38 protein-coding genes (1 of these 38 only partly in view) are annotated in these 43,010 nt (G+C 56.5%); 23 read left to right on the top strand and 15 right to left on the bottom strand.

What is annotated here, in order from left to right; genetic code table 11:
* The 5 genes from RDL77_RS13405 to RDL77_RS13425 all read left to right on the top strand — a co-directional run.
* On the top strand, positions 1–353 hold the final stretch of the coding sequence (locus RDL77_RS13405) for an aminotransferase class V-fold PLP-dependent enzyme (RefSeq protein WP_288193268.1). The gene continues 1,108 nt to the left of window position 1, outside the view; the window shows 353 of its 1,461 coding nt (coding positions 1,109–1,461); the start codon falls outside the window, past its left edge; its stop codon occupies positions 351–353.
* Positions 346–1,224 (top strand): MBL fold metallo-hydrolase, encoded by an 879-nt coding sequence (locus RDL77_RS13410; RefSeq protein ID WP_223613076.1) that lies wholly within the window; start codon positions 346–348, stop codon positions 1,222–1,224. Before RDL77_RS13405 ends, RDL77_RS13410 begins: the two co-directional genes overlap by 8 nt.
* 357 nt (positions 1,225–1,581) lie before the next feature.
* Positions 1,582–2,121, top strand: coding sequence for a hypothetical protein (locus RDL77_RS13415; protein ID WP_288193269.1), 540 nt, complete (start codon positions 1,582–1,584; stop codon positions 2,119–2,121).
* Between the two features lie 126 nt (positions 2,122–2,247).
* On the top strand, positions 2,248–2,424 hold the full coding sequence (locus RDL77_RS13420; protein ID WP_288193270.1) for a hypothetical protein: 177 nt from the start codon (positions 2,248–2,250) through the stop codon (positions 2,422–2,424).
* Between the two features lie 147 nt (positions 2,425–2,571).
* Positions 2,572–2,988, top strand: a complete 417-nt coding sequence (locus RDL77_RS13425) for a hypothetical protein (RefSeq protein WP_223616054.1) — start codon at positions 2,572–2,574, stop codon at positions 2,986–2,988.
* Positions 2,989–3,176: 188 nt separating this feature from the next.
* Here the strand turns inward: RDL77_RS13425 and RDL77_RS13430 are convergent, their stop codons facing one another.
* Complete coding sequence (locus tag RDL77_RS13430) at positions 3,177–4,100, bottom strand: DUF2950 domain-containing protein (protein ID WP_288193271.1); 924 nt, start codon at positions 4,098–4,100, stop codon at positions 3,177–3,179.
* A 42-nt stretch (positions 4,101–4,142) separates the two neighbouring features.
* Positions 4,143–5,450, bottom strand: coding sequence for a DUF3300 domain-containing protein (locus tag RDL77_RS13435; protein WP_288193272.1), 1,308 nt, complete (start codon positions 5,448–5,450; stop codon positions 4,143–4,145).
* A 317-nt stretch (positions 5,451–5,767) separates the two neighbouring features.
* Here RDL77_RS13435 and RDL77_RS13440 point away from each other — a divergent pair, with 317 nt between their 5' ends.
* Both RDL77_RS13440 and RDL77_RS13445 read left to right on the top strand, forming a co-directional pair.
* A complete protein-coding gene (locus RDL77_RS13440; protein WP_288193273.1) occupies positions 5,768–6,400 on the top strand; it encodes a response regulator transcription factor in 633 nt (210 codons plus the stop codon).
* 143 nt (positions 6,401–6,543) lie between these two features.
* Positions 6,544–7,638 (top strand): alpha/beta hydrolase, encoded by a 1,095-nt coding sequence (locus tag RDL77_RS13445; RefSeq protein ID WP_288193308.1) that lies wholly within the window; start codon positions 6,544–6,546, stop codon positions 7,636–7,638.
* Positions 7,639–7,872: 234 nt separating this feature from the next.
* On the opposite strand, the gene RDL77_RS13450 is transcribed toward RDL77_RS13445, so the two are convergent.
* Both RDL77_RS13450 and RDL77_RS13455 read right to left on the bottom strand, forming a co-directional pair.
* Positions 7,873–9,384: a lytic transglycosylase F gene (locus tag RDL77_RS13450; RefSeq protein WP_288193274.1), complete on the bottom strand. Its 1,512-nt coding sequence runs from the start codon at positions 9,382–9,384 to the stop codon at positions 7,873–7,875.
* Positions 9,359–11,332 carry a mechanosensitive ion channel family protein gene (locus tag RDL77_RS13455; protein WP_288193275.1) on the bottom strand — a complete coding sequence of 658 codons (1,974 nt, stop codon included), beginning with the start codon at positions 11,330–11,332 and terminating at the stop codon, positions 9,359–9,361. The genes RDL77_RS13450 and RDL77_RS13455 overlap by 26 nt, the downstream gene beginning before the upstream one ends.
* A gap of 500 nt (positions 11,333–11,832) precedes the next feature.
* Between RDL77_RS13455 and RDL77_RS13460 the strand changes: the two genes are divergently transcribed.
* Positions 11,833–12,114, top strand: a complete 282-nt coding sequence (locus tag RDL77_RS13460) for a hypothetical protein (protein WP_288193276.1) — start codon at positions 11,833–11,835, stop codon at positions 12,112–12,114.
* A gap of 162 nt (positions 12,115–12,276) precedes the next feature.
* Here the strand turns inward: RDL77_RS13460 and RDL77_RS13465 are convergent, their stop codons facing one another.
* From RDL77_RS13465 to RDL77_RS13485, 5 genes are all read right to left on the bottom strand, one after another.
* Positions 12,277–13,278 (bottom strand): transporter, encoded by a 1,002-nt coding sequence (locus RDL77_RS13465; RefSeq protein ID WP_288193277.1) that lies wholly within the window; start codon positions 13,276–13,278, stop codon positions 12,277–12,279.
* 112 nt (positions 13,279–13,390) lie between these two features.
* On the bottom strand, positions 13,391–14,881 hold the full coding sequence (locus RDL77_RS13470) for a DUF1254 domain-containing protein (protein WP_288193278.1): 1,491 nt from the start codon (positions 14,879–14,881) through the stop codon (positions 13,391–13,393).
* Positions 14,848–16,209: a DUF1254 domain-containing protein gene (locus RDL77_RS13475; protein ID WP_288193279.1), complete on the bottom strand. Its 1,362-nt coding sequence runs from the start codon at positions 16,207–16,209 to the stop codon at positions 14,848–14,850. The genes RDL77_RS13470 and RDL77_RS13475 overlap by 34 nt, the downstream gene beginning before the upstream one ends.
* A gap of 141 nt (positions 16,210–16,350) precedes the next feature.
* The gene (locus RDL77_RS13480) at positions 16,351–18,138 is read right to left on the bottom strand and encodes a hypothetical protein (protein ID WP_288193280.1); all 1,788 of its coding nucleotides are present in this window, start codon (positions 18,136–18,138) and stop codon (positions 16,351–16,353) included.
* Between the two features lie 197 nt (positions 18,139–18,335).
* The gene (locus RDL77_RS13485; protein WP_288193281.1) at positions 18,336–18,809 is read right to left on the bottom strand and encodes a hypothetical protein; all 474 of its coding nucleotides are present in this window, start codon (positions 18,807–18,809) and stop codon (positions 18,336–18,338) included.
* 263 nt (positions 18,810–19,072) lie between these two features.
* Here RDL77_RS13485 and RDL77_RS13490 point away from each other — a divergent pair, with 263 nt between their 5' ends.
* The 4 genes from RDL77_RS13490 (at position 19,073) to RDL77_RS13505 (ending at position 24,413) form a co-directional block, all read left to right on the top strand.
* Entirely contained in the window at positions 19,073–20,041 is a 969-nt protein-coding gene (locus tag RDL77_RS13490; protein ID WP_288193282.1) for a formylglycine-generating enzyme family protein, read from the top strand.
* Between the two features lie 63 nt (positions 20,042–20,104).
* Positions 20,105–21,058, top strand: coding sequence for an HAD family phosphatase (locus tag RDL77_RS13495; RefSeq protein ID WP_288193309.1), 954 nt, complete (start codon positions 20,105–20,107; stop codon positions 21,056–21,058).
* Positions 21,059–21,112: 54 nt separating this feature from the next.
* Complete coding sequence (gene aspT / locus RDL77_RS13500) at positions 21,113–22,804, top strand: aspartate-alanine antiporter (protein WP_288193283.1); 1,692 nt, start codon at positions 21,113–21,115, stop codon at positions 22,802–22,804.
* Between the two features lie 10 nt (positions 22,805–22,814).
* Complete coding sequence (locus RDL77_RS13505) at positions 22,815–24,413, top strand: bifunctional aspartate transaminase/aspartate 4-decarboxylase (protein ID WP_288193284.1); 1,599 nt, start codon at positions 22,815–22,817, stop codon at positions 24,411–24,413.
* Between the two features lie 32 nt (positions 24,414–24,445).
* Here RDL77_RS13505 and RDL77_RS13510 read toward each other — a convergent pair whose 3' ends face one another.
* From RDL77_RS13510 to RDL77_RS13525, 4 genes are all read right to left on the bottom strand, one after another.
* Positions 24,446–26,164, bottom strand: coding sequence for a histidine kinase (locus tag RDL77_RS13510; protein WP_288193286.1), 1,719 nt, complete (start codon positions 26,162–26,164; stop codon positions 24,446–24,448).
* Between the two features lie 401 nt (positions 26,165–26,565).
* On the bottom strand, positions 26,566–27,147 hold the full coding sequence (locus RDL77_RS13515; protein WP_288193287.1) for an OmpA family protein: 582 nt from the start codon (positions 27,145–27,147) through the stop codon (positions 26,566–26,568).
* Positions 27,148–27,174: 27 nt separating this feature from the next.
* Positions 27,175–27,600: a cysteine rich repeat-containing protein gene (locus RDL77_RS13520; protein WP_288193288.1), complete on the bottom strand. Its 426-nt coding sequence runs from the start codon at positions 27,598–27,600 to the stop codon at positions 27,175–27,177.
* Between the two features lie 299 nt (positions 27,601–27,899).
* The gene (locus tag RDL77_RS13525) at positions 27,900–28,661 is read right to left on the bottom strand and encodes a transporter (RefSeq protein WP_288193289.1); all 762 of its coding nucleotides are present in this window, start codon (positions 28,659–28,661) and stop codon (positions 27,900–27,902) included.
* Between the two features lie 262 nt (positions 28,662–28,923).
* Here RDL77_RS13525 and RDL77_RS13530 point away from each other — a divergent pair, with 262 nt between their 5' ends.
* On the top strand, positions 28,924–29,730 hold the full coding sequence (locus RDL77_RS13530) for a hypothetical protein (RefSeq protein ID WP_288193290.1): 807 nt from the start codon (positions 28,924–28,926) through the stop codon (positions 29,728–29,730).
* Positions 29,731–29,811: 81 nt separating this feature from the next.
* On the opposite strand, the gene RDL77_RS13535 is transcribed toward RDL77_RS13530, so the two are convergent.
* On the bottom strand, positions 29,812–30,072 hold the full coding sequence (locus RDL77_RS13535) for a hypothetical protein (RefSeq protein WP_288193291.1): 261 nt from the start codon (positions 30,070–30,072) through the stop codon (positions 29,812–29,814).
* 210 nt (positions 30,073–30,282) lie between these two features.
* Here RDL77_RS13535 and RDL77_RS13540 point away from each other — a divergent pair, with 210 nt between their 5' ends.
* The 10 genes from RDL77_RS13540 to RDL77_RS13585 all read left to right on the top strand — a co-directional run bounded on the left by RDL77_RS13540 (position 30,283) and on the right by RDL77_RS13585 (position 42,443).
* A complete protein-coding gene (locus RDL77_RS13540) occupies positions 30,283–31,074 on the top strand; it encodes a hypothetical protein (RefSeq protein WP_288193292.1) in 792 nt (263 codons plus the stop codon).
* Between the two features lie 211 nt (positions 31,075–31,285).
* Entirely contained in the window at positions 31,286–32,956 is a 1,671-nt protein-coding gene (locus RDL77_RS13545; protein ID WP_288193293.1) for an arylsulfatase, read from the top strand.
* 57 nt (positions 32,957–33,013) lie between these two features.
* Positions 33,014–35,560: a fused MFS/spermidine synthase gene (locus RDL77_RS13550; protein ID WP_288193295.1), complete on the top strand. Its 2,547-nt coding sequence runs from the start codon at positions 33,014–33,016 to the stop codon at positions 35,558–35,560.
* Positions 35,557–36,528 (top strand): MoxR family ATPase, encoded by a 972-nt coding sequence (locus RDL77_RS13555; protein WP_288193297.1) that lies wholly within the window; start codon positions 35,557–35,559, stop codon positions 36,526–36,528. The genes RDL77_RS13550 and RDL77_RS13555 overlap by 4 nt, the downstream gene beginning before the upstream one ends.
* A 5-nt stretch (positions 36,529–36,533) precedes the next feature.
* Complete coding sequence (locus tag RDL77_RS13560; RefSeq protein WP_288193299.1) at positions 36,534–37,499, top strand: DUF58 domain-containing protein; 966 nt, start codon at positions 36,534–36,536, stop codon at positions 37,497–37,499.
* Position 37,500: 1 nt separating this feature from the next.
* Complete coding sequence (locus tag RDL77_RS13565) at positions 37,501–37,995, top strand: DUF4381 domain-containing protein (RefSeq protein ID WP_288193300.1); 495 nt, start codon at positions 37,501–37,503, stop codon at positions 37,993–37,995.
* Entirely contained in the window at positions 37,982–38,989 is a 1,008-nt protein-coding gene (locus RDL77_RS13570; RefSeq protein ID WP_288193301.1) for a VWA domain-containing protein, read from the top strand. Before RDL77_RS13565 ends, RDL77_RS13570 begins: the two co-directional genes overlap by 14 nt.
* The gene (locus RDL77_RS13575; protein WP_288193302.1) at positions 38,986–40,548 is read left to right on the top strand and encodes a VWA domain-containing protein; all 1,563 of its coding nucleotides are present in this window, start codon (positions 38,986–38,988) and stop codon (positions 40,546–40,548) included. Before RDL77_RS13570 ends, RDL77_RS13575 begins: the two co-directional genes overlap by 4 nt.
* The gene (locus RDL77_RS13580) at positions 40,545–41,861 is read left to right on the top strand and encodes a hypothetical protein (protein ID WP_288193303.1); all 1,317 of its coding nucleotides are present in this window, start codon (positions 40,545–40,547) and stop codon (positions 41,859–41,861) included. The genes RDL77_RS13575 and RDL77_RS13580 overlap by 4 nt, the downstream gene beginning before the upstream one ends.
* 171 nt (positions 41,862–42,032) lie before the next feature.
* A complete protein-coding gene (locus RDL77_RS13585; protein ID WP_223615783.1) occupies positions 42,033–42,443 on the top strand; it encodes a DUF2177 family protein in 411 nt (136 codons plus the stop codon).
* Positions 42,444–42,514: 71 nt separating this feature from the next.
* On the opposite strand, the gene RDL77_RS13590 is transcribed toward RDL77_RS13585, so the two are convergent.
* Positions 42,515–43,010: alpha/beta hydrolase (locus RDL77_RS13590; protein ID WP_288193305.1), on the bottom strand; the 496-nt coding region annotated here is incomplete at its 5' end.

Below are 43,010 nucleotides of genomic sequence, written 5' to 3' on the forward strand. Positions count from 1 at the left end.
GGTATGTCCACCAGCAATTGATTACGCGGCTGCTGAGCGATCGGTTCGGCATCCAGGCCCGGGGAGGTTGTGCCTGCGCGGGCCCCTATGTGCACCGATTGCTGTCGATTGATGCCGACACCTCGCAACGGATGCGGCTGGCGATCCTCAGTGGCAACGAGATCGAGAAGCCCGGATTTACCAGACTCAATCTGAGCGTTCTTTTATCAGATGAAAAAGTCTCCTTCATCCTGCAATCTGTCGCTCAGTTGGCGCGTGATGCTCCTTCATTTGAAGCGCTCTACACATTCGATCCGGCACGCGCGATTTTCTCGCCACGTGTCCCGGATTTTCAGGACGCTGTCCATGCATAGGCCCGACGTTACCGCCTTCTTTGACCCGCGCACATTTTCGGTTCAGTACGTAGTCAGCGATCCGAAGACCAGGGCTTGCGCCATCATCGATCCGGTCCTCGACTTCGATGAGAAGTCGGGCACGACAGCGACATGCAATGCCGATCTGCTGCTGGACTTTGTCCGTGAGCAAGATCTGCATGTTCAGTGGATTCTCGATACCCATCCGCATGCCGACCACATGTCGGCTGCAGCCTATCTCAAAGGGATTACGGGTGCGCCAATCGCCATTGGCGCAAGAATTGTCGATGTCCAGAAGATCTGGTCGCAGATCTACAATTGGCCGGATTTGCGCATCGATGGTAGTCAATGGGACCGGCTGTTCGTTGACGGCGACACCTTCTCCATCGGCAGCATCGCAGCCGGCGTCATGTTCTCGCCGGGCCACACGCTTGCATCGATAACCTATTCGATCGGCGACGCGGCGTTCGTGCACGATACGATTTTCATGCCCGACAGCGGCACAGCCCGTGCGGACTTTCCAGGCGGAAGCGCAGGCACGTTATGGGCGAGTATCCAGAAAATCCTCGCCCTGCCCGGAGACACGCGCATATTTGTCGGGCATGACTATCAGCCAGGTGGACGGCAACCCCTATGGGAAAGCACGGTCGACCGTCAGAAAGCTGAGAACATCCATCTCAAAGGCTCACCAAACAAAGAGGACTTTGTCTTGATGCGCGAGAACCGAGACCGGACGCTCCCAATGCCAAAACTCATCCTGCACGCCTTGCAGGTCAACATCAACGGCAGCCGGCTTCCAGAGTTGGAAGAGAACGGCATACGCTATCTCAAGCTGCCGATGAATGCGTTTCAAGGCACACCATGGGGCTGACTGTCATGTCGATGCCCAGCACAATACCGCATGGTATTCGCGGCGCTCAACTATCCTGATCCAGAACCTCTTGCCGTAATCGCGACCGCAGGGTTACCGGAAATTGCGACCTATACTTTAGGACTCATGTTATCTGCCTGAACGCATTTTAAAATGCCCACTCTTCAAAAATGCACTGGAATCATTAGATAATTTCCAATTTCTGGGACGCTTTTCAAAGGCCTATCCATCACTCGATTTACCGTATCGTGCTTCCCTTTCGGCCCTGGTTGCGCACTATCTGAAATGAGGCAACTGCGATGTCGGGAGCCGACAAATGCCAATCCGACGGTAACCGGTTTCGATCAGGAGGCCACCATGCCAATCAGCGCCAGTTTGATTATCACCCGACTGAAGAGCGACTTGCTGCAATTCGCCGTTCTTGCTGTTTATCTCTACGTTTGCCTGAGTGCCATCATCCTCTACAAGATCACAATCGTAGGCAATTCCGGTGATGGGTTCTGGCCGTTCGGGCTCCCTGCCCTCAAGGCCTTGCTGTTGGCCAAGTTCATCCTGCTGGGGCACGCCGTCCATCTGGGCGATCGTTACAGCGATCGCCGGATCATCAATGTCATTGCCTCCAAGGCCCTGCTCTATCTGGCGCTGCTGATCGCGCTCTCGATTCTCGAGGAGGTTGTCGTGGGGCTCATCCATGGAAGGACAATAGCCGCATCGCTTTCCGACCTTCTTGGCAAGGCACCCCAGATATTCGCCACCAGCTTCATCATGCTGCTTGTCCTGATCCCCTATCTCGCATCACGAGAGATCAGTTCGGCATTCGAGGGCGGCCTCTGGCGCAAATTGCTCGAGAAGCGCAGCGGATTGCAATCTCGAAACGCGAGCCATGGCAACACGTGATGAGCGGCTTGGCATTGGACGAACTGCCCGTAAGCACATTATTTTCGTTCGCCGCAACGTCGCTGATACATTGCCGTCTCACCAACCTTCCTCGACGGCGTCTCACCCACGCTCGGCCAAACCTTGGTGCTCACAACCATTTACCTCTTGGTCGCAACGGCAATTCACTGCGCCATCGTGATACTCGCCGGCTCGCTGGGCGCGATCCTGAACGAGCCATCCCGCGAGCGTTTCATCCGCCGCTTCCTGGCAATTGTCCTTGCCGTTGTCGCCGTCTGGTTCGCATGGACGACGCGAAGATGACATTGATCCGATGATCGCTTGAGGTCGGCTTATCGCCATCGGCCATCGGCACATTTACCGTATCGAATCTGTATATTCGAGCGGACCGTGTTTTCGTTGGGTTGCCGTTGTCCTAGTCTTCAGACGAAATGAACATGGAGAACTTCGATGTCAGGCAAAACCGGAAAAATCCTTCTCTTGAGCGGACTGATAGGCCTTGGTTTAACATCCGGCGTAATCGCGGCTTCGATGAAGGAATTGCAAGGTGCGTGGACCATGAACGGCACCGACTGCGCTGATACGTTCAAGAAAGTCGGCAAAAAGATTGAGTTCAAGGACCGCGGCGCCTCAACAACAACCGGCTTGCTGATCGTCGGGAGCAAGGTATCCGGGCCGATGGCGATATGCACCACCCAAAGCGTGCGCAAGCAAAAAGACCGTTTGTCCGCTCGGCTTTCATGCACCGATTCAATGATCCAGAGCGATGTCACGGCTACTTTTAAAATCGTCGGCCCCGAAGAATTTCAGCGCTTCGACCCGTTTGGCGACAACATGTATGTCACCTATCACAAGTGCAGCATGTAAGGAGCTTAAAAGCCGACATTTCCGGATTCCACCGTTCCTGTTAAGCCTTTGCTTCTCAGGCGAACGGTTTGTCATCGGGAGGCATACACAATCAGAGCCGGGTGGAACCATGCTCGCTCCACCCGGCTCTGATTGTGTGTTGCCTCGCGACAGTTAATATCTGCCCTGGATATCCCGCGGACCCACGATCAGTCCTCAACAGGCTCCCATGTTTTGTCAGGATTGAATGAGGTTATTGTTTTGACTATCTTCGCGGTGTCCGGACCAAGGTCCTTTTGATAAACAGTACCGTGGTGACTGACGACAAAGGTCATGATCCCGGTCTCGCCATAGACCGCCGGTGAAGCAATCATGGCATGTCCCGCAATCATGTGGCCGTTGATAACGAAACTGTACTTCCCGCCGGCAATGTTGCTGCCTTGCGACGTGAGGATTCGGAATCGATACCCGAAATAACCGTGGTCCGAACCAGCACTGGCTTCGATTTTGGCGGCATCCCCCAGATTGCCGGCAGGGCTCTCTTCGCCTCCAGCCGATTTCCAATAGAGCCCGTTTTGCTTGCCTTCGTCGCTTATAATTTTCTGGGCGAACTCGAGCACGCCATCGCCCTCGTGGTCCACTTGTGCATAGGCCGCCTGCGCGAGGATTTCGTTGCGGCATATGTCGATTGCCTCGAGCTCGTTTTCGCCGATACGACGCGCCAGGACCTCCTCAAGGCCCGCAAGCGTATCAAACTGCCAGCCGCTATCGTGCTTCACCAAGGGAAACGGGAATGGCCAGGCGAGATTTCCCAGGACCACTTCCTTGCCGCCGTCCTCGCGGTCTTCCATTGCGGTTTGTTCCTTGGATGCCTGCTGAAGTTCAGTCAGGCGTGCGTCGAAATCGTCCGATTTCTTTGCCTCTTCCGGGTTAAGACCCAGCAATTTTGCCAGTGCGCCGACATCCTTTGTCTCAAGATCCTTCTTGAGGGCATCCACCGCTTCGCCGGCGTCCTTGAAGGTCAAGGGTTCAGCGCCGACAAAGCGTTGCAATGACGGTTCGGCTGCGAACGATGGTACAGCCATTGAGATGAGCGTTGATGCAAAAAGTGCTTTCAGAACGTGTCTGGACATTTTTCAAAATCCTTCAAAGGAAACTGCGATGGTTCTTCATGGTCAACGGCGATGGAAACGACCGCCGCCGCCAAATCCATGCCTCACGCCTCCACCACCCGCGCCAATCCTGTCGCCGCCGCCGAAGTTACGGCTGAAATTGCCACGCTGGGAGAATTGCCTGACTTCATGGCCCGGAGCATAATTGCCGAATGCACTTGGCTGTCTTGGGCGATGGTCGGCGCGAGCCGCAATTGTTTGCCTGGGCCGGGTGTTGCCGGCAATATTGCCTTTGGCCGGGTTGGGACGGGCGATATTGTTGTTGGCAGGCCGCGTGGCCGCCCGGTTCGCACGGTCATTTGCAACGTTTCCGCCAACCCGTTCCTTCAGGCCGCTCTGCACGTCGCGACGAACGTCCGCACTGCCAATTCTTGAGCCGGCGCCGACGAAACCCGACGTATTTCCGATGTGGTCGCCGCCCTTCAGATCGAGGCGGTTTCCGTTGTTCTGACGGATATTGTTGGTGATGGAATTTCGGTCGAAATTGAATTTGCCGCTGTCAAAGTTGAGGTTGCTGATATTGTTCTTGTCAAAGTGGAAATCATTGCGGTTGAAATTGTTGACATTCACATTGACGTCATTCCCTCCCCACGAATGCCAGTTGTTCCAGTCCACGGCAGCGCCAAAGGCAACACCGGTAACGAAACCTGCCCAGTAAGGCGCATATGGGTAGTAATAGGACGGATACGGGCTGCCGTAGACGATTGGCGCCGCTGCGACGTAAGTCGGGCTCGTCAGGATAATCGGATCGTACTCCGGAACGTAGGTCACCTCCTTTTTGACAGGACGGATGACAACGTTGCTCTTCTGCTTTTCCACGATGATCTTGTCATTGGACTTGATCACCCCTTGGGAAACCGCCTTGTCCCTCAGCTGCTGTACGGCAACGAGGACATCCTTCTGCTGGTCTACCACGGCAGTCCCGAGTTGCTGGGTCCAGTTCAGGTCGTCATTCATCATTTTGACAACGGTCGGGTAATTGAGCAGCGAGACGATGCTGCCATCCCAAGACTTATCCGGCTTTTGATCTGGCTTGGACTTGGCTTCTTCGAGGAAGCGCTCGGCCTGCACGATTTGCAGCGGATTGAGCGCAGCGGACAGCACCAGAGCCACCAGGTCATCCGGATAAAGCGCAATGCGTGCGACAAGCGTTTGCAGTTCGGTGTTCGAAAGCAGCTTGGGTGCTTCAGCGACCGCGGCGGCAGGCGGGGCCGCAGCCGTTTGTGCCTGAGACCATACGGGCGTGATGCCGCCACAGAACAGCAAAATCGCCGAAGCTGCGATGGCCATCGCCTTTGGATATAGTGACATACTTGCTTCTCCTCAATGAATTGTGTTCGGAGTCCAGGCGTTGATATCGATCGGCGACGGCAACCTCGCGACACGAATCGGCACACCTGTGCAATGATGATGCTACAGTGCGGTTCCGTGTGATTGACCGTTGCATTGTGCGCAGCGCTCCCATTGGTTATTGGGGAGCATTAGCGTTCAACGGCTCTGTTGCCGTAAGTACGTAACTGTTAATTTTTGCCGAATTTCAGTTTCCGATGTAGGGCTGAGGTAATCCGCAAGCTTGTTCCAGATCGGCAAACTGAACTTGCGGACGAGACGTCAACCGGGGAGTGGTTATGACACGGATTCTCATCGCGGACGACCATGAGATCGTTCGGCAAGGCGTCAGAGCCATTCTCTCTACGCGGGAGCGCTGGGAAATCGTTGCCGAGGCTGAGAACGGACGCGATGCGGTTGAGCAGGCTCGTGTTACCGACCCCGAAATTGCCATCCTGGATTATGCTTTGCCGTATATCAATGGCGTCGAAGCTGCCCGTCAGATCCGCGCCCACAACCCTAAAACCGAAATCCTTATCTTTACCCAGCACGACAATGAAGCTTTGCTGCGCAACATTCTTGAAGCGGGCGTTCGGGGATATTTGCTGAAGTCGGATGCCACCCGCCATCTGATCCAGGCGGTGGAGGCGCTGGAACATCGCCAACCGTTCTTCACCAAGGCGGTCTCGGACATACTCGTATCCTCTTACCTCGCAAAATCTGATGCATCGCCGAGCATCCTGACGTCGCGGGAAACGGCAGTCGTCAAGCTCATTGCCGAAGGACACAGCAACAAGGAGACGGCAGCGATCCTTGGACTGAGCGAAAAGACAGTTGAAAGCCACCGCTCTGCCGCCATGCGTAAACTGGATGCCAAGTCCACGGCAGCGCTTGTCCGCTTTGCGATACGAAACCGGCTCATTGAGGCATGAATTCAGGCATGCCCTTCCGGGTGCGCCACAGGTTCTCGAGGAAACACCCGATGCCAAACCCTCTATTCAACCATGCGTCTTCCGGGCGAAACAATCTGCCGAACGACGCGCGCCCAATAGGACAGCGCGCCGCAACTGGCCTGATGCCATTGTCATCCCGTCTGCCGATCCTGCTGGCGTGCGTGGTTGCATTGGGAGGATGTGCCGGCCACCCCAAGGGTGTCATGTCTCCTGTCGCAGTTTCCAACAAAACCGGCGGTTCGAAGGTGGACATGCTTGTCGTGACCAGCCGGGTCCCATCCGACGATCCCGCCACACTGTTTACCGGAGAGCGCAGTCCGCATCCCTATCTGACGGATATCTCGGTTTCGATCCCATCGGACAGCAAACGCAAGGCTGGCACGGTTCAATGGCCCAAGAAACTGCCGCCCAACCCCGACACGGATTTTGCCGTTACGCGTGTCCAGCAGCTCAAATCCGTCGATCAGGGCCGAACATGGTTCCGGGCGCATGTCGTCGGCGGGCACGCGCTGGTCTTCGTGCATGGATTCAACAACCGCTATGAGGATTCGGTCTTTCGTTTTGCCCAGATTATCCATGACTCGGGCGCCAAGGTGACACCGATCCTCTTCACCTGGCCGTCCAGGGCCAGTCTCTTCGATTACAATTACGACAAGGAAAGCACCAATTATTCGAGAGTGGCTTTCGAGCAAACATTGCGCACGCTTGCCAATGATCCGAACGTCAAAGACATCACCGTCATGGCTCACTCGATGGGGACATGGCTGGCCATGGAGTCCTTGCGACAGATGGCTATCCGTGACGGCCGCGTTGCCCCAAAGATCGACAACGTGATCCTGGCTTCACCGGATATCGATGTCGATGTCTTCGCGCGCCAATGGACGGAAATGGGCGAAAAGCGACCGAAATTCACGATATTCGTCTCCCAGGACGACCGTGCGCTCGCAGCCTCCCGCTTCATCTCGGGTGACGTGCAACGGCTCGGGGCCATCAATCCCGCCGACGAGCCCTACCGCAGCAAACTCGAACAAGCCGGAATTACGGTTATCGACCTGACGAAGGTCAAGGGCGGAGACAGCCTCAACCATGGCAAATTCGCAGAAAGCCCGCAGATCGTGCAGTTGATCGGCCAGCGCCTGGTAACCGGACAGACCCTTACCGATTCCAACGTATCACTCGGTCAAGGTGTAACGGCGGTGATAGCCGGAGGGGTCTAAGTCGTCGGCCAGGGCGCCGCGGCAACCGTAAGGAAGCCGCCCAACATTCTTGGAGGGCCAAAACACGCCCCGGGCAAAACCGGTAAAATTCCTTAAAAAAAGCAAAAAAAAACGCCGGCCCCCGGGCGGGGCTATTTAGGCCACCCACCGAACCCGCAACGGGGGACGCGCCGCCATCCTCCCCCTTTCTCCCCGGCCCGTTCTATCGGCTGCTGCTTTGAAAAACGTTATGGTCTAGCCACCCTTTTTGCCGGAACTCACGGCATCAGCGTTTTCCTGGAGCCGCTCCGCCAGCATCGTGTAGGCAACGTAATATTTGTAGATGTTGCCGACATATTGCACCGTTTCCCGGCCAACAATGTCCGCGGCCGAATTCTCGACATTGCCGAACCAGATATTCGGATTAAGACCAAGGTCTACCGCCCTCTTCCTAAACTTCTTCAGGTTTCCCGGGCCGGCGTTATAGGCGGCAAAGGCAAGCAATTCGCGTTCACGCGCATTCAGCCCCGGTTCGTCCAGATAGGTATCCATAAGATAACGCAAATATTTCGAACCGGCTTCGATGTTGCGGTCTTCGTCCTTATCAATGTCAGCAATGGCAACGACCCTATCCCTTGCGGTGGCGGGGAGCAGTTGCATGATACCGACTGCGCCGCGCGGACTGCGTTTCGATTGGTCGAGCTTGGATTCCTGGTAGCCCTGCGCCATCAGCATCAGGTAATCGAAGGAATAGGTCGTTCCATGCTTGCGAAAGAGTGTGACAAGTTGCTTGAATTTTTCGACATCGTCGCTTGAGTAAGCGCGCTGAAGAATTTTATCGCTTTTAAAATACGTATTTTTCAGAACATTGCCAAAGGTTGTTCCGACGCGATGCGTCGCTACGAAACGGTCGAGCTCTTTCTTCAACAATGGACTGTTCTTGCGGATCGCCCAGGCGATCTGGCCGTTGCCGGAAATTTCGATATCCGGACGAGCGACAATATCCTTGAAAATAGACGACCAGATTGCGGCCTTGTATTTGTCGACGACGGTGTAGGACAGAAGATCCGCGTTCACCATTTCAAGAAGATCTTCATCCTCGAGATTTTCGTCCATAATCCGAATGCTTATCTCGGTCTTTCCCCGCGATTTCAAATCGGCATTCAGTTTTGAAAGATGCTCGAAATAGCTGCTTGTCTCCCGCACGGCGACCTGTCTGCCCGAAAGATCATCGAGATCGACGACGCTTTCGGCAGAAGGTCCCATCACCAGAATTTCGCTTGCTTTGTCGTAAACGGGAACGGTGAAATCGACCTGCTCCAGTCGGGCCGGTGTTATTGTGAGGTTTGCCATCACCACGTCACCCAGTCCGTCATTCAACGCATGGATCAGTTCGTTGCGGCCAACCGGGATGAACGCGATGCGCACGCGATCGAGCTCTCTCTTGGCTCCGGCATTGAGCGCCGTCTCAAGCGCAGTGCCAAACTCGACTGCAGTGCCATACTGTTTGCCCTGATCAATGAAATAAATCGTCTTGCTGTAAGGGACAAGAATTCGAATGAGCCGCCTCTGCTTCATCCCGTCCAGATCAAGAATGTGGCTTGAGAGGAACTTTGAGTCGGCCAGGGCCGGCGCGGCGATGGACAAACAAGCGATCCCGATGAGACCCAGAACAAGCCGGTTCAATGCGTTGCTGAATGCCATTGCTACACCGCCCTCATCAGAATTCATTGACCTTGGTTCAACTTTCCCCGGCTTTCGCGGCATCCGCTGCCTTCTTGCGGTGGATCGCGTCGTTCGTGGCCGCAGCGGCGACACTGCCTGAATGATCGTCACCCGCAACCTGCACGGTCGGCGAGGCAAATTCGATGCCGGTCGCCGTAAATGCATCGCGTATCATGGCGTAAGCCCGTCGCCTGATGGTTGATTGATGCCCGGGTTTGGTCATCATGGCGAAGCTCAGATTAATGCCGTAGTCGCCGAACGCCTCGACGCCCTTCATCTTCACCGTCTCGATGATTTGCGGACCAAATTCCGGATCTTCCAGGAGCGTCGCGCCCACGGTCTTGACCACCTTTTTGACCTGCGCAATGTCGGTGTTGTAGCTGACTGAAATCAGGAACTTGTCGATGACCCAGTCGCGGCTCATGTTCTGGACGGCACCAAGCATGCCGAACGGAACCGTGAAGATCGGGCCACGGTGATGGCGCAGCTTGACCGAACGGATGCTGAAGGACTCTACGGTGCCCTTATAGCTCCCGCTCTGGATATATTCGCCGACGCGAAACGCATCGTCCATCATGTAGAACACGCCGCTGATGACATCCTTGACGAGCGTTTGGGAGCCGAAACCTATTGCAACACCAAAAATTCCTGCACCGGCAATCAGCGGACCGACCTCGACACCGAGCCCCGAGAGCACCATCATGATGGCAATAACCGCGATGAGTACCGCGAGGAAATTGCGCAGGATCGGCAATAGGGTCAGCAGTCTGCCGCTGCGCGCCAGTTCCGCGGCATCGCCGCTCGCTTGCCGGGCCCTCTCAAGCCGATGGTTTATGGAGCTTTTGGCGACGTGCCACAGCATGTCCGCAACAAGGAGAATAATAACACCGCTGAGGACGCCGCGGATCGCTTTGCTGGCCGCGGCATCTTCGGTCAGAACTGTCGGATGCAGGCGCACGACCATGGCGAGCCAAATTACGGCGAGTGTTATGATGAGGGCTCGCGCACCGCGATCGACCAAAACTTCGAAAACCGGTTTGCTCTCATCCGCACGATACTGGTCAAACACGGTTTTAACGATTGCACTGGTCGCCCTCAATATGCCGGGCAGGACTATCGCGTAGATGCCGAGCCACAGCAGAATATTCATGCCGGCGATCCAGAAGAACCACAAAATGCAGAAGGAAGCGACGAGCAGCCAGCCTCCCGTGCCCATATCCCTGGCGTCGCGACGAAGCCCGGGGCGATGCCAAACGGCTTCCACCGCCACGGCCAGCAATCCGATACCAATGCAATAGACGATCACGCTCTTTGTGTCTGCCGGTATCGCCAGTGCCGTCAGAACGCCGGCTGCAGCCCATCCAGCGAACAATATGATCGTAAAAGTGCTGATGCGACGGCTCCAGAACCGGGCAGAGATATCCTCCATCGGGATAAGCCGGATGTGGGCCTCGCCTTTGCCAGGCGCTAGCAGGAGTTCGCTCAGGCAAATGATCGTCCGGCATCCGATCAGCGCTAGCAAAAGCGGGATGACGAGAGCATTGAACAGAGGCGGCAACGCCAGGATCAGAAAAACGCCGAAGCTCACAATGCTGAAAACAGCAATCGGGGCAATTTTTACGAAGGCCGCCTGTGCCAAGTCTTCGTGAAAGATCACCTTGTCATCCGGCGGCTGGTTTGAGATCAATCCGGCTGTATTTTTTACCCATTTCCTGAAAAGAACCTCCAGGCCCATCCCGCAGAAAATGGGTATCAGAAGCAAAAACACTGCTGACCAGAATCCGTATTCGCTGACCTTGGCAGCCAGGATTCTGCCTGCATTCAGCAGATCGCCGGGGAGAGCCGGAACGGCATGAATCACCGCACGAAGATGTTCACGTATGCCATTGGTCCAAAGGGTAAAACCGCTTGGAGCGCCATCGATGGCAGGCGCAGGCACTGTCTTCGGTTTGGTGGCAAGCCATGCACGGATTTCCGGATCGTCGAGCAATTTGATCAGTTGCTGGACCTTTTCAGGCGGCATTGCCGCCGCCGCGGGCTGTGCGGCACTGTTCGACCCGGAGGCAAACCATGCGGCGAACATCAATCCGACGACCAGACAGAGATGGATGGCAGTCCTTTGAATTGCAATGATGCGCATCACGACCACTCCGGCCGTGCGCCCCGGACAGTTGCCGCAACTGCCTTCGCCATTTGCAAAAACGGATATACACCTGAACCGACCATTGCCGCCCCCAACTGCGCCACATCCCTGGCTTGATGCCCATCGGCTCAGAACGGCACGCCCCCAAGGTAATACGTGGAAAGTTACGGACGCACAGGTCGTTCTAGGTCATCGGGATCAAACATTGGCCCGGCGGAACGCGCGAACCAATTCTGTCTGGATTGTTGGGATAAATCAGAGGCCACGTCAAAGTTGTTACAGTTACATTGTTGCATTGCCGGAGTGCTCAAAGCATCTTCTTATCAGTAACTTATGCGAGGTAACGGATGAAACGTATAGCCCAGGGCCTTTGTCTTCTCGTCGCTCTGACAGACGTTGCTGCCGCGCAGTCATTGCAGGTGCGCATACTTGAGCGCCAAACAGCGCGCGCAATACGGGCGGCAGGATTCTGGTGCAACCAGATCAGCGACGCAAGAATCGATCACGTCCTGTCGGCAGCAGGCCCGACGATTGTGCTGGTAACATGTGACGACAAGACAAGGTTTGCCCAATACAAATTGACAATGACCCCAGACGATAAAATCTCGAAGATCGAAGTTTGGAACTGATTTCTGCCGCCATATTTCCAGCGGCATAACGGAAGCTTTGCTTCCGCCCGGCACCCTTGAAGCAGCGCCGGTCCAGGCGCTTCGCCGCCGGGGGATAACACCGGGCTCAGGACACGCCGCCGCCGATGTGTCCCGAACCCGGTTGCAAAGCGAGCGTCCCTCTTATTCGGAAGCAGCCAGCTGGGTTTTCGGCTTGTGTTGACCAATCGGTATGGAGAAAGTGATATATCCTGCATCGCCTTCTGCCCGATTGTCCGCCGCAAATTCATGGAAATATTTCAACCGCGCCGCAACCGGTGTTTCTCCGACCTCGAAATTGTATCCCACGGTTGCGCCGATGGCCGCGACACGCCCTTCAAAGCCGCCAAGTACCGCACCCGCGCCGCTATCGCCTGATATCTGGTCATAATAATATCCGATCAAACCTGCGGAGAACTTCGGCGAGAAGGTTTTGGAAACTGCCCATTCAATGTGAAGCTCGTCGCCCGTACGATAATTCGTTGCAGGGTTTTCAGCGTTGAATGTAACGCCTATCGCGCCGGAGATGTCGATTCCCGACGTGGGATCTATCCAGGATGCCGCGGCATAGACGTCCGCCCCCCAGTGGTTGAACGAGAGATTTGCCAGCGCGCCATCGTGATAATCGCCGATCGGAACATTGACCATGACGCCTGTTTGCCAATGGAAGTTACCATGGTGCCATCCGATCATTCCGCTGATAACGGGGTCGCCAACAGTGAATATGTCGTCAGACTGGCCCCGTTGGATCGCGGTGCCAAATCGCGGACTGACAATATCAAGCTTTGCAGACACGTCCTTGTATCCAACAGGCACAGTTGCCGAAAGGCCAAAATTTCCACCCAAGATCTCCCAGGGCGTCACCCATATGCCAGTGGGCAGTTCAACAACTGCTGTCGCATCGATATCACCGACGACCTTGCCGCCTGTCGGAAAGCCACGGCCGCCGCCGAGGCTTCCGGAATATATATAAAGGTCATTCTGGAAATAGATTCCAGGAGGCGGAAGCGCGCCGGCGGCAGGGCCGCGTGAACCAAGAAGGTAGAAGCCTGCCCCGCCTTCCGCGGCAAACGCCGCGCCTGCGAAAGCCAGCGAGAGCGTTGCTGAAACCGCGACGATCCGCTTCAATTTATGGTGCGACCACATGGGCAACTCCTCCGAAATTCCTGCCCGCCGTTGGCGGCGTTTTCTAGGTTGATGGGCTCAATTAGCAAGCTTTGAAAATCAGGGTCAGGTAATCTGTCCATCACCTGAGCGATCACTTGTTTGCCTGTATGTCAGGCAGTTTCCAGGATTTGCTGAAGTAAGGCTCAAGCGGTCCGTACAATCGGAAATAGGCAAACCATGCCTTTCCCGGCAGCGTCGGAATCCAGTTCTTCTCCTTGCCAGCGGGTGCACTCGGCCCGAAATACAGATCGTATGAACCATCGGCATTTTTGACGATATCCGAACGGGACGATTTGTCGGCAACCTGTTGTGCATTGTCGATGAGGACCCGAGTGAGCGAGTCATACACGGTGACTGACCAGAACAGCTTCGCCGGCGCATTTGGCGGAACGTTTAGCGTGTAGGATTTGCTGCCGTCGAACCAGTTGCCGTTGGCATCCTGGTGAGCCGCAAGATAGGCCTGCCCCACACCGGGCGTCTTGGTTACCATTCCCTTGGTCGTTGTCGCGGCCTCGTAGAAGTACTTGGCGCGCTGATCAAGCTGGGTGTACGAAGCGGCCTCCTGGAACGGATCGAACATGATCACGTAGTCCCAGCGGGTATCCGGTCGATAGCGCGCATCTTTTTCGCGCGTGGCAAAGGAATTCGCCTGAGCCATCAGTTCGCCGGTTACAGCGCCGTCTGTCAGAATTTTCTTTTGCCGCTCGTCTGGTTCAAACGGCTTTCCCTTTTCAATGCCCAATGGACGCAGCATCGCCATGACCATGCGGTCGCGCTCCATCACAGGTTCGCGTTGTACGATATCGTTCAGCCGCTCCCAGTAGGCGAGGCCCCGAGGCGGAACCTGGCTCCACCGGCGTCCTTCGGGTCTGATGAGTTTCGTCGGCTTGGGCTTGTCGCGTTCGGCAAACGGATAAATCTTGACAGCCTTGATGAGGGCTTCCGCCTTCTTTGGATCCGGATCAAGCACGCGAAATGCAAAGAACACGTTGTTGGTTGGCGATTGTATGACCGTGTAACCCTTGACCTTCGGAGCCACCTGCTTGGGGCCGAGCAGAAGATATTTCGCTCCCTTACCTTTGTCTGGTCCTGTTTCACCCATGTCGGTGAGCGGTCGCTGCCAGAAATCGCCCACGCCTCCAGCTGTTGCGCCTGCGGGATAATCGATCACAAGCGGGCCGGTGACGGATAAGTCCGGAAAGCCCCCGATGTAGGGGGTTGTGGCATTGGCCGTCAGGATACCGAGCTTGTCTTTGACACTTTCATATAAAACCAGGTCGGTACCGCTCGCCCCCAAATCCTTGCTCGTCGAGACTTGCCACTCTGCAAAACCGACGATTGGCAACGCCCAGATATAGGCTTGTGTCGCCCGTTGATAATCAAGCTCGTCATAGAGCTGCTTGATGGCATTGGCGTCCGCGGGCAAGCCCAAATTGGTCGAAACCTCGCCCATTGGCGTGTTGACCGGGATACTGTCCGCCTGTGCCGCGGCAGAACCAGCCGCAAGCAGCGCGAGACATACCGGGATGGCGAAGATGCTATGTGCAGTCATTTCGACGGCTCCAATACTGGCAGTTTCCATGATCCGTCGATTGCTTTGGGTTCCGGCCCGTAAATGCGTGCCACGAGACTGTATTTGCCCTCGGGCGTCGGCAACCAGTTGGCTTCCTTGTCGGGGCCGGGAGACTCATGACCGAGATAGATCGTGAGCGATTTGTCAGCCCCAAACACCAAGCCCTTGCTGCGATCTCCAATGGAATAGCGGTTGATCGGGTTGGCAAAAAGGAAGCGATCGGGGAGCGTATAGAGCGTCAACGACCAGAAGAACCGCGCCGGAGGCAATTCGCCGGCCTTGAAATGCAACTGAGACGGTTTGGCTCCGTCGCCTACAAATCCGCCGTACCACGCCTCCTCTATGGAGTTGCCATACAGTCCCTTTTCAGCGCCCATGGCGCGGGTCATGTAGTCACCATGCATGAATTCGCGGGTCCCGAACAATCCGTTGGAGCTCAGCGTCTTCTTTGCCGTTTCGGCCATCTGTGCCTGCGCGTCGGCCACGCCTTCATCAATGGCAGCCAACAAAGCAGGATCCGCCTTCTTGGCGTCCCACTCCTTGCCTGCACCGATGCCAATCTTGGCAAAGCGTTCCATCAAGTCCTTCTCAGCCGGCACGGTTGGCTGCGCGAACTGCAACAGGAAATTGATGTAGCCGATGAAGTCGTGGCTTGTTGCCTTGGTCTTGTCGTAAGGAGGAAACTGGATTGCAGGAGCGGCTGGCGCGGCCGCCTTCCCCAGAAATGCGCTCAGCGGCTGCAGTTTGTATTGAGCCTGAATAGCCTTTACGTTCTCCACGTCTTCGGGTCCATTCAGGGACGTGCGGCCGAGAATCCCGACGATATCGGTTTCGGCCGGGATAACCTGCTTGATCCCTTCGGGCTTTTCACCGCTCCAATTCGGTCCCGCGATCATGTAGCTGCCGGCATCGAACCCGGTCGCCCGCACCCCGACATAACCGAAATTGTAGGTAAAGAGGTCGATAAGCTGCATGACGTAATAGCGGTCTTCCGGAACTTTCGGAACGGTGAGGACTATAGGTTCGGCTCTCAGGTCCAGCCAGGCCCATGAATAGGGCGTGTCATTGTTCGGGGTAACCACATCCTTGTTGTCTGGCGTAAATGTCTGGGCGTAGTGACGAAAGACATTGAAGCCGCCGACATATTCGGGCGCATTTGGTTCTGTGGCTTGCTTTACCCAGGTTTGATAATTGGCTATCGGAGCAAATGCATAGACATAAGCGTCCTTTGCTATGAGGCGGGTCTCGTCTTGCTGGGTCTGCTGCGCCTGGGCGACTGTAATTGCGGCAAACAAAAGAGCGCCGGCGGCAAGAAGAAAAGTCGCCAAATGTTTCAACAAGTTTCCTGGTGAACTATGCCACCGGTCATGCATAGAGCGCTTGGGCAAAAGGTGTCTCATTGTTATCCTAACATTTGCGTGCTGCCGTTCATGAACGCATGAACGGTCGCGCTGGCTGCAAGGGCAAGTACGTAACAGTTAATTTGTCGAGCTAACGAGGGGAGACGTTGCGTCCAGCGCTCCCCCTTGGGGCCACTGCGGCAGGGCAAGCCCGGCCTTCATCAGGCCGGCACCAAGGTTGTCTACAAGGACCGGCGCGTACTGGCGGGCGGCCATTTCGGCGCGAAAAGTCGTCCAGAATTGCCGGTCGCGCGATTTGAGGCGGGCTGCAACTTCAGCAACCGTTTCCGTATCGCCAACTTGCGCTGCGGCTGCCAACTCAAGGATATTGGCGACATAATCTTCCGAACGGCCCATTTGCTGCACGCGCAACAGCGCTTCGGCAAATTCACCCCGCCGATATGCGTCAAGGGCCAGGGTCAGACCGGCGTCGCTGTGCGGAACATCATCGATCAGGCCTGCCTTGATCGCCAGTCCAGATCCTTCGGCCCATCGTCCTGCGGCAAAGAGCATTGCACCCAACCGGGCCGGGATGGCGCTATTCTGCGGATTGAGCGCCATTGCCCGATAGCCGGAGACGAAGGCCGCTTCCGTCTGGCCATTGCGGAATTGTGCCAGCATTTGCGCGTAGTTGCTCTGATCAGACATCGGCGCAAGCGAGACGGATTTGTTCGCAAGAACAAGCGCGCGTTCCGTCGCATCATTGGCAATGTCAGGCACGGTCGACTCCAGCAGAAGAACCGCCAATTGGGCATTCACGTCGGCATCGTTCGGGGCGACATTGAGCGTGGCTTCAAGGCAGGTCCTGGCTTCCCACATTTCGTTGCCATTGTGCCGCTCGATGGCGGCAGCGGCGCGAAGTATGCATCCGTTCCCAATGGTCGGGGCTGCCAGTTCCCGCGTCAGTTCCGTGCTGTTGATCACGCCCCGCGCGCCGGCAAAGCGATTGGCCAGATTGGTCACAAGTTCGCGGCGCAAATCTTCATTGGTTTTATCGCCGACAAGAATCTTCTCCACCCCGGATCGCAAAGCCTCTCCGGTGGCCTGATTGACGACCTGCCACCAGACTGTGCGTTCGCTCGCGGTGGAATGATATTTCAGCTTCACATGGTAACGGCTCATTCGCCGGTCCGACGTAAGGAAGGTCACATCTGCCGTCGGCTTCGAAACGTCCCGGCCCATGGCCTGCGGCTGGTCAGGCGCGGACAGTTTGAGCGCATGAAACTGCGACAGGGCAATCATCAGATAGTCGCGAATGAAAACGGCCTCGCCATCGGACGGATCACCCGCAAGTTTCATCTCAATCGCAACATTCGGCTTATCGGAATAGATGGGCCCCCGCGCCAGGAAAGCCCAAAGGCCAAGGCATCCGGCAGCGATCGGCAAACCGAACAGCAATAAATTTCGCAGGGAAACGATGTTCGCGGATTTCACGACATGCGGTGTATCGTCCTTGACTGCGGCATCCTCTGCCTCACCGACGCCGCTCGCCAGCTCCGCTATTCTTGAGAAAACGGGGATGTATCGCCCCCGCGGCAATTCAATGTGCACGCTTCCAACGTCCGTGCGCGCCTCGTAATACTGAACCAGCGACGCACGAAGGCGCGTGGCTTCTATTCTGACGATGGGATCGGTGGAGGGATCGAAACTGGACGGACGGCCGAAAACATCAACGGCGATGGTATAGGCCTTCACCGAGGCAGAGTTGCCTTCGAAAACCGCGTTGGCGACGTATTTTAGAAAGTTCCTGTTGCGCTCCGTGGAATGAAACTGTGCATCCGATAGAAGCCGTTCCAGCTCCACTTTGGCATCTTCATCGGTTACGCCTGCGAGTTTCCGCGCGTCGACAATCTCGTCAACGTTCATTGCACTCATCCCCCAACAAAGACAACAAAGTACAGTTAGAGTGTATTTTACACTTGCGGTATAGGGGGAACCCCTTGGTTCAAACAGTGAATTCCCTTAATATTCACACGAAACAATATAATTCTTAAATACAGCATACGCCGCCTAATCATTTATGATTACTTATCACCAATTTCAGCAGCAAACCCTAGATCACATCATTTTTGATTCACTGAGACGCACATCTTGATAACTTCTTCTTCAAGTTCCGTGCAAAGACCTTGGTACTCCCCAATCAATTTGATATCGCTTGATCCATTCCTTCGCAACAGATCCAACATGGAGCTTGCGTCGTTGTATGCCTCGCATAAACTCAGCAATGTGGCATTCCGCGCACTGAGGACCTGGAGCTCGCCGCGCAACGCGGGCAGCTTGAGCATCAGTTTCCACAGTCCCCGCCGTTCTGATACCTCCGACATGGCTTTGTCTGGTTTCGCTCCCTTTGATGACCCTCCAATTATCGCGTCTGGATGAGACTTCGAAGCAGCCCGTTGTTTTCCGGCGGCTTTGTCGTCCAATGCAATGAGGAGTGGCAATGCGTGGTGGTCAACACCTTGGTCGTGTTTCACCGGCGTCAATTTCCGGCCTGCTCTTGGCGAATGCTTGAAGCCATCTTCGATATCCTGGAGCAATCAGCTAAGTACGTAACGGTTACAAAGCCACGGCGTCCCACTTGCCTTTTGCCGTTCCGGCATCGCCTTCGATACACCGCCGAGTGTCAGACCCCGTCTTCCGAACGGCGTCATCGTCAACAGCCTCCATCCGCACCAACTGGCGCATATCCGCGATTGTTGTGTTCGGAAACGCCCGGATCGGGATTTGTTACTGTAACGTACTTCAGTCAGCCCTTCTTCTTCTTGATGCTGCCCTGGATTGCATGTGGAGGCGAGACAGGATGACCGTGGCAGTTCAACGGGAAGATGTAAGCGAGCCGTCGATATCCGAGGACGGTCTTGTCTGGATAGCTGGCAAGACCTTCACCATGGGTTCCGACAAGCACTATGCCGAAGAAGCTCCAAGCCACCCGGTCCGGGTCGACGGCTTCTGGATCGACGCCACGCCTGTCACCAATAGGCAGTTCGGGGAATTCGTTGCAGCGACCTCCTACATTACGCTTGCCGAAAAAGCGCCAGACCCGAAGGACTATCCCGGGGCGTTGCCGCACATGCTCAAGGCAGGGTCGCTCATGTTCGACCCACCCAGCGAACCGGTCACCAGTCCAGACATAAACCAATGGTGGACCTTCAAGTTCGGCGCCGACTGGCGACATCCATACGGGCGTAAAAGCGATTTGAAACGGAAACTCGATCATCCGGTCGTCCACGTTGCCTGGTGCGATGCCAAGGCCTACGCCGACTGGGCCGGCAAGGATCTGCCGACTGAGGCTGAATGGGAACTTGCCGCGCGCGGTGGGCTTGACGACGCTGAATTTGCCTGGGGCAACGAACTTGCACCTGACGGCCGACAGATGGCGAACACCTGGCAAGGTATTTTTCCCCACCACAACCTTCGCTCCAAAGGAAATGACCGGACCTCCCCCGTCACGAGCTTCCCGCCGAACGGCTATGGTGTCTACGACATGATTGGCAATGTTTGGGAATGGACGAGCGATTTCTGGTCGACGCGCCATCCCGAACCTGCAGCCAAGGCGTGTTGCATCCCTGTTAATCCCCGCGGTGGTGCGATCGAAATGAGCTATGATCCGCGGCAGCCTGCAATCCGGATACCGCGAAGGGTCCTCAAGGGCGGTTCGCACCTTTGTGCCCCGAATTACTGCAGGCGTTACCGTCCGGCTGCGAGACACGCCGAGCCGGAAGACACCTCCACCAGCCATGTTGGCTTCCGGTGCGTCAAACGCCCTTGATTACCTAGAATGGAGCACTCCATGATCAGACTTGCCAGGCTCGCCGGGCTGTTCGCAGCCATTATGATTGCCGCTGTCCCGACACTGGCGCTCAGCCAGGATGCGCTGCCTTCGTGGCGCGAAGGCCGCGCGAAAGCTGCAATCGTCGCATTCGTTCAAAAGGTGACGACGGAGGGAACGAGTTTCGTTCCGGTTGCGGATCGCATTGCCGTTTTCGATAATGACGGAACCCTCTGGTCCGAGCAGCCATTCTATTTCCAGCTCGGTTTCATGATCGATCGCGTCAAGGTTCTCGCTCCCGAACATCCGGAATGGAAGGAGAAGGAACCATTCAAATCCATCCTGGAAGGCAATCTTGCAGGCCTGGCCAGCGCGGGCGAAAAGGGCATTGTCGAACTGGGAATGGCAACGCATGCGGGAATGACAACGGACGAATTCTCCAAGATCGTTACCGATTGGTTCGCGACGGCAAGACACCCAAAGTTCAAGCGCCCTTACAATGAAATCACGTTCCTGCCGATGCGCGAACTTCTCGACTACCTGCGGAACAATGGTTTCAAAACTTACATCGTCTCCGGCGGCGGTGTCGAATTCATGCGTCCGATGACCCAGAAGATGTATGGAATTCCGCCGGAACAGGTGATCGGCAGCAGTATCGAAACCAAGTACCTTCTGGAGGGCGACACGCCCGTCCTCACGCGTGAACCGAAAATCGACTTCATCGACGATGGCGCAGGCAAACCCGTCGGCATCAACAAGTTCATCGGTCACCGCCCGATCTTCGTCGCGGGGAATTCCGACGGCGACTACGAAATGCTGCGTTGGGCAACGGCTGGCGACGGCCCACGCTTCGGGATGATCGTGCATCACACCGACGCAGACAGGGAATACGCCTATGATCGCGAATCCCACTTCGGCAAACTCGACAAGGCTTTGACAGAAGCCGGCACCCGCAACTGGCTGCTCGTCGATATGAAGGCCGATTGGCGAAAGATTTACAGCTTCGAAGATCGATGATCTATTTCGGCACGGAAAACGTCAGCAACCCGCGGCATCTACTGGAGGGAATTGATGAACTGGATTCATGAAGTTTTTCGCCAATCACCTGAAATCGCGCTCTTCCTGTCGCTGGCCGGCGGTTACGCGATTGGCAAGATCCAGTTCGGCAAGTTCCAGTTGGGCGGCGTTGCAGGATCTCTGCTCGTCGCGGTTTTGATCAGCCAGGTCGGAGTCTCGGTTGACAACGGGGTCAAGTCGGTTCTTTTCGCACTGTTTATCTATGCGGTCGGCTTTGAAAGCGGCCCGCAATTCTTTCGTTCGTTAGGCCGCCAATCCTTGCGCGAAATTGCCATGGCTGTCGTTCTCTCGGTCAGTGGTCTTATTACCGTTGTGGTGCTTGCCCGGATGTTTGGTCTCGATAAGGGGCTGGCAGCGGGCATCGCATCCGGAGCACTCACGCAATCCGCTATTATCGGCACGGCAAGCGCAGCCATCGGCAAGCTTGGTCTGGCAGCAGACGAGGTGCAGAGACTGCAAGGCAATGTGGCCGTCGGATATGCGGTCACCTACATCTTCGGTTCTTTCGGCGCCATCATAGTCTGCGTCAATATTCTTCCAAAGCTCATGGGCCGCAGCATCAGAGACGATGCGATCAAAGCTCAGGCCGCGCTGCTGGCTGGCGCACAGATGTATGGACCGGGAGAACACCCGGCTGCACCCGATCTCGTTGGCCGTATCTACCGTGTTGGCAAGGCAGCAGGGCGGACAGTTGTCGAGGTTGAGAATGCCGGCGCGAGCGACGCGGCGTTTACAATCGAAAGGATCAAGCGAGCCGGCGCACTGATCGGCGTGCAACCCAATCTCACGCTTCTGGCCGACGATGTCATCCTTCTTGTTGGCAGACGGGCCGGTGTCGTGAATGCGGCCGAAGCAATCGGAACCGAATTGCAATCGTCCGAGGGCATGGATATCGTTGTCGTCACACGCGACGTGACAATCAACAGCCCGGCATTCATCGGCAAGACCGTGGCCGAGATCAAGAAGGCCGCGACGGCGGATTTGCGTCACGGCATCTATGTGACGGGCATCAAACGTGCCGACAAACCCCTGCCGCTTAATCCCGACACCAGAATTGAGCCGGGCGATGTCGTCACTCTCTATGGCACGGATCAGGATTTACAACGCGCGTCCAGATCGATCGGCACGGTCATTCTGCCGAGTGATAAGACGGATTTCGTCTTCCATGGATTGGGCCTGGTTGCCGGCTTGCTTGTCGGTCTGATTGTGCTTCGTATCGGCTCCATACCGTTGACGCTTGGCAGCGGCGGCGGCGCTTTGCTGTCCGGTCTTCTCTTCGGCTGGTATCGCAGCCGAAACCTCGCGATCGGCAACATGCCGACCGGCGCATCGACGCTTCTGCGCGATCTCGGGCTGGCGGGTTTCGTTGCGGTCGTGGGACTTCAATCCGGCCTGCAGGCGGTGCAAACGATCGCAACGAGCGGCCTTTCCATTTTTCTCATCGGCGTCGTTGTGACGATCCTGCCGTTGATCATCACCATGCTGTTTGGCCGCTATGTCCTGAAATATGACAACACAGCCATTTTCGCCGGTGCCCTTTCCGGCTCGCGCAGCGCCAACCCGGCCTTCGGGGAAATTCTCGACAAAGCTGGAAATTCCATTCCCACCGCGCCCTTTGCCATAACCTACGCCCTTGCCAACGTGTTCCTGACCCTGCTCGGCCCTCTGGTCGTCGCATTTGCTTGAGGAGACAATCATGCCCCGCACCGATTACAGCCAATACGCCAAGCTCAGCCCCTTCGAATTGAAGGATGCCCTTATCAAAGTTGCCTCAGCGCGGGAAAACCGGTTGATCCTCAATGCCGGACGCGGCAATCCAAACTTCCTTGCAACTTTGCCGCGGCGCGCCTTTTTCCGCCTCGGCCTGTTTGCCGTTGCCGAAGCAGAATTGTCCTTTTCCTATATGCAGAATGGCGTTGGCGGTCTGCCGAAGATTGAAGGGATCGAAGCCCGTTTCGAGCGGTTCATTTCCGAGCATCGCGCGCAGCCCGGTGTGGTTTTCCTGGGACGCGCCCTCAGCTATGTGCGTGATCAGCTTGGCCTTTCAGCCTCCGACTTCCTGCACGAGGCTGTCGAAGGGATTCTCGGCAGCAACTATCCGGTGCCGCCGCGCATGCTTCGAATGAGCGAAGAGATCGTAAAGCACTATATCGTCAAGGAAATGATCGGCGGGTTCCTGACCTCAAGCGATATCGATCTGTTCGCGACCGAGGGCGGAACGGCTGCGATGACGTACATCTTTAACTCGCTGAAGCAGAACAAGCTCATTGCGGCCGGCGATAAAGTCGCTATCGGCATGCCTGCCTTTACCCCCTACATCGAGATACCCGAACTGAACGATTATCGACTGAAGCAGGTTCACATCAATGCCGATCCCGGTGCGGGGTGGCAGTATCCCGATGAAGAACTGGACAAGCTTCTCGACAAGGACATCAAGATCTTCTTCTGTATTAATCCAAGCAATCCCCCTTCGGTCAAGCTCGACACCCGGAGCCTGGAGCGGATCACAAAGATCGTCGCGGAAAAGCGTCCCGACCTGATGATCCTTACGGATGATGTCTACGGCACCTTTGCCGATGATTTTAAATCTCTCTTTGCCACCTGCCCGGCCAACACGCTGCTGGTTTATTCGTTCTCCAAATATTTCGGTGCAACCGGCTGGCGTCTTGGCGTCATTGCGGCACAGCAGGGAAATATCTTTGATGCAAAATTGAAGGCGTTGCCGAAATCGGACCGCAAGGAACTGGAAGAACGGTATTCGACATTGGTGCCCGATGTGTCGAAGCTCAATTTCCTCGACCGGCTGGTTGCCGACAGCCGCACCGTAGCGCTGAACCACACCGCCGGCTTGTCGACACCCCAGCAGATCCAGATGGTCCTGTTCTCGCTCTTCGCGCTCATGGACGAGAGCGATGGCTATAAGGCGGAGCTGAAGAAACTCATCCGCCGCCGTGAGGCCGCTCTTTATCGTGAACTCGGCCTGTCGCCCCGGCCGGACGAGAACGCGGTCGACTATTACACACTGCTCGATCTCGAAGACATTACCAGAAGACTATATGGCGATGCCTTTGCCGATTGGGTCAAAAAGAATGTCGCGCCCACCGAGCTCCTGTTCCGCATTGCCAACGATACCGGCATTGTCCTTCTTCCAGGCAGCGGTTTCGGCACGCGTCAACCCGCAGGGCGTGTGTCGCTGGCCAATCTCAATGAATATGAGTACGCCAATATCGGACGTTCACTCCGCCAAATGGCTGACCAGATTTACGCGGACTTCACGAAAAAACCGAAGAAATAGACTTTGTTCAGCAAACGGCGATCTCGCTACAGCTAGCCAGGCACCTGTACCGAGATCGTCGTACCCTGTTTGCTTGTCGAGATATCGAGCGTGCCGTTCAACGGACGAAGACGCGCCTCCATGCCGGACAGGCCAACACCTATGCTGACGCGCTTGCGTCGTTCGATGCCGACACCATTGTCTCTCACCGTCAAGGAAAGACGTGAATCTGTCGTCGTGCTGTTCCGGACAAGCCTGATGACGGCTTTTGTCGCCTTGGAATGCCGGTAGATGTTGGTCAGGGCTTCCTGCACAATTCGAAAAAGGGCAAGTTCGACACCCGCCGGCGGCCGTTTTACGCCAAGAACAGGATCGACCCGCAACTCGATGTCCATGCCACTTCGTTCCTCAAATCCTCCGATGAGGAGTTCCAAAGCATTCGGCAGCCCGGATTCATCCAACATGGGAGGATGCAGCAGATAGGAAAGTGTCCTCAACTCATTGTTGCTGAGCGAAATCAGCTGGGCCGTGCGGGACAATGCCGACGACGATTCCGCGTTAAGCTCTGGCAGATTGGATCGAAGATTTTCCAGTTCCATGGCCGCGCCAATCAGATGCTGACCTGTCGAATCGTGCAGGTCCCTTGCAATGGAACGCCGCTCTTCATCCTGCGAAACGAGAAGCTTTTCGCCAACCTCCCGGAGCGATTGGTTTGAGCGCAACAAGGCGATTGACCGACTGCGCGCGAGCCATGCCGTCGTTATAAAGGCAGCCAATGCCGTCCCCAACACGAGGCCGTAGATGCGAACCGATTGCCGCCAGCCCTCCATCAGGGCGTTTTCATCGATTCCGTATGTTACATAAAACGGGAAGTCGAGAATTTTTCGGTAAGCGACGATGCGGTCGATTCCTTCCGACGACGTAACATGATGAACTTCGCCCGACTCCGGGTTCCTGGCGATTGCCGCCGCAAACCATGCCGGCGCGGCTGCACTCCCCTCCCAGAACGGAACATTCACCACGACGTCGCCGTTCACACGCAGCAATTGGGTGGCATCCGTTTGGGAGGCGGCGCCATTGAACAATCTTGAGAAATAATCGATGGGCATCGTGATCAATATCAAGCCATCGAACTTGCCATCGGGACGGCGCACCGCTTTGCTCATGGTCAAAGACGGCTTTCCATACACACGCCCAATCAATGGTTCGCCCATGAACGTTACGTCCGATGTATCGTCGCGATGGAAACGAAAATAATCCCTGTCGGATACATTCAGGGATTCTGCCGGAAAGCCTTCACTGTAGGATACAAGCATACCCTCGGCGTTAACCAGCGCAATTACTCCGGAGTGTTTCAAATACTGTTTTTGCGTTGCCAAATGTTGTGAAACCCGCACTGAAGCGGCAATTTCAGCCCAGGGGATCGCACCGACTTCAGTCGTAATGTCGTTCAGCACCATGTCATTGGCTTCCAGAATCTTGCTGACATAGGCTTCAAGCAAAGCAGTTTTCTGGCGCAACTCGATTTCCGCCTGGGAGATTATCCTTCCCCGGCTTTCAATAGCGCCGACGACGAAAACCATGACGATAACAAAAACGCTTAGCAGCATAAAAAAACCGTAAGACGACAGCGGCAATCCCGACGTATCGGCGTGAGTGCCGTTCGAGAGTGCGTTTCCGCGTGGCGCTATCAAGCCGCAACGTCGAAGCAGATCGGGTATCAGTTTAATGCCCCAGCGGTCGCCATGTCTGCGTAATATCCTCAATGTCATATCCGAACAAAATCATGGGAACTTTCGTGATTCGATGTCCCTTGCTGGCTCTATAAAGTAGATCTATCCGTATATGAAAATATTACATTATAAAGCGGCGACGTTGATCAGCACAAAATTTATTATGCAGTCTATACACAATTCAGCTGATAACCCTTACTGGTGAAAAAGCCACATATTCCAGTAAATACAAATCAGTTCAAACTGAAACTTACTGCCACAGCAATAATACCCCTAATTATGAACTGGCAAGAATCCGTACTGTCTTCCCACCTCCGGAGCGACATGGATTATCTTCACGCTTCAACCGGCTCCCAGCTCTTGTCGGGAACGAAGGTCATGGTGCCGGCCATTTGCCGGACGCGCTGCGAATGGTCGCAATCACCCGCAGCGCGCATCTGCTATTTCTTCACGGCGGTAAAAGTCCCGAGGTTGAAAAGCTGGACCCGGCGATTGTCTGCCGCTGTCGGATTGGACCCTTCGATCGGATATTCCTGTCCGACACCGACCGCAAACAGCCGTTCGGGCTCGATTGCAAACGTCGTTGCAAGAGCGTCCTTGATGGCGTCTGCTCGCTCCTGGCTGAGCTGAAGATTATGCTTGGCGTCACCGGTCGAACTTGTATGTCCGACAATGAGGAACTTGTACTTCAACAGGTTGGGATGGTGGAGCGCGTCCGCGAGCAGTCCGATTGTCCGGTAAGAGCGCGGCTCGATCGCAACGGAGTTGTTGTCGAAATTGAGCTCGACGAGCATCTGCGGAAGTTTGCTGACCTTGTTCCAGTTCGGCAGGGTTTGCAGGTTCTGTCCGGGGTTGCCCAGCGCCTCCTGCCGAAGCAGTTCAACATCGATGATTGGAGCGGCTTTCGTGACCTTGCCAAGGCTGGCGGTGATCCGCTGCTGGGTCACTTCCTGCGCAGAGGCGCCGATGGGCTGGAACATGATACCGGCTGCGATGATGATGCCAAGTCGACGAGCGAACATTGTCTTTTCTCCTGTGGGGCGCATGGTTCACCGCCATCCGGCGTTGGTGATTGCCTGGTTGCATTCGCCGCTGACGATCTTCTGTGTCTTGATCAGGCAGGACAGTTGGTAGCCGTCGCCCTTGATACCGCGGCAATGCCGGGCGATGTCGCCTTTGCAGACATTGAAGTAAGCGGTCTGGGCTTCCCTGCGCTGCCCGATGGAACCAGCCACTGCGTTGAACGACGACGTACATTTCGGCGAAATCTTCGCAGCGTTCTTCGCAAGACAGTTTGCAATCGCTCCATTGCCAAGGTTCAGGCCGGCACAGAACTTTTTGATATCCGGACCGCAGTCATTGGCAAGCGTCGTTACGGCATCGCCATAGCTGATGGTCTCGGCACGCCCGGCGGCGCTCAGTGCAAGAAAGGCGATGACGGCCGCCCCACCCAAAACGATAAATCTGTTTGACATGTCTCGATCCTATCCACTCGGTTTTGCGTGCAGTCCATAGGTTGATCCGGTGCTCCGGTTCATCGGCTGGCCGTAGCGACGATGGCGTGCGACATGGCTTCCAACGATCACCAGCAGCTTCAGATATTCCAAGCTGAACGAAGCAAAATCGCGCGATGTGCGAAAGTACGTAACCGTAACAGCAAGCGCAGGCGAGAGATTGCATCGGGTGCGAAGCGATCCCCCTCCCGCTCCATCCGGGAACAGCGTCGATCCACCAGTGTATAAGCTGCATCCCGCAACACGGGCGGATCTTTGGGCTATGGCTTCGGCCGGCCGCTGGGGAACAGGAAGGTGATTCCCGATTTTATGCCCCACTCCGGTGACTGATCCGGTCCTTCAATCCAATATTTTCCGCCGATCGAAAGGCTCACCGTCTGCTCGCCGATCTTGACAATCTTTGAAAAGGATACGGAGGCCGGGAGGCTCCAGTTCTCGCCTGTCCAGTCATAGGATGCGTCCAGGCTGGCGGATATCGTCCGGCCCTTTCCGATATGCCACGCAACGAAAGGCTGGACTTCCGACTGATTGACATCGGGCCTTCCGGATGACCCAAAGAGCGACCACATGTGATCGAAGGACGCTCCGGTCGTCACATTCTCGGTTTGAAGCAGCAGCAGGCCGGATGGCCCCGCCGAAAACTTGCCGGAGCCGAACATCGCATTGGTCGCAGTCGGGAACGACAACTGCGGTCCGAATGCCCAGATAAACGCTCCGTGCGATGACGGCGTGAACGACAGGTTCTGGCTTATGTCCCCCAACCCAAAACGGCCAGCGTCAGGTCCTGCCGGGTCGGAATAGGCAAATGGTATGTCCGTGTGCGAGATGAGATTCCAGTCCGCATTGAGCGAAAACGGGATCACGGGCTCGATATCCAAGGTCTGATAGAACCCGTGGCCGGCACTGCTGTTCGCAAAATCACTGTCACTGTGAACCGGAACACTGATCATGAACGAAGCAGGATTTGACACCTTTTTCGCCAGTTCGTCAGCGTCATCGGCATGGGCACTGGCCTGGGCCATGACAAATCCGGACACCAGCAGAACCGCTGCTGACAAAGAGTGTCGAATACGCATCGTTATCAGCCTTGCACCTGAATCCTGGGACGGTCCTCGTTTCATGGTTCAGGATGCCATCCGTCCGCCCTCGGTGAAAAGTACGTTACGGTTACGCTCAAATCCCAAGCGCGGCGGTTCAGTTGAATGTGTAACCGTAACGTACTTCGGAGGCTCATGCCTGCTGCACTAGGGTGTCCTGACGATCCGCCAACCGAAGGCCAGCCTCATGAAATCAGCCGCCGTACTGAATCTCACCCTGCTCGCTGCGATGCAATGTACTGCAGCAACGGCCCAACAGGTTTCCAACGACGAGCTGAACAAATCCAACAATCCTCTGAATCCTGCCATAACGCTCAATTTTCATAACTATTATTACCCGCCGACCAGTGGACCGGTCAGCGTCGATGGCAATACGCTGTGGCTGCGCGGCATGGTGCCCGCGATGATCTTCGATACTCCCAACCTTTTCCGGTTTTCCATGCCGTACATCACGGAGCCGACGCTTGGCGACGGACACACATCCGGTTGGGGCGATCTCGTCGTGTTCGACGTTCCGGTTTTCGAGCAGAAGGGCTGGGCGTTCGGTGTCGGCCCCCTGTTCAGTTTTCCCACCGCAAGCGAGGATCGCTTCGGCAGCGGCAAATGGCAGGCAGGTGCGGCGGGCGCGTTTGTCGTACCGCGCGACTGGGGGCTTATCGGCGGCTTGGGAACCTATCAGAAATCATTCGCGGGGGATGAGGACCGGGCCGATGTCGAACTGGCTGAGTTTCAGCCGTTCATTTTTTATAACCTGCCCAACGGTTTCTATCTGCAGTCGACAGCGTCATGGACATACAATTTCGAGAACGACAATTGGGCAATTCCCGTTGGTCTTGGCGTTGGAAAGATGTTTCAACTGACCGACGATCTGAAAATGAACGCGTTTGTTGAACCGCAATATACCGTAGCCAGTGAAGGTATCGCGCCCGACTGGAAGGTCTTCTTCGGGCTGACGTTCTCCTATTCGCTGGATAAGTTCATCAAGAAGCAATAGCGGCTGCCACGCGGTGCAAGTCGGCTTGGAAAAACCCGCCAGCCGGGAGCTGGCGGAACCCCCTGAAAAGCATACTTTCCGCTAAATGGACCGGCTTTTGAGATTTATACATAAATCAATGACTTCACTCTCGATTTCGGAGCAAATGGTTTCATACTCCCTGATCAGGCCTGCGTTTGACCTTGGATCACGGTTCAGTTCGTCAAGTGCAGTCGTCGCATCATCAAACGCGTCGCACAATCCCATAAGTGCCTTGTTTTTCGCGCTCTCCATTTGCAGCTGCCCCCGCATCGCAGGCAGCTTCAGCATCAATTTCCAAAGTCCTCGCTGTGCCGATGCCATCTGAATCACTTTCGTCTGACCCGCCCCGTATAGGTCAGGCATGCTCCAGCGAGCAGCCAGCCTGATACATGATGTATCGGCAAAAATAATATGGCAGTACGTTACGGTTACTTATCCGGACAATACACATTGGTTGAATGTAACCGTTACGTACTCACATCCGGACAACGGCATGAATATCCTTCCGCAATCAAACGCGGAGAGCCCTTCATGAAATTTATCGCCCTTGTGACAGCCGTTGTGGCCAGTATTCTCTCCGCCACCTGTTCTTTTGCCCAACAGCATGAGGATGTGAATGCTGCCAACAACCCGCTCACGCCCAAAATAACGATCAATTTGCATGATTACTACGTGCCCGAGCTTTCCGGGTTGCCGGGTAACCGCTATGCCAATCAGTTCCTGCTGCGCGGCCTGATACCATCAGACATGTTCGGCGCTCCGCAGTTACTCCGGTTCACGCTGCCAGTGGCGACAGCGCCGGAATTTCCGGCGGGATACAGCACGGGGCTCGGCGATCTCACCCTGATGGACCTTTTTCTGGTCCCCGGAAAAAAAGTGTCGTTCGGTTTAGGCCCTCTCATTGTGCTGCCGACGGCAACGGATGACGTGCTTGGATCCGGCAAATGGCAGATCGGTGCCGCGGGCGTTGTTGTCGCTCCCCAGACCTGGGGGTTGCTCGCGGGATTGGCCACCTATCAAACCTCGTTTGCCGGTCCGGATAGCCGCGAGGATGTTTCCCTTGCGACATTCCAGCCGATCGTCAATTTCAATCTGAAAGATGGCTTCTATCTCCGTTCCACGGCCACCTGGAACTTTGATCTGGAAAGCGGAAACTACTCGATCCCCGTCGGGCTTGGCGTCGGCAAAGTGTTTCAAATCAACGACAAGGTCACGATGAATGCGTTCGTCGAGCCTCAGTATACGGTGTTCGACCATGGCGCCGGCAATCCCGAGTGGCAGGTATTCGCCGGGGTCAATTTTCAGTTTGCACTCGGGAAGTAAATCCCCCGCCATTTCATACACGCCAGCCGCTGGACGATGGCAAACCACGGTTGGTCGCACTCCGAACCTCATTCGTAACAGTAACGTACTTCCGGCAACTTCAAGGGTGGGAAACGATGCCGGCAACCGCGCTTTGCGGCCGGTTCACCAACCTTACCGGGAGACCACGACGTGAGCCACACCACAATCTGCAACAGGAGGTTGAATCATCATGACAGCTGACCCCGAGCACAAGCGCGCGTCCCTGTGGAGCGCCTGCATACCGCGAGGAATCAGAACCAAAACAGTGCTTTTGGCAACTGCGGCGGCTTTTACCGCCATCTCATTCTCTCAATGGCAGGGCACTCAGCCTGCATATGCGCAAGAGGCGGCCAAACCCAATATTCTTGTCATATTCGGTGACGACATCGGCCAGTCCAATATCAGTGCCTATACTGACGGCTTGATGGGCTACAGGACGCCGAACATCGATCGCCTGGCCAAGGAAGGTATGAAATTCACTGACTACTATGCGGAGAATAGCTGCACTGCAGGGCGTTCCTCCTTTATCACGGGCCAAACTGTGCTGCGGACAGGCATGTCGAAGGTCGGTGCCCCGGGTGCGACCGTAGGACTTCAGGCACGGGATATTACGATTGCAGAGGCACTCAAGCCGCTTGGTTACGCCACAGGTCAGTTCGGCAAAAACCATCTCGGCGACAAGGATGAATTTCTGCCGACAAACCATGGCTTTGACGAATTCTTCGGGAATCTCTACCACCTCAACGCAGAGGAAGAGCCTCAAAGGCCTTACTGGCCCAAAGACCCGAACGATCCGTACGTGAAGAATTTCTCCCCGCGCGGCGTGCTCAAAGCCACAGCTGACGGCAAGATTGAGGACACGGGCGCGCTGACCACCAAGCGCATGGAAACCATCGATGATGAGACCACCGGCGCTGCCATGGATTTCATCAAGAAACAAACGAAAGCAGGCAAACCGTTCTTTACGTGGATGAACACGACCAGAATGCATGCCTTCACCCACGTCAGGTCTGAATATCAAGGTCAGAGCGGAATGGTCGGCAACGAATATGCCGATGGGATGGTTGAACACGATGGAGATGTCGGAAAACTCCTCAATCTCCTGGACGAACTGAAAATCGCCGACAACACGATCGTCATCTACACCACCGATAACGGTCCCAACCAGTGGTCGTGGCCCGACGCGGCAACGACGCCGTTCCGCAGCGAAAAGGACACCAACTGGGAAGGCGCATTCCGTGTGCCCGCCTTCATCCGCTGGCCCGGCAAGATCAAGCCGGAAACCGTGAGCAACGAAATGTTTTCGGGGCTGGACTGGTTCCCGACGCTGCTGGCCGCGGCGGGCGACAAGGACATAAAGGAACGCCTTCTCAAGGGCACGACTCTCGGTAGCAAAAACGCCAAAGTCCACCTCGATGGCTACAATCAGCTTCCGTATCTTACCGGCGAACAGCCCAAAAGCGCCCGTAAGGAGTTCTATTACTTCGACGATGACTCCAACCTTGTGGCCATGCGGTTCGATGACTGGAAGATCGTGTTCTGCGAACAAAAGACACCAGGTGGTTTGCAGGTATGGCAGGATCAGTTCAGTTGCCTGCGTCTTCCCAAAGTCTTCAACCTGCGAATGGATCCGTTCGAGCGCGCTGACATCGTGTCCGATCAGTATAATGATTGGCTCGCCAAGAACGCTTACCTGACGGCTATGGGCACGATGAAAGCCTCAGTATTTCTCGAGACCTTCATCGAGTATCCGCCAAGCCAGAAGCCGGCGAGCTTCTCGGTCGACCAGGTGGAAAAATCTGTCCACCAAAAGATCGACGCGATCCTTGAGAAAGCTGCGGAACAAAAGAAAGCCAAATAATCCTGGAGAGGCCGCCTCTGGCGGCCTCTTCCTCTCGTTATGCAAGGAGGCATCCTGATGACCGCCAATGCGGACCTGCAGCCGAATAGGCACTTTCGCGACAATGCAAGCGACATGGCTGAAAGCCACGCTGCCATCGGCGCATCGCTGTATATCGGCATATTGCTGCTGTTTCTCTCCGGATTCTCGTCTCTGGTATTCCAGGTCGTATGGATCAGGCAGTTGTCGCTTGTCGTCGGCGTGGATGTCTACGCCGTGACGGCGGGAGTTGCAGCATTCATGGGAGGGTTGGCGCTTGGCGGCATTGTATTCGGCAGGCAGTCCGACAGGCACGCGAGGCCGCTTGCTCTCTATGCCGGGCTCGAAGCGGCAGTGGCGTTCTGCGGCATTGGTTTAACAATATTACTTTCACATTATGCGCTACCGTTCGTAAAGCTTGAGACGTTCTCGCCGGTTATCGCCTGGTCGACCGTCTTCATTCTTATCGCAACTCCGGCCGTTCTCATGGGCGGCACGCTGCCGGCTCTGATGCGCTCGGTGACATCGATCAGCCATAATATCGGTTCGGCGGGCGGTCGCCTCTACGCGGCCAACACCGCCGGTGCGATTGCGGGCACGCTGGCTGCCGCGTTCATATTGATCCCCTCATTGGGTATTTCAGGTGCAGCCTATATCGCCGCCGGCTGCAGCATTGCCGCTGCCGCAGGATCGTGGGCCATTCCCCGACGCGCGCCTCCCGCAGTGCAGACCGTCCAGAATTCCCAGCCCCACACCGGCGACGTGCGTCTCGCACTCGCACTTTATACTGTCGCAGGCGCGGTAGCCCTCGGCTATGAGGTTGTCTGGACACAGTCCATTGTGCAATTCATGAGCACCCGAAATTTTGCCTTCGCCATCGTATTGGCGACTTATCTGTTCGGGCTTTCCCTCGGTTCTGCTGTAATGGCAGGCAAAATCGATCGTTTGAAAAACCTTTGGAGCACGCTGGGTCTTCTTCTTTCCGGAGCCGGGCTTGCCGCCCTGATCTCGACAGCACTTTTGGGAAACTGGATCGTTACGGCACAATCGCTGGCGGAATACTGGGTTCTGAATCTCACCGGTAGCCAGCTCGCCGGAATGTCCGCCAGGTTCACGATAGCTGCATTCACGACCGTGCTGCCCGCCACCGTCCTCTTGGGTGCGGCATTTCCGGTGGTGTTGAAAATTGTGGCACGGGATGGCCGCACAGGCCGCAGCGTGGGCCTTGTCAGTGCCTGGAACACCCTGGGAAGCATAGTCGGAACGGCGCTGACAGGATTTTTTCTGATCCCCAGCTTTGGCTTTATCGGTTCGCTCGGGCTTCTCGCTGTCATTGCGACAGCAATTGGTATCATCGCAGTCTACCGGAATATCGCTGCCGTTGCCTGGCATCGCGCTGCAGCATTGGCGTTTTGTGCCATCGCCGTGGCCCTCACCTTTCTGCTCCCCTCGACACGCTTTGCGGATCTCCTGGCCCAATCGCGCGGCGGCAAGCTGGTGTTTTACGAAGAAGGCCTCGGTGCCGCAGTGGCTGTACTCGAGCAGGGAGGCGACAAGAAATTCAGGAGACTTTACATTCAGGGCGTTTCCAACACCGGGGATTCATTGCCGTCACTGCGCTATATGCGGCTTCAGGCGCTGATACCTTTGATCAGCATGCCGCAGCAGCCGCAATCGGCTCTTGTCATCGGGTTGGGCACCGGAATCACGGCGGGTGCCGTGCTTACCTATCACGGCCTCGAACGGAGGGTCGCAGCCGAGCTTCTGCCGGCCGTCACGCGGGCGACAAACCTGTTCGCCGGAAACAATCATGCCGCATCCGATCCACGACTGGATATCCGTCTGCGCGATGGAAGGCGTGAACTGCTTGCAAACGCCGACAGGTACGACCTGATAACGCTTGAACCCCCGCCCCCGTCAGCAGCGGGCGTGGCAAATCTCTACTCGACAGACTTTTATCGCCTCGCGTCTTCCAGGCTGCGAAGCGGCGGGCTGGTGGCGCAATGGCTGCCCCTTCCCACCCAGAATGACGAGGACACCCGGTCTCTGGTGCGCAGTTTCCTCGATGTGTTTCCGCATGTCGGACTGTGGACCACCGAACTTCATGAAATGATGCTCGTCGGTTCGCAGGAACCGCTGCGTTTCGACCTCCCGCGCATGCAGGCCCGGTTCGACCAGCCCGATGTCAAACAGGCTCTTGCGGAAGTGGGCGTGAATTCCCTTGCCGGACTGATGGCGACGTGGGTAACCGACCGGGCCGCACTTGAGACTTACGTCGGCGATGCCGTAGCGGTTACCGACGACTACCCTCGCATCGAGTATGGCTCCTGGGTGCGGCCTGACTCGTTCGCGGTCACGCTTCCCAAACTCATGGACCTCGCAAAGGAGCCCGTCATCGATGGCGCAAGCGCCGAGTTCATCAAGGCGATGCAGGAGGAGCGCGGCAAACTCCACACGTTCTACAGGACGGGCCTGAGCGCCTATAACGGCGACCGCGCGGGGTGGCAGCGCAATGCCGCGCAGTTGCGCGGAGGCGTCGCCGGGAATGCGTACTACTCATGGTTTTTCGGCGGAGCGACGGAATGACCGCACGTGACGACATTACACTCCTTGGCAAACACATTGGCGAGTCCATCATTGGCCAGCAGGCGATGGTTGAACGCCTGTTGCTTGGCCTCCTGGCCAACGGCCATCTTCTCGTCGAAGGCCTGCCGGGACTGGCAAAGACAAGAGCAATCAAAAGCTTGGCGAAGAATCTTGATGCTTCACTGTCGCGCGTGCAGTTCACGCCCGATCTGCTGCCGGCTGACATAACAGGCTCGGAAATCTATTTCAGCGAAGGCGGCAAGGGCGAGTTCAAATTCCAACAGGGCCCCATCTTTGCCAACCTTATACTCGCCGATGAAATCAACCGCGCACCCGCCAAGGTCCAGTCGGCCCTGCTCGAGGGGATGGAAGAGCGCCAGGTGACGGTGGGAGGCAAGAGCTATCCCCTTCCCGATCTTTTCATGGTGATGGCGACGCAAAATCCGATCGAGCAGGAAGGCACCTATCCTCTTCCGGAAGCCCAGCTTGACCGCTTTCTCATGCACATCGAAGTCGGATATCCGGATGAGACGTCCGAAGCAGCGATCATGCGACTGGTGCGAAGCGAGGAGAACGCACAGGTGAAAACGGCCAAATCCGCCCGGAAAATCAGTGCCTCCGCGGTGTTCGATGCCCGCAAGGCGATTGGCAATGTAACCGTGGCCAAGGCTGTTGAGGACTATATGGTGGCCCTTGTATTTGCCACGCGCTATCCGCTGAAGCTGGACAAGGATCTGGCCAAGTGGCTGCAGGTTGGCGTGAGCCCGCGCGGGGTGATCGGACTGGACAAGGTTTCGCGCTCATACGCCTGGCTCAAGGGGCGCGACTATGTCACGCCCGACGATGTCAAAGCCGTTGTTCACGATGTATTCCGGCATCGGCTCATACTTTCCTACGACGCGCACGCCGCACGTATATCACCTGATGCAGTGATCGACCGGATCGTCGAACTCGTGGCTGTGGCTTGAATGCCATGGTCATGCGTCCCGCCCACGTGCAGAAAACCACAAGCGGCGTTTATGTCACCGTAGACGATCTGGCCAAGCTGGAGATGGTGGCCCGCAACCTGACATTTCTGCAGAAGACCACCGTGCAGCAGTCTTTGGTCGGACGGCACAACTCAAAAATGCGTGGCCGCGGGCTGACCTTTGAAGAATTGCGTGAATATCACGCGGGCGACGATATCCGCACCATCGACTGGCGCGTTACGGCCCGGACAGGAAAGCCGTTCGTGCGGATTTACGGCGAGGAGAAGGAGCGTCCGGCGCTTATTGTCGTTGATCAGAGGACGAACATGTTCTTCGGCAGTCGCCGCTCGATGAAATCCGTGACTGCGGCGGAAGCCGCGGCGCTTTGCGCATGGCGCATATTCGGTTCCGGAGACCGTGTCGGCGGCTTTGTCTTCAACGACGAGAGAATTGATGAACTGCGGCCTCACCGCAGCCGCGAAGCAATTTTCGCCCTGTCGACCAGAATATCCGCGATGAATCAGGAATTGACGGCGGATACGCCGGCAAGGCGGTCCAGTGGACAGCTCAATGCCGCGCTCCAGGCCGTCGCCAGCGTGGCGGATCACGATCATCTGATTGTGATCGTCAGTGATTTCGACGGCCATACCGACACGACCAAGGACATGCTGCTGCGGCTGGCGACGCACAACGATGTGCTGGCAATCCTGGTCTACGATCCCTTTCTGCTTCAACTCCCAACCAGCGGCGGGATCGTCGTCAGCGGGGGCTCCACGCAAGCCGAACTGGCTTTCCAGCGGCCCCAGATGCGAAGCGCGATCGGCGAATTCGCACGTCAACGCGGACGCAACCTTCTCGCCTGGCAAGTCGAACTCGGACTGCCGATGCTGCCGGTTTCATCCGCCCAGGAAACCGCGCCGCAATTGCGCAGTCTGCTCGCGCAGGCGGCATGGCGACAGCGGAGACGGTGAGATGGCCGAACTTGCGCCAATGCCCGATGACCTCACGGAAACTGCGCTGAAAACGCTCGCAGACATTGCGCTCCCCCCTGACGTGTCGTGGATGCCGCAAACCTGGGGCTGGGCCGTGCTTGCCGGTGCCATTTGCCTTGCGCTTGGATGGAGCATTTGGCGATCGGCAAGGCGGTGGCGGAGGAACCGTTACCGCAGGGAAGCGATCAGCTGCATACGGCAGATGAGCACGGCCGACCTTCCCGGAAGTGTACTGGTCATCTTGAAAAGGACCGCGCTTGCCGCATGGCCGCGCGAACAGGTGGCCTCACTGACGGGAAAGGAGTGGGTGACCTTCCTGGAGCGCACGGCACCCAACCACAGCCTGGACCCCGAGCTTGCCCGTTTCATTGCGGAACTGGAATATGTGTCCGCGAATGCGGCATCGGGCCCGGACGCTTCGCAGCTGAGGCAAGCAGCCATCCGCTGGATCGGAAAGCATCATGTATCAACTTGATTATCCCTGGCTGCTTGTCCTGCTTCCCGTACCACTCCTGATCTGGTGGATCGTGCCGCCTTACAAGGAGCAGACCACTGCGGTCCGCATTCCCTTCTTCGAAGAAGTCGCCCGCGCGGCTGGCGTTGTTCCGACCACGGGATCGCTGGTTTCGCAACGGTCCGTCCTGCAGACTCTATCCGCAAGCCTCGCCTGGATACTGATAGTCCTTGCGCTTGCCCGTCCGCAGTTTATCGAGCCGCCGCTGCAGAAGACGCAACCGCAGCGGGATCTCATGCTTGCTATCGATTTATCCCAGTCCATGGACACGAAGGATTTCCGCGAACCAAGCGGCACCCTGGTATCCCGCGTCGAGGCAGTGCGCAAAGTTGTTGCTGATTTCGTGTCGAAACGGCAGGGCGACCGGATCGGTTTGATTGCCTTCGGCGACGCGCCCTACCCGCTTGCGCCGTTCACGATGGACCATTCCACGGTTCAGACGATGATAGCGGATTCGCTTCCCGGGATGGCTGGACCGAGAACAGCTCTCGGCGATGCGATAGGGCTTGCCATCAAAATGTTCAATGATCCGAGCATTCCGGAAAAGGTGCTTGTGCTTTTGACCGACGGGAATGATACCGCAAGCAAAATGCCTCCCGCAAAAGCTGCCGATATCGCCAAAGCAGCCAAGATTACCGTCCATACAATCGGAATTGGTGATATGAATGCGGTTGGCGAGGACAAGCTGGACGTGGCCATGCTGCAGAAGATCGCTGAGGTCACCGGCGGCCGCTATTTCTTCGGGCAGGATTTGAAAAGCCTGGAAAACGTCTATGCGACCTTGGACCGGATAACGCCTGCCACGCAGAAAATTCTGTCGTGGCAGCCGCGGACCGAGCTCTTTGTCTATCCGCTCGGCGCTGCTCTGGTTCTCCTAGTGGTATTTCATGCACTGGCATGGTTGGGAACGGAATTCAGGAGGCGCCGGGAATTACCCGGTGGAGCGCAGTCATGATCGCCGACTTCCACTTCCTGCGACCGTGGTGGCTGACCGGCATTCCGGCGGCGATGCTGTTCCTTTGGCTGGCGGCGCGGCAAGGTGACATGAGAATAAAGTGGCGCGGCATGATTGCACCGCAGTTGCTCGATCATCTGATTTCCGGCAGGGAGCACCGCGGCGGCATCCGCCCGCATCATTGGATGGCAATGCTGATGGCCATATCGGCGATCGCGCTGTCGGGGCCGACCTGGCAAAAGGAACTGCCGCCGTTTGTGCAGGATGCCGCCGCCCTTGTTGTCGCAATCGACCTCTCGCGGACAATGGATGCGATTGACGTGACACCGTCGCGGCTGGAAAGGGCCAAGCTGAAGATTGACGACATACTGGCATTGCGCCCAGCGGCCAAGACCGCTGTGATCGCCTATGCCGGATCGGCTCATCTCGTGCTGCCGCTGACGGAGGACGCTTCGCTTATCCGGACCTATGTGAATTCCCTGGTCACGCCCATCATGCCCGTCGGCGGCCGAAACACCGCGGCCGCGCTGGAACTGGCAGAAAAAACGCTGGCCGATGAAGAGGCATCTGGCACGATCCTTTTATTGACCGACGGTATCGATTCCGGCTCACTTGCAGTCGTTCAATCGAAGCGGCGAAGCGGGCTCGTGATTCTCGGCATCGGCACTGCGCAGGGAGGCCCGGTCAAGACCGCCGACGGCAGCTTTGCCAATGATGCCAATGGCAGCCGCATCTTTGCCAAACTCGACATCGATGCTTTGAGAGAGTTGCGCAACAGCGAAACCAGCGTCGCCACCTACACGGCGGACGACAGCGACGTGCATTGGATTGCCCAACACATCCGGACGCATTTTGAACAGCGGTCGGATGCCGGCCAAACCCGGTGGCGGGATTTCGGCTGGTGGCTGACGATTCCGATCGCGCTGCTTGCCGCTTTCACTTTCCGGCGTGGCGGGGGCATCCGATGGACCGCGGCCATCCTTGCCTTCCATATGATCACCAGCGCGGATACGGCTCGTGCCGCTGACAACTGGTTTGCGGACGCTTGGCTCACCCGAGACCAACAGGGCCGCCTTGCCTATCAACGCGGGGATTTTCCGGACGCTGCCGACACGTTCGCCGATCCGGCCTGGAAGGGGGTGTCGCTATACCGTGCCAGGAAATTTGACGAGGCGCTAAACGCATTCGCACGCGAAAACACGCCCGAAAGCTGGTTCAATCAAGGCAATTGTCTCATGCAGCTTGCAAAATATGACGCGGCTGTCGCCGCATATGAAAAAGCGCTGGCCGTGCGCAAGGACTGGATACCGGCCAAGGGTAACCTTGCCGTTGCCGAGCGGCTTGCAGCGCGCAAAAAGAAGGATGAGAGCCAAGAGCCACGGGATCCGGATGACGATCCTGATCAGATCCAATTCGATGAAAAGGGTAAACAGGGGAAAAAGGGAGAGGTCAATGTCGCGGAACAGGCGGCGGATATCTGGATGAAGAATATTGCGGTCAGCCCGGCGCAGCTGCTGGCGCGGAAGTTTGCACTCGAGGCGGCGCGGGGTGTGAAATGAGAATCCTTGCTGCAGCCTTTCTGGTGTTGTTCTGGCATCACGCCGCTTTGGCCGCCGACCCTTTTGCTGAAGCGACCATTGCCACGAAGGGTACTTTGGTCGCGGGTCAACAGATTCAGATCGACATCGATGTCTTCGTACCGAATTATTTCACCGCACCGCCGCAATTTCCCGTGTTCGATCTTCCAAATGCGATTGTCACACTCTCCGACGGGCGTGCCCAGAACCTCAACGTCGTCAGGGATGCAGCGCAATATTCGGGAATCCGCCGGACGTATCTCATCATTCCGCAATTGGCGGGCGACTATGCATTGCCGACCGCAGACATAGAATTTGGCTATGCCGCCGTGCCGGGCCAGTCGGTCACGACGAAAGTGCCACTTCCGCCCGCAAGGTTTCATGTGGATGAAGTGCCCGGCAGCGGCGACACCGGGCCCATCCTGGCCGCGACCAGTCTTGAGCTGTCACAGACCTTGGACAGCGACCCCGGCAAACTGACAGTCGGCGACACCCTGGTGCGGACCGTGTCACAGACGGCCGGGGGAACGCAGGCAATGATGTTGCCTCAACCGCATTTTGAAACGCCGGCCGGGGTCAGGATGTACGTCAAACCGCCGCGTTTGGAGAACGGCATCAAAGGAGCCGGTGGCGGATCCGCCAGCAAGCGGACCGACAGCATCACTTACGTCGTAGAGCGCGAAGGCAGCCTGACCATTCCGGGTCTTTCCGTCGACTGGTACGATACAGGCAATGCCAGTCGCCAGCAGGCCAAGCTTTCCACCATTGCGCTCACCGTGAAGGCGGCTCCCGCGACGACGAATGCAATCATTCCGGATATGCCGGCACAACCGCAATCGTCGCGTGCAACTTCGCTGCATACAATAGTGCTTGCCGGGATAATCTTGTCTGCAGCAGTTTTGGCCGCCTGGTTCTGCTGGATCACATTGCCGCGCCTGTTCAAATGGATGGATGCGCGCCAGAAGATGCTTGAACGATCAGAACCCGCCAGGTTCCGGCAGCTCTATCTCGCCTTGAACTCGGACAACCCGGCAGCGGCCTATGCCGCTCTGGGAACCTGGACGGCAAGTGCCGGATACAAGAGCATTGCGGCCTGGGCGGCCGCTACCCAGGATCAGGAAATTCTGAATGCACTTGAGGCTTTTGAGGCGGATTTATACCGTTCGCATATCGCGGCGAACTCCAAAGTCACCATGAACAAACTGGCCTCCGCCATTTTCTCGTGGCGTGACGGCAACGGCAAGCGGCTTGACGTGAAGCACGAGAAGCCAGCACTGCCACCGCTCAACCCCTGACGCGCGAAACTCTTCACCTCAGTTGGAATCTCATCAATCTCATTTGTTCCGTTCACACGAAATGCGGCCATCTCTGATCACCATTGTGACGATGAAGACGCAGCTCGCTTTATCCCGACATGGATGATCCATCCAAAGGCCGCCAGCGTATGAGGCAGAAAGGAATCTTTCATGCTCAAATACGTCATCGCCTACCTCTCGACAGCGGCGCTGTTTCTTGCGGTCGATTTTGTCTGGCTCAGCATCATGGCAAACGGCTTCTACCGCAGCCGGATTCCCGATGTCATTGGCACACAGGCCAACTATCCCGCGGCAATTGCCTTCTATCTGATCTTTGTCGCGGGTATCGTGATCTTCGCGGTCAGCCCCGCATTGGAAAACGGCCGCTGGACAACCGCTCTCGTCTATGGGGCGCTTTTCGGCTTCATGGCCTATGCGACCTATGATCTGACCAATCAGGCGACACTCAAACAGTGGTCCACGATGGTGACGATTGTCGATATGGGCTGGGGTACCTTCGCATCGGCTCTATGCGCAACCCTCAGTCTTCTGTTCACGCGGTGGTTGCTGGCCACGGTTTGACAGGTCGACCTATGTCCTCGCACTCCGCCGTTAAAGTGATGACGATGCCGGAAAGCCTGACGGCGCGCCGGTCATGATCTGTCGTTCCCCCCATGCCCAAGAATGAAATCAACGGTATCGCGCAGTGTCGGCGCAATGAAGCGGATCGGCGATCCTATCGCTCCGATAATGCCGATGTGACCGACACCTGGATAAAGCTTCGTCTGGACCGAAGACCCGACAGACCGCAGTTTCTTCGCAAGCGCCATGCTGTTGCGCGGATAGACAACATCATCGCTCTGCCCGTGCAGCAGGAGTACCGGCGGATTGCCGGGTCGAACCTGATTGACCGGCTGCGTTGATTCCGGCGTCCGCGCCGGGCTGAAAATATCGGCCACTGCTTTATCGTCGAACGGCAGAAAATCGTACGGTCCGGAAATACCGACAAACCCCTTCAGATCACGCGCCGGATTCAGCTTCTGCTCGCCAAGCCACTTCGTGTCCAATGCCAGCATGGCGGCGATGTAGGCGCCGGCCGAATGCCCGATGAGATAGATTTTGTTGGGGTCTCCACCATAGGTCTTACCG

The organism is uncultured Phyllobacterium sp., assembly GCF_902479695.1.
In the GTDB taxonomy this organism is placed as follows: domain Bacteria; phylum Pseudomonadota; class Alphaproteobacteria; order Rhizobiales; family Rhizobiaceae; genus Phyllobacterium; species Phyllobacterium calauticae.

What these genes read in the sequence shown, in the direction of transcription:
- RDL77_RS13410 (WP_223613076.1), top strand. Translation starts at nt 346, where the DNA reads ATGCATAGGCCCGACGTTACCGCCTTCTTTGACCCGCGCACATTTTCG.
- RDL77_RS13415 (WP_288193269.1), top strand. Translation starts at nt 1,582, where the DNA reads ATGCCAATCAGCGCCAGTTTGATTATCACCCGACTGAAGAGCGACTTG.
- RDL77_RS13425 (WP_223616054.1), top strand. Translation starts at nt 2,572, where the DNA reads ATGTCAGGCAAAACCGGAAAAATCCTTCTCTTGAGCGGACTGATAGGC.
- RDL77_RS13430 (WP_288193271.1), bottom strand. Translation starts at nt 4,100, where the DNA reads ATGTCCAGACACGTTCTGAAAGCACTTTTTGCATCAACGCTCATCTCA.
- RDL77_RS13435 (WP_288193272.1), bottom strand. Translation starts at nt 5,450, where the DNA reads ATGTCACTATATCCAAAGGCGATGGCCATCGCAGCTTCGGCGATTTTG.
- RDL77_RS13440 (WP_288193273.1), top strand. Translation starts at nt 5,768, where the DNA reads ATGACACGGATTCTCATCGCGGACGACCATGAGATCGTTCGGCAAGGC.
- RDL77_RS13445 (WP_288193308.1), top strand. Translation starts at nt 6,544, where the DNA reads ATGCCATTGTCATCCCGTCTGCCGATCCTGCTGGCGTGCGTGGTTGCA.
- RDL77_RS13450 (WP_288193274.1), bottom strand. Translation starts at nt 9,384, where the DNA reads ATGCCGCGAAAGCCGGGGAAAGTTGAACCAAGGTCAATGAATTCTGAT.
- RDL77_RS13460 (WP_288193276.1), top strand. Translation starts at nt 11,833, where the DNA reads ATGAAACGTATAGCCCAGGGCCTTTGTCTTCTCGTCGCTCTGACAGAC.
- RDL77_RS13465 (WP_288193277.1), bottom strand. Translation starts at nt 13,278, where the DNA reads ATGTGGTCGCACCATAAATTGAAGCGGATCGTCGCGGTTTCAGCAACG.
- RDL77_RS13470 (WP_288193278.1), bottom strand. Translation starts at nt 14,881, where the DNA reads ATGGAAACTGCCAGTATTGGAGCCGTCGAAATGACTGCACATAGCATC.
- RDL77_RS13480 (WP_288193280.1), bottom strand. Translation starts at nt 18,138, where the DNA reads ATGAACGTTGACGAGATTGTCGACGCGCGGAAACTCGCAGGCGTAACC.
- RDL77_RS13490 (WP_288193282.1), top strand. Translation starts at nt 19,073, where the DNA reads ATGACCGTGGCAGTTCAACGGGAAGATGTAAGCGAGCCGTCGATATCC.
- RDL77_RS13495 (WP_288193309.1), top strand. Translation starts at nt 20,105, where the DNA reads ATGATTGCCGCTGTCCCGACACTGGCGCTCAGCCAGGATGCGCTGCCT.
- aspT (WP_288193283.1), top strand. Translation starts at nt 21,113, where the DNA reads ATGAACTGGATTCATGAAGTTTTTCGCCAATCACCTGAAATCGCGCTC.
- RDL77_RS13505 (WP_288193284.1), top strand. Translation starts at nt 22,815, where the DNA reads ATGCCCCGCACCGATTACAGCCAATACGCCAAGCTCAGCCCCTTCGAA.
- RDL77_RS13510 (WP_288193286.1), bottom strand. Translation starts at nt 26,164, where the DNA reads ATGACATTGAGGATATTACGCAGACATGGCGACCGCTGGGGCATTAAA.
- RDL77_RS13515 (WP_288193287.1), bottom strand. Translation starts at nt 27,147, where the DNA reads ATGTTCGCTCGTCGACTTGGCATCATCATCGCAGCCGGTATCATGTTC.
- RDL77_RS13520 (WP_288193288.1), bottom strand. Translation starts at nt 27,600, where the DNA reads ATGTCAAACAGATTTATCGTTTTGGGTGGGGCGGCCGTCATCGCCTTT.
- RDL77_RS13525 (WP_288193289.1), bottom strand. Translation starts at nt 28,661, where the DNA reads ATGGCCCAGGCCAGTGCCCATGCCGATGACGCTGACGAACTGGCGAAA.
- RDL77_RS13530 (WP_288193290.1), top strand. Translation starts at nt 28,924, where the DNA reads ATGAAATCAGCCGCCGTACTGAATCTCACCCTGCTCGCTGCGATGCAA.
- RDL77_RS13535 (WP_288193291.1), bottom strand. Translation starts at nt 30,072, where the DNA reads ATGGCATCGGCACAGCGAGGACTTTGGAAATTGATGCTGAAGCTGCCT.
- RDL77_RS13540 (WP_288193292.1), top strand. Translation starts at nt 30,283, where the DNA reads ATGAAATTTATCGCCCTTGTGACAGCCGTTGTGGCCAGTATTCTCTCC.
- RDL77_RS13545 (WP_288193293.1), top strand. Translation starts at nt 31,286, where the DNA reads ATGACAGCTGACCCCGAGCACAAGCGCGCGTCCCTGTGGAGCGCCTGC.
- RDL77_RS13550 (WP_288193295.1), top strand. Translation starts at nt 33,014, where the DNA reads ATGACCGCCAATGCGGACCTGCAGCCGAATAGGCACTTTCGCGACAAT.
- RDL77_RS13555 (WP_288193297.1), top strand. Translation starts at nt 35,557, where the DNA reads ATGACCGCACGTGACGACATTACACTCCTTGGCAAACACATTGGCGAG.
- RDL77_RS13560 (WP_288193299.1), top strand. Translation starts at nt 36,534, where the DNA reads ATGGTCATGCGTCCCGCCCACGTGCAGAAAACCACAAGCGGCGTTTAT.
- RDL77_RS13565 (WP_288193300.1), top strand. Translation starts at nt 37,501, where the DNA reads ATGGCCGAACTTGCGCCAATGCCCGATGACCTCACGGAAACTGCGCTG.
- RDL77_RS13570 (WP_288193301.1), top strand. Translation starts at nt 37,982, where the DNA reads ATGTATCAACTTGATTATCCCTGGCTGCTTGTCCTGCTTCCCGTACCA.
- RDL77_RS13575 (WP_288193302.1), top strand. Translation starts at nt 38,986, where the DNA reads ATGATCGCCGACTTCCACTTCCTGCGACCGTGGTGGCTGACCGGCATT.
- RDL77_RS13580 (WP_288193303.1), top strand. Translation starts at nt 40,545, where the DNA reads ATGAGAATCCTTGCTGCAGCCTTTCTGGTGTTGTTCTGGCATCACGCC.
- RDL77_RS13585 (WP_223615783.1), top strand. Translation starts at nt 42,033, where the DNA reads ATGCTCAAATACGTCATCGCCTACCTCTCGACAGCGGCGCTGTTTCTT.